The organism is Thiomonas sp. SCN 64-16 (assembly GCF_001725585.1).
Taxonomy (GTDB): Bacteria; Pseudomonadota; Gammaproteobacteria; order Burkholderiales; family Burkholderiaceae_C; genus Thiomonas; species Thiomonas arsenitoxydans.
This window is the reverse complement of the sequence record NZ_MEGQ01000001.1, coordinates 56976-111056: the sequence shown is the minus strand read 5'-3', so window position 1 is coordinate 111056 and position 54081 is coordinate 56976. Positions and strand designations below refer to the sequence as shown.

The window sequence follows — 54081 nt, the reverse complement described above, 5'->3', positions numbered from 1 at the left end:
GATTCATCGCCGCGCCTTGCCACTGCGCATCACCCGATCGATCTGAGTTCTTGTAAAGCATCTTCATGCAGCAGTTGACACTGGCGACCATACGAGCAGACTCTCGAAAGGCTCGATGGCGGCTTCGAGTTCATGGCGGAATTCCGAATCGGCCAGCAGCACCCCGGCGAGAAACGCGCCCAGCGAGGCCGACAGACCGACGCTGCTCAGCCCCACGCCGATGCCCACGGCGCCCAGCAGCGCGGCGGCGGCGAACAGTTCGCGGTTGCCGCCACCGAACCGCGCCACATAGCGGAACATGGTGGCCAGCACCGGCCGCCCGGCCAGGGCCACGATCAGCAAAGCCGCCAGGGCGGGCCAGCCCGGCGCCTGCCCGCCGACGCCGGTGAGGGCGAGCAGCGCCAGAATGGGAATCACGCTCACGTCCTGGAACAGTAGGATGGCGAAGGTCTCCCGGCCGAAGCGCGTGGTCAGTTCCCGGCGCTCGGCCAGCAGCGGCAGGATGTAGGCGGTGGACGACATCGCCAGCGCAACGCCGACCAGCGCGGCGCCCGTCCACCCCAGGCCCAGCGCCGCGGCGATGGCGGCAACCGGCAGCGCCACCCCGGCCATTTGCAGCGCGCCCAGGCCGAACACCTGCCGCCGCAGCGCCCACAGGCGGCTGGGCTGCAGCTCCAGACCGATGAGGAACATCAGCAGCGTGACGCCCAGTTCGGCGGTGTGCAGCACCGACTCCGGCCGGCTCACCACGCCCAGACCGTAAGGCCCGACAGCGATGCCCGCCACGAGATAGCCGAGCACCGAGCCCAGGCCGAAGCGTTTGAACAGCGGAACCAGCAGGACGCTGGCGGCCAGCAAGGTGAGCAGGGCGGTGGCGGACATGGGGCGATGGTACGAACAGCCGCCGTCTGGCGCTGCCGCCCGCGTGCGCCTATTGCGCTCCGGCCGAAGCCGCTGACAAGGGGCCGATGGCCGGCGCGTTGGCCGCGCCCCAGCCGCCGCCCAGTGCTTGAATCAGGGACACGCTGGCGGCGTAGCGGCGGTTGAGCAGGGTGAGCTGCGCATTCCGTGCGCTCGTGGCCGTGGTCTGCGCGGTGATCACGTTGAGGTAGGGCGCGGTGCCCGCCTTGTATTGGTTTTCAGCCAGACGCAGCGAGACCTCGGCGGCCTGCACCACCTCGGCCTGTTGCTGCGCCTCTAGCGCCAGGATGCGCTGTGCGGCGAGGTTGTCTTCCACCTGTTGCAGTGCGGTCAGCACGCTCTGGCGGTAGTTGGCGACCGTCTGGCGGTAGGCCGCCTGACTGCTTTGCTCCTGCGCGCGGCGCAGCCCGCCGTCGAACAATGTGGCCGCGAGTTGCGGGCCGATAGACCAGAACAGCGAGGGCGCGGAAAACAGCTCGGCAATACGCGCGGCCTGGCTGCCGCCTTGCGCGGAGAGTGTGAGGTTGGGGAACCAGGCGGTCTGCGCCACGCCGATCTGCGCGTTGGCCGCTTGCACCTGGGCTTGGGCCGCGGCCAGATCGGGGCGGCGCTGCAGCAACTGCGCGGGGATGCCCGCAGGAATTGCAGGCACTTCGGGCAGGGTGTCGCTAGCCGGCAGGGAGAACTCCGCCGGGGGCTTGCCCACGAGTACGGCAATGGCGTTTTGCAGTTGCACGCGGGTCACGCCCAGATCGGTCAGGCTGGTCTGCGCCTGCAATAACTGGGTGCGCGCCGAGGCCACGTCGGCGGCGGTGCCCACCCCGGCCTTGTAGCGGTTGTCGGTGATCTGCAGAGCGCGCTGGTAGGCGGCCACGGTGTTTTGGGCCAGCACGATCTGCGCGTCCACGGTGCGTAGTTGCAAATAGCTGGTGGCCAGGGTGGATTGCAGGCTGAGCTGGGTGTTGGCCAGGGTGGCGGCGCTGGCGGCAGCGGTGGCCTGCCCGGCTTGCACCTGCAGTCGCACTTTGCCCCACAGGTCGGGCTCCCAACTGGCGCCGAGCGAGGCGCTCAGGCTATTGCCCACGGCGCCGTTGCCTGCGGTTCTGGCGCGGTTGGCCGAAGCCCCGGCAGTCACTGCAGGGTAGTAGGCGGCCCGGGCTTGTGCCACCGCAGCTTGCGCCTGTTCGTAAGCGGCGAGTTGGGCGGCGAGGCTCTGGTTGTGCTGAGCCACCTGGGTTTCAAGGCCGGCGAGCACCGGGTCGTCGAACACGCTCCACCACGCGCCGCGCGGCGCCGCGGCCATCGCCTGCGCGGGTTCCCAGCCACTCTGGGCTTGGGCATAGCTGGCAGGCAGGGCGATTTTCACCGGGGCTTCAGGCGGCGTGGCGGCGCAGGCAGCCAGCGTCAAGACCAAGGGGACGGCGAGCGACAGGCGGGGCAGGACGATGGTTTTCATGGGGTTCAGGCCGTGGAATCGAGAGCCGCCGGGCGGTCGGTGCGGCCGAATTTGCGCAGCGTCCAGCGGCGCAGGCGGTCGAGTTCGAGGTAGATCACCGGGGTGGTGTAGAGGGTGAGCGCCTGGCTGACGATCAGTCCCCCGGCGATGGAGATGCCCAGCGGCTGGCGCAACTCGGCGCCGTTGCCGGTGATGAAGGCCAGCGGCAAAGCCGTGCCCAGCGCGGCCAGCGTGGTCATGAGGATGGGGCGCAGCCGCAGCGTGGCGGCCTGATAGATGGCGTCGCACGGGCTGGCGCCGTGTTCGCGTTCTGCGGTGAGGGCGAAATCGACCATGAGGATGGCGTTTTTCTTCACGATGCCGATCAGCAGGAACACGCCGATGAGCGCGATGATGGAAAACTCGGTGTGCGTGAGCTGCAAGGCCAGTAGCGCGCCTAGGCCAGCCGGGGGCAGGGTGGACAGAATGGTGAGCGGGTGCAGGGTGCTTTCATACAACATGCCCAGCACGATGTAGATGGCAAAAATCGCCGCCATGATGAACAGCGGCTCGTTTTTCAGCGTGTCCGAGAACAGTTGCGCCGTGCCCTGGAAGCCGCCGTGAATCTCGGACGGCAGGCCGATGGCGGCGGTGGCGTCGTCGATTTTGGTCTGGATGCTGCCGAGCGACACGCCCTTGTCGAGATTGAACGAAATGGTGGACGAGACGAACAGCCCCTGATGGTTGACCGCCAGCGGGGTGTTGGTCAGTTCCTGATGCGCCAGCGCCGAGAGCGGTACGCGCTGGCCGCTGCTGCCCACCAGAAAAACATCGTTCAGCGCCTGGGCGTTGTTCTGATATTGCTGCGCGGCTTCCATCACCACGCGGTACTGGTTGAGCGGCTTGTAGATGGTGGACACCAGGCGCTGGCCGAAGGCGTCGTTGAGGGTCTGATCGATGGTGGACACGGCAATGCCATAGCGCGCCGCGGCCGCGCGGTCGATCACCAGAGAGAGCTGCAGGCCGTTGGCCTGCTGGTCGCTGTTGACGTCGTTCAGGCCCGGAATGCGCTTGAACGCGGCCAGCACCTTCGGCTCCCATTCGCGCAGGGTGTTCAGGTCGGAGGCTTGCAGGGTGTACTCATACAGCGCCGCCGAAGGCCGCCCGCCGGCGCGGATGTCCTGCACGGGGAACATGAAGGTCTGCGTGCCAGGCACGCGCGACAACGCCCGGCGCAGCTCGACGATGATGCTCTGAACGCCTTTGCGCTGATCGATCGGCTTGAGCTGCATGAACATGAAAGCGCTGTTGGTCGTGCCGCCGCCGGTGAACGCCACCACGTTTTCCATACCCGGGTTCTTGCGCACGATGGCAACGATCTGCTGCAACTTCTTGCTCATGTCCTGGAACGAGATCGACTGATCGGCCTGCACCGAGCCGATCAGCAGCCCGGTGTCCTGCGTGGGGAAAAAGCCTTTGGGCACGACCTTGAACAGATACACCGTCAGCCCGATGGTGGAGAAAAACAGCACCAGCATCAGCAGCGGGTGCAGCAGCGCCCGGCGCAGGCTGCGCGCGTAGCCGTGATGGACATGATTCCAGCCCCGCTCCAGCCAGGAGCTTGGCTTGGGCGCGCCGTGAGCCGGGCGCGCTTGCGGCCGCAGCCAACGCGAGGCCAGCATGGGCGTGACGGTGAGCGACACCAGCAACGAAATGCCGATGGCCACCGACAGCGTGACGGCGAACTCGTGAAACAGCCGCCCGACGATGCCGCCCATGAACAGCACCGGGATGAACACCGCCACCAGCGAAATGCTCATCGACAGCACGGTGAAGCCCACTTCTCGCGCGCCCTTGAAGGCGGCGGCCAGCGGCGACAAGCCTTCCTCCACATGGCGCATGATGTTTTCGAGCACCACGATGGCGTCGTCCACCACAAAGCCGGTGGCCACGATCAGCGCCATCAGCGACAGGTTGTCGAGCGAATAGTCGAGCAGCCACATGGCGGCGAAGGTGCCCACCAGCGACAGCGGCACGGCAATGGCGGGAATGAGCGTGGCGCGCCAGTCGCGCAGAAACAGCCAGACCACGGCAATCACCAGCAGCACCGCGAGGATGAGGGTCTTTTCCACCTCGTCCAGCGACGCCCGGATGGTGGTGGTGCGGTCGGACATGAGGGTGATGTCGATGGCCGCCGGGATCGAGGCTTTGAGCTGCGGCAGCGCCGCCTTCACCCCTTCGACCGCATCGATGATGTTCGCCCCCGGCTGGCGGTAAATGATGAGCTGCACCGAGGGCTGGCCGTTGGCCAGGCCCATATTGCGGTCGTTCTGCAGACCTTCATACACCTGCGCAATCTGGTCGAGGCGGATCGGCGCGCCGTTGCGGTAGCCCACCACGATGTGCTGGTACTGCTGCGGGGTGGAGAGCTGGTCATTCGCGCCCACCTGCCAGCGATGCGTGGCGCTGTCGATGGCACCCTTGGGCGTATCCACATTGGCGCTGGCGATGGCCTGGCGCACCTGCTCCAGCCCCAACCCCATGCCGTTGACGCGGGGCAGGTCGAGTTCTACCCGCACCGCAGGCAGCGCGGCGCCGCCCACGGTGACCGAGCCGATGCCCGCGATCTGCGAAATTTTCTGCGCCAGAATGGTCGAGCCGGCATCGAACATCTGCCCGCGCGACAGGCTCTTGGAGGTGAGCGACAGAATCATGATCGGCGCGTCCGCCGGGTTCATCTTCTTGTAAGTGGGCCGCCCGGTCAGGCCGGAAGGCAGCAGCGGAATGGCCGCATTGATCGCCGCCTGCACTTCGCGTGCGGCATCGTTGATGTTTTTCGACAGACTGAACTGCAGAATGACGCGGGTCGAACCCAGCGAACTGCTGGAGGTCATCTGCGAAATGCCGGCAATCGTGCCCAGGCTGCGCTCCAGCGGCGTGGCCACCGTGGCAGCCATGACCTCCGGGCTGGCCCCGGCCATGCTGGCGTTGACCACGATGGTGGGGAAATCCACCTGCGGCAGTGGCGACACCGGCAGCAGCCGAAAGGCGATCAGCCCCGCCAGCAGCACCGCAAGCGCCAGCAGGCTGGTGGCGATGGGGCGGCGGATGAACAGGGCGGACGGATTCACTGCGCGTCCTCGTCGGACAGCGCAGCAGCCGGTGGCGCCGAGCCGAAGGTGCGCGCACGCCAGGCCGCCGTGCGGGTGGCGAGCCGGTCGAACGCCAGGTAGATCACCGGCGTGGTGAACAGCGTGAGCACCTGCGACACCAGCAGGCCGCCGACGATGGCGATGCCCAGCGGCTGGCGCAGCTCCGAGCCCATGCCTGTGCCCAGCGCCAGCGGCACCGCGCCGAACAGCGCGGCAAAGGTGGTCATCAGAATGGGCCGCAGCCGCAGGTGCGCCGCCTGCAGCATGGCCTCATCGGGCGGCAGGCCCTGGTTGCGCTGCGCGTCCAGCGCGAAGTCCACCATCAGAATGGCGTTTTTCTGCACGATGCCGATGAGCAGAATGATGCCGATGATGGCGATCACCGTGAGGTCATGCCCGGTGGCCATCAACGCCAGCAGCGCGCCGATGCCGGCCGAGGGCAGGGTGGACAGAATGGTGATCGGGTGGATGTAGCTCTCATACAGCACGCCCAGCACGATATACATGGTGGCCACAGCGGCGAGCAGCAGCCAGAGCTGGTTGGACAGCGCCGACTGAAAGGCGCTGGCCGAGCCCTGGAAGGCGATGGTCACCGAGGCGGGCAGCGCAGCCTGCTTGGCCGCCTGCTTGATCGCGTCCACCGCTTCGCCCAGCGACACGCCGGACGCGAGCTGGAAGGAAATGAGCGCCGCCGGAAACTGGCCCAGATGGTCGATGGCCAGCGGTGTGGCGCGCGGCTCGATGGTGGCGATGGTGGACAGCGGCACCGCCTGCCCGTTGCTTCCGGTGAGATACACGCTGTTGAACGCGCCAAGGCCCTGGTCGGGCTGTTTTTCCACGCCGAGCACCACGCGGTACTGCGCCGATTGGGTGAAGATGGTCGACACCAGCCGCTGGCCGAAGGCGTTGTACAGCGCGCTGTCGACCGCGCTCATGGTGATGCCCAGGCGCGAGGCCGCGCTGCGGTCCACGTCCACATAAGCCTGCAAGCCCTGGTCTTGCAGATCGCTGGTCACGCCGGAGAGTTGCGGCAGCGCCTTGAGCCGGTCCATCAGCGCGGTGTTGGCGCGGGAGAGCTGCGCGGCGCTGGTGGCTGACAGGCTGAACTGATAGGGGTAGCGGCTGGCGATGTCGTTGATGGTCAGGTCTTGCACCGGCTGCAGATAGGTAGCTATGCCTTCGACCTTGGCGGCGCGCGCGTCGAGCCGGCTGATGAGGGCTTGCACCCGCGGGCGTTGTTCCAGCGGCTTGAGGTAGATGAGCAGCCGCCCGGTGTTCATGGTGGTGTTCACCCCGTCGATGCCGACCACCGATGACACCGATTCCACCGCCGGATCTTTGAGCAGCGCATCGACCAGCGCCTGCTGGCGCGCGTTCATCGACTGGAACGACACGTCCTGTGGCGCCACGGTGGTGGCCTGGATCATGCCGGTGTCCTGCACCGGGAAGAAGCCTTTGGGAATGAGCACGTACAGCACCACCGTGAGCACCAGCGTGCCCGCCGCGAACAGCAGCACCAGCGGCTGATGCCGCAGCACCCAGCGCAGCGCGCGGGTGTAGCGGGCCGAAAGCCGGTCGAAAAACGCGCCTGTGGAACGGAACAAATGACTTTGTTTTTGTTCCGGCGTATGCCGCAGCAGGCGGGCCGAGAGCATGGGCGTGAAGGTCAGCGACACGATGGCCGAAATGACAATGGCCACCGCCAGGGTGATGGCGAATTCGCGGAACAGTCGCCCCACCACATCGCCCATGAACAGCAGCGGAATGAGCACCGCGATGAGCGAGAAGGTGAGGGTGATGATGGTGAAGCCGATCTGCCCCGCGCCCTTGAGCGCGGCGGTCAGCGGCCGCTCGCCGGCTTCGATGTAGCGCGAGATGTTTTCGATCATCACAATGGCGTCGTCCACCACGAAGCCGGTGGCGATGGTCAGCGCCATGAGGGTGAGGGTGTTGATCGAAAAGCCGAACAAATACATCGCGCCGAAAGTGCCCACCAGCGCCAGCGGCACTGCGGTGGCGGGAATGAAAGTGGCGCGCACGCTGCGCAGGAACACGAAGATCACCAGCACCACCAGCAGCACGGCCAGCAGCAGCTCGAACTGCACGTCGGCAATGGCCGCGCGGATGGTCACGGTGCGGTCGGACAGCACCGTGAGCTGCGCGGCGGCGGGCAGTTGCGTCTGCAGGCTGGGCAGCAGCTTGTGAATCGCATCGACCACGGCGATGACATTGGCCCCCGGCTGGCGCTGCACGTTGATCACAATGCCGGGCTTGCCGTTGACCAGCGCGGCCTGCCAGGCGTTTTCGGCGCCCGTGCTGATGGTGGCCACGTCGCCCAGCCGCACCGGCGCGCCGCCGGAGTAGGCGATGATCATGTCGCGGTATTGCTGCGGCGATTGCAACTGGTCGTTGGCGTCGATGCTGAACGACTGCTGGCTGCCGCTGATGCTGCCCTTAGGGCTGTTGACGTTCGCCCCGGCAATCGCGGTGCGAATGCTGTCGAGCGTCAGCCCCAGCGCGGCCAGCGCCGGGCCGTTGACCGTCACGCGAATGGCGGGTTTATGTCCGCCCGAGAGCGTGACCAGACCCACGCCCGACACCTGCGAGAGCTTCTGGCTCAGGCGCGTATCGGCCAGGTCGTACAGGGTGGTGAGCGGCAGCGTGGCCGAGGTCAGGCCGAGGGTGATGACGGGGGCGTCGGCCGGGTTGACCTTGGCGTAGATGGGCGGCTGCGGCAGGTCGGAAGGCAGCAGATTGCTCGCGCCGTTGATCGCAGCCTGCACTTCCTGCTCGGCTACGGAAAGCGACAGCGACAGATCGAAGCGCAGGGTGATGACCGACGCACCGCCGGAACTCACCGACCACATCTGCGCCAACCCCGGCATCTGGCCGAACTGCTGTTCCAGCGGGCCGGTGACCGAGGAGGCCATCACGTCCGGGCTGGCGCCGGGGTAGAGCGTGGTGACCTGGATGGTGGGGTAATCCACCTCGGGCAGCGCGGCCTGCGGCAGCAGCTTGTAGCCCACGAACCCGGCCACCAGCACCGCAATCATCAGCAGCGTGGTGGCGATGGGGCGCAGGATGAACAGCCGTGAGGGGCTCGGCCGGTCTTCGAGCGACGCCCCCTCCCAACCTCCCCCACGAGTGGGGGAGGAGAGGTCGGCGCTGCGCGTCTCCTTCGGATGCCCCTCCCAACCTTCTCCACCTGCGGGTGATGGGTTTGCTCCCTCTCCGCTTTGCGGGGAGGGCTGGGGAGGGGAGGCTTTGTCGTCGTGTGGCGCACTCATGCTCAGCGTGCTCCGCTGGCGGCGGGCTTGGCGTGGGCGTCAGACCGGGCACGCTCCTTCCCGGCGCCGCCTGCGGACTGCACCACTGCCTGCACCACTTTCACCTCGCGGCCGTCGCGCAGGCGGTCGAGGCCGTCGGTGACGACGCGCTCGCCCGGCTTCAGGCCGCTGACGATCTGCGTGAGGTTGTCAAACGCCTCCCCGGTTTTCACTACCCGCATCTTCACCTTGTTGTCCGGCCCGATGACATACACATAAGTGCCGGGCGCGCCAACCGCCACGGCGGTGGTGGGCACGACGATTGCGTCAGGGATGGTGCGCACCAGCAGCCGCACGTTGACAAACTGGTTGGGGAACAGGGTCAGCTTCGGGTTGGCGAACTCGGCGCGCAAATTGAGCGTGCCCGTCGTGCTGTTGATCTGGTTGTCGGCCGCGACCAGCCTGCCGGTTTCGAGCAGCTGGGTGTTGCGCGCATCCCAAGACTGAGTTTGCAACTGCTTGCCCGCCATGAGCTGGCTCACCACCTCGCCGATCTGCTGCTGCGGCAGAGCGAAGGTCACGTCCACCGGCTGCACCTGCGCGATGGTGGCAACCGGCGAGGCCGAATTGGTGCTGCTGCTGGTGTTGCTGCCCACGGCGCCCGAAGTCGTCACCATATTGCCGGCGTCCACTGGGCGCAGGCCGACGAGGCCGCTGACCGGGGCGGTGATGCGCGTCCAGCTCAGTTGCAGTTTGGCGTTGTCGAGCGCGGCCTTGTTGGCGTCGAGCGTGGCTTTGAGCTGGGCCACGGTGGCGCGCTGGTCAGAGACCTGCTGCGCCGAAATCGAGTCTTGCTTGAGCAGGGTTTCATAGCGCAGCAAATCGCTTTGCGCACCGGCGAGCTGCGCCTGCGTCTGCTCCAGTTGCGCCTGCGCCTGCTCCACCGCGATGCGGAAGGGCCGCGGGTCGATCTGCGCGAGCAACTGCCCGGCCTTGACCGTCTGCCCCTGCTTGTAGTCCACGCTCTGCAGCAGTCCGGCCACCCGCGGCATCACGTTCACATAGCTGCGCGGCGTAACCGTGCCCAGCGCGGTGAGCCAGACCGGCACGTCCTGCGTTTTGGCGACGGATGCCGTGACCGGCTGCGGCGGCGTCTGCCCTTTATCCATTCCGCCCGGGCCGCGCATCTGCGCCTGCGCCGGGTGCTCGCTGCCCAGCAGGGCCAGACCGCCCGCGGCGAGCAGGGCCACGCCCAGCCCGCCCCAAAGCCAGCGGCGCGCGGTGAAAGGACGGCGATGTTGTTCGGGGGAGGGAGGGGTCGCAGTCATGGGCGGCGTGTCACGGTGGAAAAACAGATCGGTTGGCAGTCTTCACATCCTGCCAGCGCGACGTGAAAGTCGTGTGCAGGCAGTGTGAAGAAGTATGTCGCTTTGAGTCTGCCGCTGGGGCGTCAAGCTTTGGGCTGACGCTGATGATTCCAATACACCTCGGTGCTGGCGGCGTCGCCCGCGCGGTTGAGCGTGCGCGCCAGCACGAACAGCAGATCGGACAGGCGGTTGAGGTACTGCAGCAGCTCGGCGCGCAGCAGCGTGGGCGCCTGCTCCCCGCCGGCCTGCGCCACTTCGCAGGACACCGCCACCACCGCCCGCTCGGCGCGGCGCGCCACGGTGCGGCACACATGCGCCTGCGAGGCCGTTTGCGTGCCTCCGGGCAAAATGAACTCGGCCAGCGGCGGCAGTTTGGCGTTGTAGTCTTTCAGCGCGTCATCGAGCGCGGCCACCTGCTCGGGTTTGAGCAGCGTCATGCCGGGCACCGATAGCTCGCCGCCGAGATCGAACAGATCGTGCTGTACCTGCGAGAGCAAGGCGTCGATGGCCGACGGCAGCCCCATGCTGCGCAACAGCCCGAGATGCGAGTTCAGTTCATCGACCTCGCCCAGCGCCTGAATGCGCGCGGCCGATTTCAGACAGCGCGAGCCGTCCCCCAGCCCGGTGGTGCCCGCGTCGCCAGTGCGGGTGGATATGGCGGTGAGGCGCAGCCCCATGATCAGGCCGCCTCAGCAGAAGCCGCAGGAGCCGAAGAAGCCGCCGAAGAAGCTGCACTAGGCCCGATGCGCCGAGTATGTTCGGCAAGCTCCGACAGGATGTTTTCTGCCGCTTTTGCGCTGAGATCGAGCGGCGAAAATCGCGCTTCGAGCGAATAGGCCAGAAATAGACTGCGATTTTTTTCCGTGCTCAAGACATAACCCATCGACCAATCACCAAACAGCCGTTTATCAATCTCTTGATAACTCAGGATGGCCGACTGGTTGTGCCGCGGGTCGCGCAGAATTTTGGCGTAAAGGGTGTTGATTTTCGAGCGAGCGCCTTCCAGAGCCTGGAGAAAAAATCCGTCAGCAAACACCAGCATGCCGGTCAAACCGAGAGGCTGGTTGTTGCGCCGAGAGGTGTTGAGAATGTCATGCACATCCGCCGGGCCAAAATTGGGAGAAATGCGGCTGGCGTAAATCATGCGAATCAAGGGGTCCATACAGGCTCCGAAGTAGAGTAAAAACTAGCGCAGTGCATTGTGCCCGATGCGAAGATGCCTTACAGCGCGCGATCCTCAAGCCCGACTCCTAGCCCCGCTGCGCCCTCGCAGGCGAGCGTCTATCCTTCTAGCCGGCAACCCTGACCGAGGACATCCCATGAACGCCCCCCTCACCCCGAAAATTCTCACCCGACCCACGCCGCCCGCCCTGCTCGACGCCTTGGCCAGCCGCTTCGGCGCGCAGCTTTCCACCGCACAAGCCGTGCGCGAGCAGCATGGGCGCGATGAATCGCCCTTCGACGTGCCGCCGCCGTCCGCCGTGGTGTTCTGCGAGAGTACGCAAGACGTGGCCGACGCGGTGAAACTGGCCGCCGCGCACGACGTGCCGGTCATCGCCTTTGGCGCGGGTTCTTCGCTCGAAGGTCAGTTGCTCGCGGTGCAGGGCGGCATCAGCCTCGATCTCACGCGCATGAACCGCATCCTCGACGTGGCCGCCGCCGACATGCTCGTCACCGTGCAGGCCGGGGTCACGCGGCTGCAGTTGAACGACGAACTGCGCCACACCGGCCTGTTCTTCCCCATCGACCCCGGCGCCGACGCCACGATAGGCGGCATGGCCGCCACGCGCGCCTCGGGCACCAACGCCGTGCGCTACGGCACCATGCGCGAAAACGTGCTGGCGCTCACCGTGGTACTGGCCGATGGCCGCATCATTCGCACCGGCACCCAGGCGCGCAAAAGCAGCGCGGGCTACGACCTCACCCGTCTCATGGTGGGCAGCGAGGGCACGCTGGGCATCATCACCGAAGTCACCCTGCGCCTGTACCCGCAGCCCGAGGCCGTGGCCGCGGCGGTGTGCTCCTTCCCCGACGTGGCGCACGCGGTGGACTGCACCATCGCCCTCATCCAGGCCGGCATTCCCATCGCCCGCGTGGAACTGATGGACGCGGGCGCGGTGCGCGCGGTCAACGCCCACGACCATCTCGGCCTGCCCGAGCAGCCCCTGTTGCTGATGGAATTCCACGGCTCGCCCGCCGGGGTGCGCGAGCAGGCCGAAACCGTGCAGGCCCTCGCCGCAGACCATGCCGGCTCCGACTTCGCCTGGGCCGACACGCCGGAAGAACGCACCAAGCTGTGGAAGGCGCGGCACCACGCCTACCTCTCCGCGCTGCAAATGAAACCCGGCTGCCGCTGCGTCACCACCGACACCTGCGTGCCCATTTCTCGCCTGGCCGAAAGCATCAACGACACCATCACAGAGGCCGACGCCGCCGGTCTGCCCTACTTCGTCGTTGGCCATGTGGGCGACGGCAACTACCACATCGGCTACCTCATCGACCCCGCCAAACCCGAAGAGCGCGAACTGGCCGAACGTCTCAACGCCCAACTCGTGCGCCGCGCCCTCAAACTCGGCGGCACCTGCAGCGGCGAACACGGCATCGGCCTGCACAAGCAGGGCTTCCTGCGCGAGGAAGCCGGCGACGACGCGCTCGACGTGATGCGCGCCATCAAGCAGGCACTCGATCCGAAAGGCATCCTCAATCCGGGGAAGATTTTTGCGTAAAAGCGGGACCAGTAAGGCCATGTTCACCTACCTCATGCTCGGCAGCAACGACCTGATCCGTGCCGCGGCGTTTTACGACCCGGTGCTGGCCGCGCTTGGGCACGCGCGCTGCGTGACCGAAGACGACGATCCCGCCCATGAAATCGGCTGGGGCTGCTACGCCGACGAGGGGCGGGTGGAACTGGCGCTGTGGCTGTGCAAACCCTTCGACGGCCAGCCCGCCACAGTGGGGAATGGATCCATGATCGCGCTGGCCGCCCGCAGCCGGGCGCAGGTCGATGCCTTTCATGCCGCTGCAATGGCGCATGGCGGTCGCAGCGAGGGCGCGCCGGGTCTGCGCCCGCACTACGGCCCGGATTTCTACGCCGCTTACGTGCGCGACCCCGATGGCAACAAACTTGCCGCCGTCTGTCGTGCAGCGGCGTAGGGGTGCAATCACCCAGCGGGCGTTGGCTCCAGCCCGCTGAACACTTCCGTCAGGGGGATGCGCAGTTGCACGCTGGCGAGTTCCATCTCCGCCAGCCCGGTGAAATCGTGCAGCTCGAACAAGCCGCGTTCATTGCGCCGGAACACCTCCACGCTGCGGCTGTCGGGGTCGATCAGCACATATTCGCGCAACTCGGCGGTGCGCCGGTACATGGCAAACTTCAGGCTGCGCTCAATGCCCTGCGTGCTGTCAGACAACACCTCGACGATCAGCACCGGATGACGAAACACCATCTCGGTGCGCAGGTCGTCGGCATGGCAGGTGACGAACACGTCCGGGTAAAACACCGCCTCATCGGCCACCTGCACCTTCAGGCTTTGGCTGAACACCTGGCAGGGCCGCCCGAGTAGCGCTAATTTCAGGGCGACGGCCAGATTCCCTGACGCCACGCCATGCACCCGGCGCACCCCCACCATGGCGAAGGCTTCGCCGCGATAAAACTCGTGCCGCTCGGGCTGCGCGTTTTCCCAGACGAGGTAATCATCCAGACTCAGTTTCTCCTGCGCCCCAGCCATCTTGCCGTCCTCATTCCGCCCCAGTCATGCTGGCTGGCGCAGTTTATTCCCGCTGTATTTGCTATGTTGCGGCGTCCCGATTGCGCCCGCATACCCGTCCGCCCAGCCCGCCCGCACCCCATGAGCCAGCTCCTCATCCACGACTACCTTGCCCAGCTCGACCTCATCAAAAAGGTCAGCGGCAGCCAGCGCGAGACCATCGTGCGCGAAGCCTTCAAAGACCTGCTCAAGGCCTGGGGGCGGCAGCAGGGGCTGGTGTTCCTGGCCGAATATCCGCTCAAAACCGCGACCAAAACCAATATCAATGTGGACGGCGCCCTGCTGCACGAGCTGCGCATGCCGCTGGGCTACTGGGAGGCGAAAGACGCCGCCGACGACCTCGACGCCGAGGTACAGAAGAAGTTCAAACGCGGCTATCCGCAGGACAACATCCTGTTCACCGACGACAGCACCGCGCTGCTCATCCAGAACCGCCAGGAAGCGATGCGCTGCCCCGTGGCCGACACTGCGGCGCTGGAAAAACTGCTCAAGCTGTTTTTCGGTTTCGAGCGCCCGGAAATCGCCTCTTTCCGCCGCGCGGTCGAGCAGTTCAAGGCCGACCTGCCCGCCGTGCTCGACGCCCTGCGCCACATGATCGACGTAGAGGAGCGCGGCAACCCCGCCTTTCGCGCCGCCGCCGCACGCTTTCTCACCCATGCGCAAGAGGCCATCAACCCGGCGCTGGGCGAGGCCGATGTGCGCGAAATGCTCATCCAGCACATCCTCACCGAGGAAATTTTCGCCAAGGTGTTCGACGACGCCGACTTCCACCGCCAGAACAACGTCGCCCGCGAGCTGTACGCGCTCGAAGCCGCCTTCTTCACCGGCGCGCTCAAACGGCAGACCCTCAAGGGACTGGAGCCGTACTACGCCGCCATCCGCGCCGCCGCCGCGCAGATCGGCAGCCACGGCGAGAAGCAGACGTTTCTCAAGGCCATCTACGAAAACTTCTACAAGGTCTATAACACCAAGGCCGCAGACCGCCTGGGCGTGGTCTATACCCCCGGTGAGATCGTGCGCTTCATGATCGACGGCGCCGACTGGCTGTGCGAGCAGCACTTCGGTCGCAACCTCATCGATCAGGGCGTGGACATCCTCGACCCGGCCACCGGCACCGGTACCTTCATCTGCGAGCTGCTCGAACACTTTCGCGGCCAGCCCGCCAAACTCAAGCACAAATACCAGCACGAGCTGCACGCCAACGAAGTCGCCATCCTGCCCTACTACGTGGCCAACCTCAATATCGAAGCCACTTACGCCGCTATCAGCGGCGAGTACGCCGAGTTTCCCAGCCTGTGCTTTGTCGATACCCTGGACAACGTCGGCCTGCACACGGCGGCCAAAGGCGCCACGGCCGACCTGTTCGGCAGCGTCAGCGAAGAAAACGTCGCCCGCATCAAGCGCCAGAACGCGCGGCGCATCAGCGTCATCATCGGCAACCCGCCGTACAACGCCAACCAGCAAAGCGAAAACGACAACAACAAAAACCGCGAATATCCCGCTATCGACGCCCGCATCAAGCAGACTTACATCGCCCAGAGCACCGCGCAGAAAACCAAGCTCTACGACATGTACGCCCGCTTTTTCCGCTGGGCCAGCGACCGGCTGAACGAAAACGGCGTGCTCGCCTTCGTGACCAACCGCAGCTTCATCGACAGCCGCACCTTCGACGGATTTCGCAAGACGGTGGCGCAGGAGTTCGCCGAGATTTACGTCGTTGACTTGGGCGGCGACGTGCGCGCCAACCCGAAGCTGAGCGGCACCAGACACAATGTGTTCGGCATTCAGACCGGCGTGGCCATCAGCTTCATGGTGAAAAAGCACGCCACCGCCGCGCGCAGCAGGGACGGCATGGCCCGCGTGTTCTATGCCCGCCGCCCCGAGATGGAAACCAAAGAAGAAAAACTCGCCTTTCTCGGCAACACCGCGCTGCGCCATATCGCCTTCGACGAAGCCCGGCCCGACAAGGCCAACAACTGGATCAACCTGACGCACAACGATTTCGACAGCCTCATCCCGCTGGCGAGCAAACAGACCAAGGCGGCGAAAACGGCAGCGCAGGAGCGGGCTGTTTTTAAGGTCTACTCGCTCGGAATTTCTACAAATCGCGATGAATGGTTACTTGCTGAGTCATCGGCCGCTCTGGAGGACAAGGTACGGTATCTCGTTCAGCACTATGAAAATCGACTTGGTAAAGATGAGTTGGACCAAAACGTGAAATGGTCAGAGACACTCCTACGTCGGTCACGAAGCCGTGCATTGGAGCCGTTCTCGCGTAAGCGCATTGTCACCTCCCTTTACCGGCCATTTGTGTCGATGTCGTTTTACCAGTCGCAACTCTTTGTTGACCGCCCCGGACTTGCCGAGCGTCTTTTTCCGGTCGGCCATCGCGCGAACGCAATTTGCTTTATGGCAGGCGACCGGCAGCCGTTCTCCGCCATAGCCGCTGGAGATGTGCCTAACCTCAACATGTTCTCGGCAGACGCAGTGCAGTATGTGACTGAATCTGAATTTGGTGAGGACGGCAACCGCCACGACAACATCACCGACTGGGCCTTGAAGCAGTTCAGCGCGCACTATAAGGCCGCCGAACCCTCACCCCAGCCCTCTGCCGCCAGCGGGAGAGGGAGCAAATCCGGATCGGGCGTGCGCAGAATCACCAAAGAGGCGATCTTTCACTACTGCTACGCCGTGCTGCACGACCCGGTGTACCGCGAGACCTATGCGCAGAATTTGAAGCGCGAATTCCCGCGCATTCCGTTCTACCCGGACTTCTGGCAATGGGCCGCATGGGGCGAGCAACTCATGGCGCTGCACATCGGCTATGAAACTGTGCAGCCCTTCGCCCTGAGCCGCGTCGAGCAGCCAGACGTCAAGGCCCGCGCGGCTGGCCAGGCGCCGAAGGCGCTGCTCAAGTCCGACCCGGCGTCCGGCAGCATTGCGCTGGACAGCGAAACCACCCTGCACGGCATTCCGCCCGAGGCCTGGGCCTACAAACTCGGCAACCGCTGCGCCATCGACTGGGTGCTCGATCAGTACAAGGAAAAAAAGCCCAAAGACCCGACTATCCGCGAGCGCTTCGACACCTACCGCTTTGCCGACTACAAGGAAAAGGTCATCGACCTGCTGATGCGAGTCACCACGGTGAGCGTGCAGACGCAGCACATCGTGCAGGCCATGCGGGAGGCAGCGCGGTAAACGCGGGGCGGCAGGCAGCGGGGCAGGTCAAGCCGGTTTACAAAGCGTTTCAACTGGGTTTGAAGCGCCCGGAAAGACGCTGACAAATCACAATGCCCGGCGCAGCGCAGTGGACTAAGCTGAATGTTTATGGCTTGCGCTTACCGTGTTGCGGCGCGCGAGTCGGTTTCCATCCAGTTTTTTCGAGCAAGGGTTTTCATGTCCTCGCATTTCGTCATTCTCGGCGCGGGCTTTGCCGCCCTCACCGCGGCGCGCACCTTGCGCTCCAAGGCGCCGCAGGCGCGTATCACTCTGGTGGCGCCCAAGGCTGAATTCGTCTATCTGCCCAGCCTGATCTGGGTGCCCACGGGGGTGCGCAAGAGCAGCGATCTGGTCATCGACCTGGCGCCGTTTTTGCACAAGCACCGCATCGACTTTCTCGCCGCCGAAGTGACCGGGCTGCAAGACGGCGGCCGCACGGTGCTGACGACCGGCGGGCCGGTGGAGAACGACGGCCTGATCATCGCCACGGGCGGGCGCTTCATCAAAAAGCTGCCGGGCATCGAACATGCCATCGCGCTGTGCGAGGGCGTGGTGGCGGCGGAAAAAATCCGCGAGCGGCTGCTGGCGATGGACAGCGGGCGCATCGCCTGCGGCTTTGGCGGCAACCCGCAGGAGCCCACTGCCGCGCGCGGCGGGCCGATGTTCGAACTGCTGTTCGGCATCGACACCTGGCTGCGCCGCCAGCGCAAACGCGACAAGGTGGAACTGGTGTTTTTCAACGCCTCGGACAAGCCAGGCCAACGCCTGGGCGAGCGCGCCGTCACCGGGCTGCTGTCGCACATGGCCAAGCGCCGCATCGACACCCATCTGGGCCACAAGCCGCTGCGCATGTCGCCCGAAGGGGTGGAGACCGAGGGCGGCCTGGTCAAGGCCGATCTCATTCTGTTCATGCCCGGCATGACGGGGCCGGGCTGGACGCACAACTCCGAGCTGCCGCGCTCGCCCGGCGGCTTCATTCAGGCGGACGCGCATTGCGCCGTGCCCGGTTTCGAGCGGGTGTTCGTTGCCGGAGACGCCGGCAGCTATCCCGGCCCGGACTGGCTGCCCAAGCAGGCGCACATGGCGGACCTGCAGGCCAAGGCCGCTGCCGAGAATCTGCTGCTGGTGATGCAAGGCCAGCCTGCGCAGCATGTGCCCAAGGCCGAGTTGGTGTGCATCGTCGATACCGTGGACAGCGGCATTCTGGTGTTCCGCGACGAGAATAAAACCATCGTCCTCCCGCCCTCGCGCGCCTTCACCTGGGCCAAGCGCTGGTTCGAGGGCAAATACCTCAAGGATTACCGCGCGGCCTAATTCAGCGCAAACGACCTCACCCCACCCCAACCCTCCCCACGGGTGGGGAGGGAGTTAGAAACGTCTCTCCCACCGCGCCGGAGATGGTTTGCTCCTCCCCCACTGGTGGGGGAGGTTGGGAGGGGGTGCGGGTTTGCGCTGACTCAGTTGGCGCCAAGCCAACAGCGCCAACTCACTGCGTCTTCTGGTCGATCAGCACATTGCCCAGTGCATCCTTGAGCTGCACTTCATCCACCCGCAGCAGCAACCCTTGCGTCTTGGCGTCGCCGCCGAGCACGGTGGCAAAAATAGCCATGTGAAAGTGCTGGTAGTTGGCGATGGCGTCGTCGAGGGTTTTCATCACGGCGGCATCGGCGCAGGCTAAATGGCGAAATGCTTCGGGGTGATCGTAGGTGTAGTGATACGGCGAGTTGTCGAAGTAATACCCGGCGCCGTGGATGAACAGGCGGTTGTCGATAGGGTAGTACTTGCCCTGCGGTACATAGGCGTCGAGCGCGATGTCATCGACGTCGATGCGCAGCTTGGGGTGCGCTTTGTCGAAAGCGATCATGGCGTCGACCTGCTGCTTTTCCCTCGCGCTGGCCTGCACCGGCGCGGGCGGTTCGATCATTTCGGTATTCGGCGTGAGGATGCCGGTGTAGTTCACCGCCTGCTTGGAATACGCATAGACATAGGTCTTGAGCAGCACGGCGTTGTCCAGCTCGACAAACCCGTCGCGCTGCTTGATGGCGTGTACGCCCAGGCTTTGATCGATGCGCACACGCGAGGGCGAGCCGGGCAGATCGGTGAGCGAGGCGCTTTCCAGATTGATTTGCGTCGCCGGGGCCGAGGCGGGCTTGGCCGCAGGTTCGGCAGCCTGCGCGAGGGTATCGAGGCTCAGAACGGCGCTCAGGCTCAGGGCCGAGAGTGCGGCGCCCAGCACGGTCAACTGCAACAGACGGCCGGTGCGGGAGAGTCGGGTATCAGCCATGGTGAGGCTCCGGTTGTGCGGTGCTGGAGGAAGAGGGCGCGGCCGGTTCGTCTTCATCTTCCCAGCCGGTGATCATGGCCTTGATGTAGGCGGTTGGCGGGTGCGCCGTGGTGCCCAGATAGACGTGCAGGATGAAGAACAGCAGCATCATGTAGGCGGCAGCGGTGTGGGTGAGCGCCACCCAGTCGAGCTGCAGCCCCAGGGGCGAGAGCCGAATCCAGCCATAGCTGAAAAACAGCAGCAGCAGGCCGCTGGCCCAGATGAGCGGATTGATCATCAGCTTGAGCCACAGATACGCCAGCCGCTGCAGCGGGTTGTGTTTGCGAAACGGCTCCTTGTGATACGGGTGATGCTCGCCGATGAACATGCCATAGGCGTAATAGCGCGCCACCGTCCACAGGCTTTTCGGGCGCAGGTCGGGGATGTAGTTTTTCCATGCGCCGGTGGTGAAGTGCCAGAAAATGGCGAAAGTCCATAGGGTCATCAGCAGCCAGGCGGCGTATTCGTGGATGAGCAGGGCGTGCTCGAAATTGAAGCCGCCCAGATAGCCGTGAATCTCGAAGCCGGTGAACAGCATGGTGATGATGAGCGCGGCCTGGCTCCAGTGCCAGAAGCGCTCGAAGCGGGTGAACCTGTAAACGCGTTGTGTCGTCATGATGATGTCCTTTCAATGACCGCGGCGACGCAGCCACAGACCGAAGCGGATGAGGCCGTGCAGCAGCACCCCAGCCAAGGCGAGCGCGGCGACGGTCAGGCCGATGCGTTCCAGCCAGGTGTTGTGGTCTTTCGGGCGATGCGGCATGTACACGCCGTCGATGTTTTGCAGCCGGCCGTCGCTGGCGTGGCATTGCATGCAAGAGAGTGCCTGCGTCTTGGGCGCCACCATGTGCTCGATCGGCCAGTACATATCGGTCTTGACAAAGCCGTAGTGCCCTGAATACGGCAGGTGCGCGGCCTTCATGCCAGCCTCGATCGAGGTCTGCCAGTCGTAACTCATGGTGTAGGAGTTTTTGTCGAAACCGAAGGAATGGAACACCGCGAGGATGCCGGTCTGGGTGTCATACGGCTGGTTGTTGCGCATGATCTTGAACGGGAAGATCTTGGACTTGCCGTCGGTCGGGCTGCCCTCGATGGCGTTGAGCTGCACCACGCCGTTGGTGTCTTTGAAGTCCTGCACCTTGTCGCCGACATTCATCCAGCGCTCCACGCCGTTGAACCAGCGGTACTGCGGCACCACGTTTTCCGCCCATTTGAAGCTGCCTTTGACGCCCCAGTAGGTGTTCCAGCCGTGGCTGTCGTTGATGACCAGCGGCGAGCCGTTGGGCGCGAGCTTGCCTGCGGTGGCGTAGTTCCACTCCATCTTGGTGGGCAGACCGCCGCGGGCGAACTCGGGGATGTGGCAGGTTTCGCAGGCGATGTCGCGGGTGTGCATGTTCAGCGTCGCGGCCTGAATCTGGCTGTTGAGGTCGTTGCCCTTGTGCGGCGTCTGTCCGTGGCACGACACGCAACTCGCCGCCTGGGTGTTGTGCGGGTTGCCGCGCATGAACTGCTTGTCGCCGAACATCATGTCGGTGACGTAGCGCGAGCCGCTGACATTGTGGTTCTCGGTCTTATGGCACTCCTGGCAAGAGAAGTTCAGGCCATTGGTCGCCATGTGCACGTCTTCAGCGCGCGCGGGGTTGACCAGCGAGCTGTCCATATCGCCGTGCTTCACGCCGTCGCCGCCGCCGCCGTAGAAGTGGCACTGGCCGCAGGTGTAGCGCGTGGGCGAGCCCACATGCTGCGCAATGTTGGCGAGGTTCTCCGGTTCGACGAAAGGCTTGTCGGTGCCATAGACCTCGCCGCAGCCGGGACGCACCGCGATTTTTTCCATCGCCGGATTGCCGCCGATGAACGGAATCTTGTGATAAGTCTTGGTCTGATCGTGGCACACCAGACAGTCCACATGATCCTGGCTGCGGTGGTCGAACGGCACGAACTTGTTCGGGTCGGTGCTGCCATAGCCCACATGGCATACGGTGCAGAACTGCTCGTTGCTGATCGGGCTGACGCAGAAGTTGTTGTAGACGTGGTTCTTGCCCACCAGCGTCTTGGTCTTGGGGTCGTAGGCCTTCCACGTCCAGTGAATGGTGGACATGACCTGCTTGGCCGCGTCGGTGTGGCAGCTCAGGCAGGCTTTGGTGACCTGCTCGGGCGAGGTGAACGGGCCCTTGAGCTGCGGAAACTGGCTGTGATCCTGCGGCATTTCCTTGCCCACATTGCCCTTCTGCACCGTGGGCACGACACTGGGCACCACATGCCAACTATCCTGCGCCGCATCGGCGGGTTGAACTTTTACCCCGTTCTGTGCCACGAAGGTTGCAGCGTCCTGCGCCCGCGCCAAGGGGCTGAGCGCCAGTAGCCCGGCGGCTAAGAGAACGGCCTGCGCAGATCGCGCCGCGCGTGCGATCCGGCTGCCTGCGGTTTGTCGATGGAAATCCATGGCCCACACTCGTCTCGTTGGAAGAATGGGCGAGATGCTGCACCTGCCGTTGTTTGAAAAGATTGACCGTTCGCAATCGATTTCTGGCGCCGTGCTTCGGTGAAGCCATCTCTTGATCTGGCCACACAAAAGAAAAATAAAGACACCATTAGAGACAACTAATTACATTCAAATCGAGCTTGCGCGCGGCCAGTTTTGCGGTATCGTTTGCCGCTTCGATGGAGACCGCCATGCCCTTGCTTGAACGCACACACGCCGCTCTGGATCGCCTGGCCGACCTGCCGCCGCTGGGACAACTGCGCCGCCAGCGCGCAGAAGCTGCCTTTGCCAGGAACACCGACGCCAACCTGTTTCGCGGCATCTACCCCAGCTTCGACGCGGCGCAGGCCAGCGCGCCGAACACCCGCCCGCTGGGCTACGACAACGCCGATGCGGCGGGCATGTATCTGGAGCGCATCAAGCGCATCTACCCCAGCGACTATCCCGTCATCTTCTGGCTGCAAAAACTGTTTGCACAGGGGCAGAGTTTGGTGTTCGATCTGGGCGGGCATATCGGCATCGGTTACTACGGCTATCAGCGCTACCTCGACTATCCGCCGGGTCTGCGCTGGACGGTGAGCGACGTGCCCGCGGTGATGGCGCGGGGCATGGAGATCGCCCGCGAACGCGACCCCGCGGGGCGGCTGAGCTTCAACGGCGATTTCCGCGTCGCCGAGGGTGTGGACGTGCTGCTGGCGCTGGGCGTGCTGCAGTACCTGCCCGACACGCTGGCGCAGCGCCTGGCCACGCTGGAGCGTCCTCCGCGTCACATCATCCTCAATCTCACGCCGCTGCATGTGCTGGACAACGGCGGGCAGGACTACTTCACCCTGCAGAGCATCGGCACCGCCTTCTGCCCGTACCGCATCGCCGCCTACGCGCCGTTTCTGGAAGGCTTTACCCGCTTGAGCTACCAGATCGTCGACCGCTGGCAAAACCCCGACAAACATTGCCACATCGCCTTCGAGCCCGAGCATTCAGTCGATGTGTATCACGGGTTTTATCTGCGACGGGGGTGAGTGTCAGGCTGCGGGCGCGCCGTGGCGCAAGCCGGGAAGTTGCAGAAACTTCGAGGGCTCGACGGGGCGTGAATACAGATAGCCCTGCAACTCGTGACAGCCCAGTTCGCGCAGCATGCGTGCCTGCGTCTCGGTTTCCACGCCTTCGGCCACGAGGTGCAGATGCGAGGCCTGCGCCAGCGCCACGATGGCGCGTACCGCGGGCAGGGCGCTGGCGTCGGTTTCCAGATCGATGACAAACGATCGGTCGATTTTCATCACGTCGATCGGCAGCTTGCGCAGCGCCGCCATGGATGAATAGCCGGTGCCGAAGTCGTCGAGCGCGAGGGTCACGCCCATGTCGCGCAGTGCGGTGAGCTGGGCGAACAGGGCGTCGTTTTCATCCACCAGCAGGCTTTCGGTAATTTCGAGTTCGAGCGTGGCGGGCGGGACGGCGTGGCGTTCCAACGCGTTTTGCACCTGCCCGACGAGTTCGCCCGATTCAAACTGAACGGCAGAGACGTTCACCGAGACCCGCGCGATGTCGATGCCTTCGCGCCGCCACTGGGCCATTTGCTGGCAGGCGGCGTCCAGCATCCAGCGGCCGATGGGCGCAATCAGCCCATACGACTCGGCTACGGCAATGAATGCATCGGGAAACAGCAGCCCGCGCTGCGGGTGATGCCAGCGGATCAGCGCTTCGGCAGAGGTGATGCGGCCATCGGCAGCGTTGACACGCGGTTGATAGAAAGCGACAAATTCACCGCGCACCAGCGCCTGCCGCAGGTCGGCCAGCAGCTGGGCCAGGGTGCGGGCTTCGGCGTCGAGCGTGGGGTTGAACAGTTGGGCGCGGCCGCGGCCATAGGCCTTGGCGGCGTACAGCGCAATGTCGGCGCAGCGCAGTAGTTCGTTGCGCTCGCAGGCATGCTGCGGGCACAGGGCAATGCCCACGCTGGCGCCCACTTGAACCGGGCCGCCCGCCAGATCGAACGGCTCGCGCAGGGCGCGAATCATGGCGTCCGCCGTGGCCTGCGCCGTGGCCGCGTCGGCCAAGGGCAATACCAGGGTGAACTCATCTCCGCCCTGGCGCGCCACGATGCCGTTGGCTTGCAGGCGGGTGCGCAGCCGCTCGCTGGCCTGGCACAGCAGCGCGTCGCCCGCAGCATGGCCGCGGCTGTCGTTGACATCCTTGAAGTTGTCGAGGTCGATATAGAGCAAGGCCAGCGGGGCGGCGGCCTGGCCGGGCGCCAGCAGGGCGTCGAGCTTTTCGTGCAGGCCGTGGCGGTTGAGCAGGCCGGTGAGGCTGTCGTGCGTGGCTTGATGCACCAGCGCCCGCTCACGGTCTTGCGCGGCCAGACCCACGGCCAGGCGATCACGCACTTCGGCGGCGGGTTGCAACTCGCTCGCGGCGGGCTCAGCGGGCAGGCCGAGGGCGATGAGGGCTTGTACCGCTTCGCCCTGCCGCAGCGGCAGCAGCGCCACCCAGCCGTCCGCAGGGGGCATGAGGCTGCGCAGACAGGGGGCGTCGCGCAAGGCGTTTTCGCCCAGACTGTTGATCTGAAACTGCCGATCGCCTTGCAGCCCTGACCACTGGGCCTGGGCGGCCGCATCGCAGGCCACGTCGCGCACGTCGAACACGGTTTTATTCGTCTTGCCGTCGTGCCACAGCACGGCGCGGCGGAAATTCCGCGGCTCTTTCTGCCAGATCACCGCGGCGCTGGCTTCGGGGTAGAGCCCTTCGAGCTGATCGAGCACACGCCGGGCCAGGCTGTCCACCGAAGCGCCCGACAGAATGTCGCGGTCCATCGCGGCCAGCCCTTCGAGTGCATGAAACTGCGCGCCGATCTTGGCGGCCATGTCGTTGAACGCACCGGCCAGCACGCCGAATTCGTCTTGGCTGTGCACTTGCACGCGCGCGCTGTTGTCGCCGGCGGCCAGGCTGCGTGTGCCCGCGGTGAGTTGTTCCAACGGCACCAGGGTGCGGCGAATTTGCCGCTGCGCGAGCAGGGCGATCAGCAGCAGCGTGGCCGCCGCCACAAGGCCCAGCCACACCGCCAGCGGCCAGCCCAGCCAACTTACGCGGGGCTGCGGCGCTTGTTGAATGAACAGCCAGTCTGGTGCGCCAAACTCGCCGCCGAGAAAGAGCTGAAAGCGAAACACCGAGCCGGCCGCCGCGCCGCGCTGGGCGGCAGGTGCCGTGACGTTGGCAACGGGGTAAAGCAAGGCGCCTTCGGCATTGCGCACGCTCCACACGCCGCCGTCCATCGCATCATGCACCGGGCCCCAGAGGAATTTCGGGTTGAGTTCTGCAATCCACCGGGGCTGCCCGTTTTGCAAGGCGGCCAGGTAGACCCGTGTCGGTTCACCCTTGGCGCGATGCGTGCGCAACAACACTTGCGTCAAACCGGCGCTGGCATCCATGAGGGGTTGAACCGGCGGGATGGCGGGGAAGGCGCGCTGCCAGTTGCGCCACAGATTGGCGGCGTTGGCGGAGGCCCATTCCGGCTTGCCCTGCGGCGTTTGCAGCAGCAGCGCATCAAACGCCCGCCCCAGGCCTGGCAGCTGCGCGTCAGCTTGCGGCGCGGAGGACGGCAAGGCGAGCAGCAGGGTTTTGGCCGTGAGCAAGCGGTCGAACACCTGACGGCTGACCTGCCGGGTCATGCGCTGCTGGCTCTGCATATTGAGCTGCTGCGCCACCTGATTGACCGCTGTGCTCGACAACCAGTCCGACAGCGCCAGCGGCACCAGTGCCGCAACGACGAACAACGCAAACAACTGGCGCCCCAGGCGGCTGCCGGAAAACCCGGTGGACAGGCGCGGCGGACGCATCGCTGCTCAACGACAACGCGGCGTAGCGCCGCAGGGGAAGTAAGCAGCGCAGGCCACGGGCTCAGTAATTGGCGGCCAGACCGATATACGCGCCGTTGTTGGCGCGGATGATGTCATCGAGGCTGACCTTGTTGCTGATCTGCGATTGGGTCTGCCCGTTCGCCCCCATGCTGTAGAGATCGAAGTCGGTGTTGATGGGGTTGAGCGCCTTGTCCTTGCGCGCGCCGCCTTTGCCGTTTTCCTCGATGTTGTAGTAGACATAGGGGTGGCCCCAGGGATCGAGCTTGCCCGCCATGCCGATGTCGGCCAGCGAATTGGGCAACGTGCGGTTGTAAACCCAATAGTTCTGGATGGCCGCAGAGATGGACACCACGTCTTGCTGCGCCTGCGCATTTTCAACCTTGAGCCGGTAGCCGCTGTAAATCGGCAGGGCGATGGCCGTGAGCACGCCCACTAGGGCGATGGCCATCATCAACTCCAGCAGGGTGAAGCCGCGCGAGCGCTTGCTGGGTGTGCAGGAGGAGATGGACAAATTCATGCCCGCTTTGTAGCGCCGCCACGCAGCCCGCAACAGGGGCCGCGCTTCAGCGAATGGCTGGTTTTGTGAAATGCTGCACAAACCGGCGGCGCGCTGTGGAGGAAAACCCACAAGGCGCCGCCGGGCTGCCAATCCCGCTCAATATTGGCGCCAGGCGATGGGCTTGTTCATCACGTTGCCGCCCAGCGTGACCGGAGTTATGGGCGGAGGATTGCCGCTGGCGTCGGGCACATTGGCCGTGGTGTAGGGGTAGAACCCCGCGCCATTGCTACTGACGAAGAGCGAGGGCGACAGCGGAATGCCCGAACCCAGGCTGATCACTCCCGAGGTCACGCTGTTGCCCTTGTAGGTGACGTTGATCTTGGGTGTGCCGCCGCTGACTAAATCGAACAGGTCGTAGTAGCCCACACCTACGCCGCAACTCGTGGCGCTGGGAGGCACATATACGGGTACGACCAGCAGACCGTTGGCCACGGCAGGCGATGCGGAGATCTGCCCGTTCGTCTGCAGGGGCGCCACCACGTTGCTGGATACCGCCTGCAGGCTGCCGCCGCTGGACTGATAGCCGCTGCTGCCGTCGCTGGCCCAAAGAAGCTGCGAGGTTGCGCCCGACAGCGCGAACACGCTGATTTCGGTTTGCGACGCCGCCCACACATAAGGCAGGCCGTTGATTTCGTAGTAGCCCACATAGTTCAGCTTTTGCTGCGGGCTGGTGGTGGCGACCTGCAGTGCGCTGATCACATCGTTGGGGGCCGTGCCGGAAAGGTTCAGACTCCAGACGCCGCCGTTGCTGTCGCCCATCCAAAGCGTGCCACTGCCCGCGTCGTAAGACATCGAACTGCTGGGGACGAAGGGCAGCGGGGCGGAAAGCACCGTGCCGCTGGCGGGCTGCCCGGTGGCGACGTTGATCTCATACAGCGTGCTGGTCGTGGTTTTGGTGCTGCCGCTGCCGCTGGTGGTGTTCACCACGAACACCGCGTACTGCATGCCGTCCACCGTGATCACCAGAGGGGCCTGTTGCTGCGGCGAAGTGCCGCCCGGCACGTTGATTGCCCAGGCCACAGACTGCGGTGATGGGGGCGTAGTGACCGTGCTGTCATTGTTGCTGCTGAGCTTGAGCGCGTAGTGATAACCGCCGCTCTGAGCGGTGCCGACCACATAGCTGGCCCAATCGCTGGCTTGCGCGTTGGTCGCGGTGTCGACCGCGTCGGTCAGGGTATAGCCGCCGTCGAAGTTTTGCGCAGTCTGGAACTGGGCGTAGTTTTGCAACTGCGAAAGGAAAGGTCGGGGCATCCAGCCCCACACCAGATTGCCGGTGGTGGCGTCTGCGGCATACAGGAAGCCATCATTGCTGGTAAACAGCACCAGCTTTTCGCGGCCCTTATTGTTCACGGCGAATTGCACATAGCCCGGCAGGGTGGTGAATGCCGCCGTTCCGGGGGCGCCTAGATAGCTGGTCTGGTCATTCGGGCTCATGCTGCCCAGCATCCAGTTGAGCTGCCGACCTGCCAGATACGAACAACCGCTCACGCCACTCGGAAAGCCCAGACTGCCGTATTGCGGCTGGGCGTCGTCGCCCGCGTTATTGAAAGATGGGTCGACGGTATAGGCCACTTCGGTGGCGATGTTGGGCACGCAGGTGGTCGCACTCAGTGCGAAGGCGCTGGGGTCGTAAACCGCATTGGTGCTGGTGCCCATGTCCGCGAGGTTTTCCACCAGCCCCGATCCGGGTGGCGGGTTGCTCAAGGTTGACACGGCCGTGGAGTACATCGCGGTCTTGCGCATGGTTGCGGACATGTGCGTGTCATCGCCAGCGTCCCACTTGGCCGGACCGCTGGCCGTTCCCACCGGGGTAGCCACGGTGGACTGTGCGGTGGCTACGGTGGCGTAGGCCTTCACATGGCCGGCAATGGCTCCAGGCACGTAGTTGCTAGTGGCGCTGTAGACCAATGTGCCACCCTGCACACTGCTCGGCGCAATGGGCGCACTGATCGCAACACTCTGGAAAATCTGCGCGGCAATACTATTGATCGCTGCGTTGAAAGCAGGAATGTTGTTGGCCGGAAATTCCTGCCCCGTGCCACCCGCGATCGCCATCGCATTGAGCGCTGCGTAAGCCGCTGGATTCGCGTTGGCGTCCACACCCGCGCCAAGGCCGACGACATAGGTCTTGATGCCCTTTTTGTTCAGCGCCTGAATGGCGGTGATGGTGTCGATCAGCGCCTGGTCATTGGTATTGGCCGCATCTAATGCGCCCTGGGTCTGTCCGCTGGGCAAATTGTTGCTGTCGTCGTTGATGCCGTAGTTGGAATTGCCCGCAATCCCGTAGAACGCTGCATTGACCCCATAACCCTGTCCCGCAGCGCTGCCCAGCGGCGGCCAGTTATTGCCGTTCAAGTCCATCGTCGGCAGACCATCCGTTACCAAAATGACGTACTGACCTGCACAAGAAGCGGTGAGGTTGCTCAACACATTGCCCGCGCCCTGCACCAGCCCCGCCGTCGGCGACTGATAGGCCAGCGCCTTGATCTCGCTGGACGATGAATTGTTGGTCTCTGGCTTTAACGCTGTGGTGAAGGGCGTCAGTGCCGTGTTGACTGCAGATGTGCCGGGATTGGAGCCCAGATTGGTCATGGAAACGACCTGGTTGCCGCTGGTCGCGTTGAGGCTTTGCACGTAGTAGCCGAAACCGCGCTCGGCGTACATGACCTGATCCGTGTACGGCACGTATCCGGCATTGGTGGGCCCTGTGACCTTGTTCGCTGAGGGTGCGGACTTGTTATATCCGACACTGACGACACCGTCGTTGTAATTGCCGAGATTGAAATAGGTGTAGGGTGTATTCGTGGAAGTGATTGGCCCAAGATAAGTGGAATAGTTGTAGGCCGCATATGCACCGCCGTAGTCAACAAATAGGCCGGGTTGTCCTGACGAGTAGAGGACGTCATTGATGTTTGGGTCGTCGCTAGACGCTCCGATCTGCATGTACAGATTGCTTGAAAGCGTGCTGGCAGCCGTGCTCGCACTACTGCCATACAAACCCGAATTCGCAATGCTGCTGCAATAACTCTTGACCGAAGACGAGGCGCTGCCGTATTGATAACAGGGATTGTTGACCCAGCGCGTGGGTGCGGGGGAAGCATTCGGATTGGCAGCGACAAAACTCTGGTAAGCCGCGTAGCTGGTGAAGCCATGTGTCGGCAGACTATTGGCGAAGGTGAAACCGCCGCTCGGTGACATGTAATACACCCAAGTGGTGTAAAGGCTCGTCCCCGAGGTTGAATAGTCTTCCAGCGCAAAGTCCATGCTCGGGAGATACTGGCTGAGCACCGAGGATAGACCGGCCTTGGCCACATTCAGTCGGCTCGCGCCGTTGTCCACCAGGGTGCCGTTGTTGTTGTAGGTATAAGGCGCCGAGGCGGTCTGGCTCGGGGTCATCGGCGGTGTGAAGCCGGAGGGCACTGAGTAGTTGACCGGCGAACTGCTTTTGTACAGGCTGGTCAGGCCGCTGGAGAGATTGCCCGATCCGGTCATGATGGCGCCGCTGAGGTCGCCGTCCATCGACTGCGAGTTGCCGATGGCGATGACCACTTGCGGGCGGGGCTGGGTCTGGGAGATTGAGGTTGCCAAACCGGCGTGGGCGGGCACTGCCGCCCACGGAGCAAGCACTAGGGCGCTACTCGTAAGTAGCGCGATGAATCGACGGGGCGTTGATGCGTTCATATCGTGCACAGTTTGATGACGGATTGGGTATTGATGGCTGTGCTCCCGCTTGCCTCGGCAATATGCAGGAATACGGCGTAGTAACTCGCGGTGTAGCCCGTGGTGCCGCAGGAGTAGGCGTTGGTCGGCAGGTTGGTGGGCCAGACGCTGACCAGCACCCGGTAGGGCTGGCCGCTGGCGTCGTTGATAGGCGGCGGCGGCGGATTAAGCACCGAAACCACGCTCGATAGTGGGGCGCATTGCTTGTCGGCGCTGCAGATGGTCCAAAAATTGGCGTAAGGGCCGGTGGCTCCGGGCACGGCACCGGCTGGCGTAGTTGACGAGGCCGTCGGCGTATAGAACCAGGGCTGCCCGCTGGCGGCGATGTCGAGCACCTGATTACCCGATCCCTGCACGGTGGCAATCAACGCCTGCTGCACCTGCCGCAGTGCCATGTCACCGGCTTGCACGTCTTTCTGCCGCTGCACGGTGTTGCCGGTCATCACCCCCTGGAGCAGTGTTCCGCGCATGGTGAACAACACACCGAATAGCAGCACCACCAAGGTGATGAGAGTGAGCAGCAGCACGTAGCCGCCCTCGTCACGACGCGTTAGGTTAGGGGTCAGTGCGGCCATAGCTGGTTCCGAACGGCAAATTCGGATTCGATGACGGAAAAATGGTTGTGGCTGTAATCAGGCAGGCCGCCAGTGCCTGTGGGTACGGTGTAGGGGGTGAACTGTGCCGGGCCCAGACTGGGGCTGGGTAGGGCGATCGTTGCAGGCGCGGTGTATCCGGGGTCATTCTGTAGCGATTTGGTCACCAGTGCGAACAGCACGCTGCGCACATTTGCCGTGTACTTCCCGCTCACGACGGCGGGCCATGTGAGGTAGTTGGTCACGCTGCCGGAGTTGCTTTCATCCACCCCGAACAGCGCCTGCAGGCTGACCACGCCTGCCGCTACCGGCACTGGCGGGCTCACAAGCATGTCGGTCTGGGCATTGAGCACGGCACGCACCAAGACTGGATAGGAGCCGCCGCCCGCATTCGCATATTGGCCGATGTAATAGACCACGGTCTGCACGTTGCTGCTGGTTTGCGGCCCCAGATCGGTGAGGCGCGATTGCACGAAATTCGGATTGGTCAGACTGCCGCCTGGCTGCAGCGCCCCGGCAGCGATCAGCTGATTGTTGAAGGGTGCGTACCCGGTGCTGGGAAACAGACTGCTGCTACTGCTACTGATGTAGGTGGATGAGGGTGAAGTGCTGGGCCCGATAGCGGCGATTGGAACCCGGAAACACACCAGTTTCCCGTTGAGCGGCATGCGCAGCAGGGCGGCATCGCCCACACTCAGTCCGGCGGTGGAAGCCAGGGGCAGTTCACTGCTTTTGAGCGCACCTTGGCCGTTGGCGGCTTGGGTGGTGGAGTTCTGCACGACGTAAGCGGTGGGGTTGCCGTTGCCTGGCGTCTGCAGCGCGCTGGTGGCGCCGGTAAAGAACAGCATGTCGGTGAATTGCTGCTTGGTGCCATAGGCCGAGGGGTCGGGTGTGATGCTGGGATAGTTGGTACTGCCTGCTGGGGTGCTGGTGGGCAGGGTCAGCGGCTGCGACGCAGCAGAGACCGGGTACTGGGCAAACGGCTGGCTGCCGCCAATGCCGCTGTCGTAGGCCAGCAGCACGCTGCAGCGCGACTGAGCGCCGCCGAGCATGAACCCGGCATTGGACAGATCGCGACTGATGAGATCGAGCGCGGCGCGGGTCTGGGTATCGCGCTGCATCACATCGCTCATTTCCACGTTCTGCTTGGTGAGGGACGACTGCACCAGCAGCACGGCGATGGCGAAGATCAGCCCGATGACCAGGGCCACCATCAGCTCGATGAGACTCAGGCCGTGCTGGCGGTGGGCGGCGGATAAGGAAGGAGAGGTGGAGAGGTGTCGCATGTCAGAAGCCCACCTGGTACTGATACGTCTGGCTGCGCGCGCCGCCACCGCCCTTGCCTGCGGCCCAGGCAATGGTCAACGTCACGCCGCATAGCGGGGCATTGGGGTTACTCACGTCGCAGGGGTTACCGTCGGCGCCCGCCCCGGTGGTGATGGTGACTTTGGCGCCTGGAAGCATCATGGATGGAGTGCTGAAGATATTGGCCAGCCAGGGCTGCAACGCGGCGGGGGCGCTGGCCGATGCGCTGGTGTAGCTTTGCGTGACGCCCGCGCCGAGCTGCGGTACGACTTGCGGGCTGGCTTGCAGAATGGCCCAGAACTGGTTGCCGAAAGCCGCAGTGTCCAGCGCTTCCTGGTTGGCGGTCTGCGCCGGAACGGCCAGGCTATAGAGCGATGCGATCGACAGCATCCCCAGGCCGAAAATGACGATGGCAACCAGCACACTGATGAGCGACATGCCGGCCTGATTTGCGGCTGCGCGAGCGGGAGGAGGGGGCTGGAGCGTCATGATGCGGTGTTGGCGTTGAGAATCACACTGCCGGAGGCGAGTACCTGCAGCGTCCAGGTCTGGCCTTGCGCAGCGGTCACGGTGATGGTGGGCGCGGTGTTGATGAAGCCTTGGCTATCGAAAGTGAGCGTCTGCGTGTTGCCGCCGGTGATGCTGCAGGTAATGCCCGGATAGCTGGCGGCGATTTGGCTTGGCGACATTGAGTGCTCTGCAATCACCGTTCCGCCCACACTGGTGCTCCAGGTACAGGTGTTGTTTGCCCCAAGGGTGATGGTGACCGGCTGCTGCGTGGTCACCGCCTGATTGCGCGCCCAGGCCACGTCTTGGGGAAACTTATTGACCAGCACCGAGGTTTTGCCGGAATCGACCATGCTCACCAGATTGGGCACGACCATCAGGCCGAGCAGGGCGGCGATGGCGATGGTCACCATCATTTCGATGAGGGTGAAGCCCGTCTGACGTGACTTGATGAGGGACATGTCAGGTGTTTCCGGATTGATCGCGCGCCCAGCCGTTTGATGTGGTTCCAGCAGGCAAAGGCGGGGAACTGGTTCCGGGTGGCATGACCCAGCCTGAGGCGGGCACGCTGGTGGTGTATTTATTGCCGTCCTGGTCGATGGCGTAGCTGGGTGCGACGAGGCCGCCCGTCGGCGTGGCGGTGAGGGTGAAAGTCGTCGCCGTCAGGGTGGGGCAACTGAACTGGTAATCCTTTCCGGCGGGCGGTGTCGCGCAGATGGGAGCGCCAACATAGGTGCGGTTGTCCTGGTAGTACTGCTGCAGGGCCACGCTCATGCTGGAGAGGTTCGAGAACGCCTCGGTCAGCTTGCTGCGAGTAACGTAGCTGGTGTAGGCCGGAATGGCGATGGCCGACAGAATGGCGACGACCGCCACGACGATCATCAGTTCAATCAGGGTGAAACCGCGGTTGCGCTGCATGGATGAACTCTCCTTGCGCGCATTGTGGAATTGCTTTGCACAAACTGCCGCAGCGAGCCGACGAACGGTGTGAATCTGGCGACGAACGGTCGATTCTTTCCAACATTTACCTTACGTACATTTGGTGACACGGTTGGCTGGGCACTGAGGCGGCGGGCGACCTCTCGGCGGACTTCTTGGCGATCACCTCCGCTTGCAGGGTTTGTGCGCTGGCTCTTGAAACCCGAAAGTCCGTCCCTATAATTAGCACTCGTTGAAGGTGAGTGCTAACAACGGCTTCATCGCACTGTCATGTACGCGCCTTCAAAATGAGTTTCTGGCCGTCAGTTCCGGGCATCGTCCGGGAGGCGGTTTGTCATTGGGCTCCGAGCAGGCGCCCGGTTTTCCACAAACTTCAGGAGATTTGCATGAAATTGCGCCCTCTGCATGACCGTGTCGTGGTCAAGCGTATCGAACAAGAAACCACTACCGCCTCGGGCATCGTGATCCCGGGCAGCGCGGCGGAAAAGCCCGATCAAGGCGAAGTGCTGGCCGTGGGGCCGGGCAAGCATGACGACCAGGGCAAGCTGGTGGCCATGGCAGTGAAGGTGGGCGACCGCGTGCTGTTCGGCAAGTACGCCGGTCAGACCGTCAAGGTCGACGGCGACGAACTGATGGTGATGCGCGAAGACGACCTGATGGCCGTCATCGAGAAGTAATTCACGTCATTCGCGTGATCTGATTCCTGCTTCAACTGCAAATTTACGGAGAATTTCAATGGCTGCAAAAGACGTGATTTTTGGTGCGGACGCCCGCGCCCGCATGGTGGAAGGCGTGAACATTCTCGCCAACGCTGTCAAGACGACCCTGGGCCCCAAGGGCCGCAATGTGGTGCTCGAGCGCTCGTTCGGCGCCCCCACCGTGACCAAGGACGGTGTGTCCGTGGCCAAGGAAATCGAGCTGAAGGACAAGTTGCAGAACATGGGCGCGCAGATGGTCAAGGAAGTCGCTTCCAAGACCTCCGACAACGCCGGTGACGGCACCACCACCGCCACCGTGCTGGCCCAGGCCATCGTGCGCGAAGGCATGAAGTATGTGGCCGCCGGCATGAACCCGATGGACCTCAAGCGCGGCATCGACAAAGCGGTCACCGCGCTGGTCGAAGAGTTGAAGAAGGCCTCCAAGCCTTGCTCCAACACCAAGGAAATCGCGCAGGTCGGCTCCATCTCGGCCAACAGCGACGCGAATGTCGGCCAGATCATCGCTGAGGCGATGGACAAGGTGGGCAAGGAAGGCGTGATCACCGTCGAAGACGGCAAGAGCCTGGAAAACGAACTCGACATCGTCGAAGGCATGCAGTTCGACCGTGGCTATCTGTCGCCCTACTTCATCAACAACCAGGACAAACAGGTTGCCGTGCTCGACAACCCGTTCGTGCTGCTGCATGACAAGAAAATCTCCAACATCCGCGACCTGCTGCCCGCGCTGGAGCAAGTGGCCAAGTCCAGCCGTCCGCTGCTGATCATCGCTGAAGACGTGGACGGCGAAGCGCTGGCTACCCTGGTGGTCAACAGCATCCGCGGCATCCTCAAGACCGTGGCCGTCAAGGCACCGGGCTTCGGTGACCGTCGCAAGGCCATGCTGGAAGACATCGCCATCCTGACCGGCGGCAAGGTCATCGCCGAAGAAGTCGGCCTGACGCTGGAGAAGGTCACGCTGGCCGATCTGGGCCAGGCCAAACGCATCGAGGTGGGCAAGGAAAACACCATCGTCATCGACGGCGCTGGTGTGGCCGCGGACATCGAAGCGCGCGTCAAGCAGATCCGCATCCAGATCGAAGAAGCCACCTCTGATTACGACCGCGAAAAGCTGCAAGAGCGCGTGGCCAAGCTGGCTGGCGGCGTGGCCGTCATCAAGGTCGGCGCCGCCACCGAGATGGAAATGAAAGAGAAGAAGGCTCGTGTCGAAGACGCCCTGCACGCTACCCGCGCTGCGGTGGAAGAAGGCATTGTGGCTGGCGGCGGCGTGGCGCTGCTGCGTGCCCGTCAGGCCGCAGGCGAGATCAAGGGTGACAACCACGATCAGGAAGCTGGCATCAAGATCGTGCTGCGTGCCATTGAACAGCCGCTGCGCGAAATCGTTGCCAACGCCGGTGGCGAGCCCAGCGTGGTGATCAACAAGGTGCTTGAAGGCAAGGGCAATTTTGGCTTCAACGCCGCCAATGACACCTACGGCGATATGCTGGATATGGGCATTCTCGACCCGACCAAGGTCACCCGCACCGCGCTGCAGAACGCCGCCTCCGTGGCGGCCCTGATGCTGACCACCGAGTGCATGGTGGCCGAGGCGCCGAAGGACGAGAGCGCACCCGCCATGCCCGGCGGCGGCATGGGCGGCATGGGCGACATGGGCATGTAATTCCAGGTCCCGTTCAGCAGCCTGCTGCAACGCAAGCCCGCCATCCGTAAGGATGGCGGGCTTTTTTGTCATGAAAAACGCATGAAGCTGTCAACGCTCTCGCTAAGATCGTTGCCATTTCGATCTGGGGGCCAACATGCCACGTTTTTGTACCCAATGCGGCACGCAGAACCAAGAAAACGCCAAGTTTTGCCGACAGTGCGGCGCGTTGTTGCCGACTCAGGTCAAGCCGATGCAGCCCCCAGAGGCCGCTGCTCCCCATCCTCAGAATGAGGCGAGCCAGCAAGCCGAGCAGGCGGCACAACTTCAGGCGGCGCAACTTCAGGTGCAGCGCGATGCACAGGCATTGAGAGACGAAGAGGCGCGCCGGGCTGAAGAGGCGAGACGGGCCGAAGCCGAGGCCGAGCAGTCCCGGCGGCAAGCCGAGCGACAGGCGCAGGAGGCCGCTGATCGGCAAGCGCAGGCCCAGGCGCAACTGCAGCGCGCGAAACAGCAGCAGGCGGAGAAAGAAGCCGCCGCGGCTGCGGCTGCGCGAGAAGCCGAACAGACCGCGCAGCGTGAGCGCACGCAGCGCGAGGCCGAGCGCCTTGCCGCCACGGCCCGGTTGGAAGCGGAAATACGCGAGCGTGCACAGGCGGCCCGCGCCGCGCCGCCGCCCCGCAGTGCCTCGCCCGATCAATCGCCTCGATCCGGGCGCGGCCAAGGCGCCCAGCAGCCGGTGAAGGGCAGCAACGCGTTTCTCATCGGCGGTATCGCCACGGGCGTGATTGCGCTGCTGCTCATAGGCGGGGGAGGGCTGTGGTGGTCGATGCAACCTCCGCAGCAAGACAAGACGGGCGCTTCCGTAGGTGCGAGCGAGGCGGCGTTTGCGGCGTCGGCCCCGGCTCAGCCAACGGCGGCGAGTGCATCCCGCACCGCTGCGGCCGCGCCTGCCCCAGCGTCGCAGGCCGTGCCGACCACACCGACGGCGGCGTCGGCGCCGCCTGCGGTCGCACCCAAGCCTGAGCCTGTCGTGCGCAAGCCCAGCACGGCCACGCCTGCTCCGGCGGTGCCGCAGCGTCAGGCCCAGCCGGAGACCTTTGCGCCCGTTGCTGCGCCTGCGCGCCCTGCGGCGCCAGCGCCTCAGCCGACGCAGGCCCGCGCGTCCGTCGCAGAGCCCGTGCCTCACGCCGCACCACCCAAGCCGACGGGACGGGTCGAAGCCCTGCGCGCCGCGCTAGCAGCCTGTCAGACCAAGGGCAACTTTTTCACCCAGCAACTCTGCATTCAGGAAACGCGCTGGAAGTATTGCGGCGCGCCGCTGTCGCCCGATCCGCTGTGGGGCAAGATTCCCGAATGCCCAAATTCGTCGGAACAAAACAATCCGTAAGAGCGTGTACCGGGTTTGACCCGACCAAACTTCACCACCGTCCAGGGAGGACATCATGACCGTGAAAACCACCAACAACCTCGGCGTGCTGCTGCGCAGCTACGAGGCGCTGCACAACTGGCGCGCGCTGGCCATGCTGGCGGGCAGCTTCGTGCTCGGCGGGCTGGCCATCAGCGGCGGCGCGGCGGCGGGCATGAGCTCGGGCAGCGCCGCAGTATCGATGCTGATGGGGCTGCTGGGCGCGATCATCATCATCGTGGGCATGAATGCCAGCGGGCTGATGCTGGTCGATCAGGCGTATGACCAGCCGATCCGCGGTTTCGCCCCGGCGTTTCTGGGCGGGGTGCAGGCGGCGCTCTATGTCATCGGGCTGCTGATTCTGCTTGGCCTGGGGTTTGGCGTGATTCTGCTGGCGGCTTATCTGCTGTCGCTGTTCGGCCGCATTCCGGGCATTGGCGGGTTTCTCGGCTTTCTCCTCGGCGGGCCTTTGGTCGTGGTGGTGGCGCTGGCTTACGCCGTGCTGCTGCTCGCCGGGCCGCTGATGATTGCGGCGGTCTGGCATGGCGAGGGCTTCATCGCCAGCCTGTCGCGCGCCGTGGGCATCGTCACCCAGCGGCCGCTGGAAGTGTTCATGCACTTTCTGGTACTGGGGCTGCTGGTGTTCCCGGCTGTGGCGTTCATTTTTGCCGTGGTGTTCGTGGGCAGCATGTTCGTCGGCGGATTTTTTGCCGCGGGCAGTTTCGGCGGCATGGGCATGGGGGGCTTCGGCGGTATGGGCGGTATGGGGGGCTTCGGTGGCTTCGGTGGCATGCGCGGCATGGAAGGTGTGGCGCTGGGCGGCGCGGGCATGGGCGGCGCGGGCCTGTCGATCGGCCTGGTGTGGTTTCTCGCCTGGTCGGTGGTGAGCCTGATCTATGTGCTGGGCATGATCTTCGTGTACCGGGCGGTGAGTGAAGGCGTGGAGTCGGCTGGGTCTGAGCAGATTGGGCAGAAGCTGGCCCAGTTCAAACAGAAGCTCGACGACTACAAGCCACGCCCCGCACCTGTCGCGCCGCCGCCCCCGGCTCCGTCGGTTCCTCCGCCACCCGCAGCTCCTCCGGCCGAACCTTCTGCACCGTCACCGGAGCCGACTTCCACCGCCCAGTCGGCCGACACCACACATTGCCCCGCCTGCGGCGCCGCCGTGCAACCCGATGATGTGTTCTGCGGTAGCTGCGGTCATCGGCTCAAGTAAACGAAGCCGGAAAGCCGGAAAATCGCCTGCCAACATCCACCCAATCCATTGCCATGAGTTACGAATTTTCCGACCGAAGTCAGGCGCTGAATCTGCCCAACCCCTACCGCATCGAAAATCTGTTTCTCTATTTAGCCGCAGCGGCGCTGTTGGGGGCGGGGCTGAGCGTGGCGGCGGTGTATGCGCTGTGGGGGGGCTACGACTTTCGTTCCACCGTGATCTGGGTCGATATTCAGGGCAGCTATGAATCGGCGCGCATGGAAATGGGCAATGTGCTGGCCGATCGGCTCAAGACGGAAAAAGACGTCATCAACATCGAGGCCATGACCTTGCGGGTCTGGGCGTCAGAGATCGACACCGTGCTGTTCGAGCGCACCGGCCCGCGACAGGTGCTGGCCATGCGCGGGCTGCCCGACGTGGCGCGTGGCATGGCGGGCGAGTTGCGCGGCTTTGGCCAGGAGCGCCCCACCTTGATCGCGCCGCAGTCCAGCCTCGATGCGGAGCGCGCGGCGCATATCGGGAAGTTCAATCAGTTGCTCGGCGGCGGCGCGGAGTCGGCCGCGGTGCTGCCCGCGGCGACCGCCCAGGCCCTGGGGCTGATGCCCGCCGCGCAGGCCGCCGAATCTGCCTCGACGACGCCGTCGCTGAAAGGGCGGTTCTGTTCGCAATGTGGCACACAGACGGCTCCGGAAGATCGGTTTTGCGGCTCTTGCGGAAACGCTTTGGCCTGAGTGCCAGGTAAGGGCCGAGAAAGTTCGCATGCGGCAATTTCCGGGCTACAGGCGGATTCGGGGCGCGGCGGCTGCGTGCCTGATCGGGGTGCTGGTCGTCGGCGGCTTGTCGCTGCTGCCTGCCGCCGCTCAAACACCTTCCGCGCCCGCGCTTGCCCCTGCACCCGCCCCCATCGTCGTGCCCGGCAAGACCTGTCTCGTGCTCTCGGGTGGCGGGGCGCGGGGGCTGGCGCACATCGGCGCGCTACAAGCTTTGCAGCAACTGCGCGTGCCGATCGACTGCATCGCGGGCACCAGCATGGGCGCCATCATCGGCGGGCTGTATGCAGAGGGCGTGTCGGTGGATGTGCTGCGCAGTCAGGTTTCGGGCATGGACTGGGCCAGCGTGCTCTCCAGTCGCCCGGCGCGCGAAGGGCTGGCCTTCCGCCGCAAACGGGCCGACGAGCAAATGCCCGGCGGCATCGAGTTCGGGTTGAGCGATCACGGACAGGTGCAGTTTCCCAACGCGGCGGTCAACACCACCCAGCTTGAGCAGGTGCTGACCAACCTCACCCTGCCCGCGCTGACCGTGCGCGATTTCAACGATCTGCCGATTCCCTTCCGCGCCGTGGCGACCAATATGGTGACGGGCAAGAAGGTCATCCTGCAGCAGGGCGTGCTGGCCACGGCGCTGCGCGCGAGCATGTCGGTGCCGGGGGTGTTTCCGCCCACCGAGTTTGGCGGTGCCTTGCTGGGCGATGGCGGACTGGTGGACAACTTGCCGGTGGATGTGGCGCGCGACATGGGGGCGCAGCATGTGGTGGCGATCAATATCGGCACGCCGCTGGCGTCGCGCGAGTCGCTCGACAACATCGTCGGGCTGACCTCGCAGATGATCAATATTCTGATCGAGCAGAACATCCGCGCACAGATCGCCACGCTCAAGCCGGGCGACGTGCTCATCTCGCCCGACCTCGGCGACCTGTCCTCGCTCGATTTTCAGGCGGGCGACCGCGCCATCAAAATCGGCTATGACGCGGTGATGGCCGCCCGCGCGCAGCTCGAACCGCTGGCCTTGCCGCCCGCGCAGTACGCGCAGTGGCGCGACGCCTTCGCCCGCCGGGCGCAGTCGCTGGTGGCACAGTTGCAGTTCAACGCGCCGCTGGCCGGGGTGGAAGTGCGCGGGCTGTCTGCGGGCATCGATCAAACCTTGAAAGCCCGGCTGGAGCAAAAGCCCGGCGAGCCGCTGCAGTTCGACAAAGTGCGCACCGATGTCGATCGTCTCTTCGGCAGCGGCGATTTTTCGCGGGTGGATTACCGCCTGGTCTCCGGTCGGCGCGGACAGGTGCTCGAATATCGCCTGCAGGACAAGCCCTGGGGCCCCAACTATCTGCGCTTCGGGCTCGGGCTCTATACCGATCTGCGCAACCAGTCGCGGTTTTCGCTGCAGCTCTCGCAGCGGCGGCCCTGGCTCAACAGTCTGGGCGGCGAGTGGCGCAACGATCTGCAGATCGGCTGGCGCAACCGCTGGATGTCCGAGCTATATCAGCCCATCACGCGCGGCGGCTGGCTGTTCGTCTCACCTTATCTCGATCTGGACGCGCGGCCCGTCGATGTGTATTCCGGCAACAACCCCGTGCTGCGCTACCGTCTCACCACGCAGCGCGTGGGCCTCGATCTGGGCGTGCCCCTGGGCGACTACGGCGAATTGCGCGCCGGTCTGAGCCGGGCGAACATCTACGGCACCTATTTGCTCGGGGCGCCACCGCTGAACAACAGCAGCGCCCTGCTGCGCGAAGGCGGCATGCGGCTGCTGGTGCTGGCCGACCGGCTCGATCATGCCTACTTTCCCCGCAAAGGCTGGAGCGGGCGGGGCGAGCTGTTTTTCGCCCGCACCGCGCTGGGCAGCGATGCCAATTACGACCGCATCGACCTCTCCGGGCAGGACGTCGCCAGCTTCGGGCGGCACACCGTGGAGGTGGCGGCCCGGGTGGCCAGCTTCCGCGACCGTGCCGGGCTGCTCAATCTCGACTACCTATCGCTCGGCGGCTTCGACGCGCTGGGCGGCTATCGCGAGGGCCAACTCATCGGCAACTACCTGATCTATGGCCGCATTGGCTATCGCTACGAACTGGTCACGCCCGGATTGTTTGGCGGCGCCGCCTATCTTGGTCTGGCCTACGAGCGCGGCAACACCTGGGCGCAGCGCGCGCAGGTCAGCCTGAGCGATCTGCGTTCGAGCACCAGTGTGTATCTCGGCACCGATACGCCGCTGGGCCCGGTGTATTTCGGCCTGGGCAAGGCGCCAGGGCAGAAAGTCAACTTCTATCTCACTCTGGGTCGTCCGTGAGCTCGCTCGCCGCGCCGGACTCCCGCTCGGATTCGGAACCTTCTGTCGGCCTCGCAGCCTCCTCCAGCCAGCTTTCAATGAGTTGTGACGCCGATTCAACGCCCGACAGCTTGGTGGCTGAAAACAGTTGCAGCGAAATCGGCGCCGTCATGCCCACCGCTTGTGCGTGCTGCGCGAGTTGATCGCGTGCCGCCTGCGCGGCGCGCTGTCCCTCCTGGCGGTTGAGCTTGTCGGCCTTGGTCAGCAGCACATGCAGCGGCACGCTGGCCGGGGCCATGAAAGCCAGCAGGCTCAGATCGGTTTCGGTCAGCCCCAGGCGCGAATCGGCCAGCAGAATCAGCCCGACCAGCGGCCCGCGCTCGGCCAGATACTGGGCGAGAAACAATTGCCAGCGCTTTTTGTCGGTTTTGGCCACCGCCGCATAGCCGTAGCCCGGCAGATCGACCAGCAATCCGCTGGGTGAGTCTTTAGGGCCGACGGCGAAAAAATTGATGTGCTGGGTACGGCCGGGCGTTTTGGAGGCGAACGCCAGTTGCCGCTGCTGGCACAGGGTGTTGATCGCCGTGGATTTGCCCGCGTTGGAGCGGCCGACAAAAGCGATTTCGGGCAGCCCGGTAACGGGCAGATTCTCCATCGAAGAACTCGTCACCATAAAGCGCGCACTGTGGAGCAAGGGGCTGAAACGCACCTGCGGGGGGGTTGACCTGCTGGAATTCCCTATATTCGCCATAACTTATGTATCGGTAGGATGCGCCATCTTGTGCAAACAGGCTGGCCGGGTGCAGCAAAGGGCTGCGCTCTCGCCGGTGTCCGAGCCGCGCGGCGCAGTGCATTGTCGCTGTTTGTCACTGTTAGTCCGGCGCGGGCGAATTTCTGATGGATCGCTTTCATGCCTACCCCTTCGGTTGCAGTGCGCGTTGTCTTGACTCTTGCCGGCCTGTCGCTGGCGTCTGCTCCATCGTGGGGCGCAGACGCCCCGGCGGCTACGGCGTCCAGTGTCAGCGAAACTTCCTTTCCCGCGCCCACGCCGGCGCAGCTTCAGGCGGGCGCCAAGGTGGCGCAGACCTGCGCTGCCTGCCACGGCATCGACGGCAACGCTACTTCGACCGAATTTCCCAAACTGGCCGGGCAGCATGCCGACTATCTGGTCAAGCAGCTGCACGACTATCGCATCGCCAAGGGCGCCAAACACCCGGCGCGGGTCAACGCCATCATGAATGGCATGGCGGCAACGCTGACCGACGCGCAAATCCGAGATGTCGCGCTGTATTACAGCCGCCAGACCTTCAAGCCCGGGGTGGCCTTTGCCGACAAAAAAGAGTTGAAACTCGGCCAGGCGATCTGGATGGCGGGCATTCCCGACCGGGCCGTACCGGCGTGCGTATCGTGCCACGGCCCGGGCGGCGCGGGCATGCCTTCGCGCTATCCGCGTATCGGCGGGCAGTGGCTGGGTTATCTGGAAACCGAACTGCAGATGTTCCGTAACGACCGCCGCACCAACAGCCCGGAAATGCACGATATCGCCTCTCGCATGACCGACAAGCAGATCACCGCCGTGGCCGAGTATGCGGCTGGCTTGCGCGCTCCGTCCGAGTTGCCGCGCTGAATCGGGCCGCGCCACCAGCCGAAAGGCGACCGATACGCTCTGTTACCGGAACTTTCGCCCGCCGGGCATGCTCTGTCCTACGGCGAGACCAAGGGTGAGAGTAGGGGGTCTGATGGTTTGGGCCGGGCTGAGTTGAAATGATCCGGAACGAACAGCTGTTCGTTCAGCCGAAAACCACGCTCTCTCCGGTTCGGCGCATGACACCTCTGGCCTGTGGGATATCAAATTTGAGGTTTTTCCGTTTTGTTATATTGGTTCGTTGATCTTTTCAAGCTATTGCCTCTGTCACACCTGTCTTCGATGCTGTCCACCTACCCTTTTGCGGCGTGCCGCAGGGCGGTCTGATTGATCGAAGTCTGGCCTACCGATTTCCCATCGTTCGCTCCTCGTTCGCTGCGCCAAGTTTCCCACCGTATGTCTGCCACCCCATCGCCAGTTCCCAACACCACTCTGAGTACCTCCGGCTGGGAGCTGCAGCACGGCTCACGCGCCTGGCGCGCCTTTGTCGAACTGCTTTCGTCGATGCGCTTCGCCATTGCGCTGCTGGTGATCGTCGCCGTCGCCAGCATCATCGGCACGGTGCTCACCCAGGGACAGCCCTACAACAATTACATCAACCAGTTCGGGCCGTTCTGGGCGGAAGTGTTCCGCAAGTTCGAGCTATATAACGTCTATTCCTCCTGGTGGTTCCTGCTGATCCTGACCTTTCTGGTGGTGTCCACCAGCCTGTGCCTGATCCGCAATACGCCCAAGATCATCACCGATCTGAAGACCTATAAAGAGGGGATGCGCGAGCAGAGCATGCGCCACTTCCACGAGCGTGGCGAAACCACGTTCACCGATGGCCGCGCGGCCACCGTGGCGCATTTGACGGGCGTCATGAAGAGCCACGGCTACAAGTTCAAGGTGCAGGAGCGTCCTGCGGCGCAGGAGGGCGGTGCGGGCGCCACCATGATCGCTGCGAAGACCGGAGGCATCAACCGCATTGGTTATGTGCTGGCGCATGCCGCATTCGTGCTGATCTGCGTAGGTGCGCTGTTCGATGGCGACATGATGATCAAGGCGCAGATGTGGATGTTCGGCAAAGAGCCGCTCAAGGCCAATATGCTGTTGTCGCAGGTGCCCGAGATCAACAAGCTGTCGGTGCACAACCCGACCTTTCGCGGCAATCTGCAGATTCCCGATGGCGGCGAATCGAATATGGCGGTGCTCAGCATGGGCGACGGCGTGTTGCTGCAGCCGCTGCCGTTCAACATCCATTTGAAAAAGTTCAACATCGACTTCTATTCCACCGGCATGCCGCGCTTGTTCGCCAGCGATGTGGTGATCACCGATCCCCGCTCGGGCAAGAGCTTTCCGGCGAAGATCGAGGTCAACCATCCGTTGACGTATGACGGCGTCACCATCTTCCAGTCGGGCTTCGCCGATGGCGGATCTGAACTGTTCCTCAAGGCCTGGCCGATGCACGGCCCCAGCGACAAGACCTTCGATCTGACCGGCACCGTGGGCTCGGATCGCCAGCTCAGCAATGGGGCGCAGAGCATGCAGGTCGAGTTCACCGAACTGCGAATCTTCAACGTGCAGGACATGAGCCCGGCGCAGATGACCGGCGTCAAACCCAAGGAGCAATCCTTCATGTCCGGCTTCGATCGGCACCTGGGCGCACCTGTGGCTGCGCCGGGTGAGCGGCATCTGCAGAACATCGGCCCCGCAGTGATCTATAAGATTCGCGATGCTTCGGGTCAGGCGCACGAGTATTTCAACTACATGTTGCCGGTTGAGCTCAATGGCGAAAAGGTGTTCCTCGCCGGGGAGCGCGGTTCGCTCGACGCGGGTTACAAATATTTGCGCATACCGGCCGACAGCAATGATTCCATCGACGGCTGGATGCGGTTCCGCGCCGCCTTGTTCAACTCGAAAGATCGTCAGGAGGCCGCAGCCCAGTACGTCGCCGCCTCTTTGCCGCCAGACGCGACTGCCGAGCTGAAAAATCAACTCCTGGTAACCGCCTCGCGCACGCTGGATATTTTTGCGGGTGAAATTCCTAACGATCCCAAAACCGGCAAGCCGGTGGTTCAGGCGCCCGGCGGCCTGCCCGCGCTGGCGCAGTATCTCGAAGCCGCCGTGCCGCAAGACAAGCAGCAGCAGGCCTCCGACGTGTTCGTGCGCATTCTGAACGGCACGCTGTGGCAGCTCTGGCAGATCAGCCGCGAAAATCATGGAGAAAAGCCGGTCACTCAAGACCCGGCGCATGAAAAATTCTTCGACTCGGCCGTACTCGCCCTGTCCGACACCTTTTTCTATCCGTCGCCGCTCTATCTGCAGATGACCAATTACAAGCAGATCCAGGCCAGCATCTTCCAGGTGGCGCGCGCCCCTGGCAAGGTTGTGGTCTATACCGGCGCGGTCTTGCTCATTCTCGGCGTATTTGCCATGCTTTACATCCGTGAACGCCGCGTCTGGTTTTTGGTGAAAGACCGGGAAGACGGCGGCAGCGACACCCTCATGGCCATGAGCACCAACCGTCGCACCATGGAATACAAGAAGGAATTTGAAACACTGCGCACAGCCAGTCTGGGCGTAGCATCACCCGACCCGGCGAAAGCACAATCGCCGGACACTGCCTCGACCTGAATAGGGACCCGCCATGGAACTTGCCAGCAAATCCCATAGCTTGCCACTGAACTCCAAGAGTTCGGAACCTCCGCGCCAGAACGGCATCGGTGCTTACTTGCGCCGACGCACCATGTATGACTGGATTTTTCTACTGCTCATCGCCGGTGGTGATGCGTATGTGCTGAGCCAGTACGGCCAGAACATGAACTATTACGTCAAGCTCATTTTCCTGGGAGCGACGACGACGTTGATGTTCCTCGGCTGGGGGTGGACGGCCATCAAGAATTTGGCGCTTGTCGTCACGGGCCTGTCGCTCTTCGGCATCTGGCTGTATCAGGGGCCGGATGGGCACGCCGTGCTGGCGCGCAGTGAACAGGTGTTTTTCCTCAAGTACTTCCTCGCCAGCCAGTCTGCGATTCTGTGGATGGCGTTCCTGATGTTCCTGAGCACCGCAGCCTACTGGTTCGGCATGTTCACCGGCCCGGCGCAGAATACCGCAGCAGGCATGGCGCTGGCCGGCGGAGGCGGGGCGATGGTTGGCGGCGGCGACGGCATGGTGCGCGACGCCAAGGGCTGGCAGTCCAATTTCTCGCAGTACTTCGGTTCGCGTCTGGCCTGGGTGGGCATCACCATGGCGCTGGTCGGCACCATGATGCGCTGGTATGAGAGCTATCAGATCGGGCCGGACATCGGCCACATCCCGCTGTCGAATCTGTATGAAGTGTTCGTGCTGTTCTCCTGGCTGACCACCATTCTGTATCTGTATTTCGAGCAGAAATACAAGACCCGCAGTATGGGCGCCTTCGCCATGCTGGTGGTCAGCGCCGCGGTGGGCTTCCTGCTGTGGTACAGCATGGTGCAAAACGCCTACGAAATTCAGCCGCTGGTGCCTGCGCTGCAAAGCTGGTGGATGAAGTTGCACGTCCCGGCGAACTTCATCGGTTACGGCACCTTCGCCATCGCGGCCATGGTCGGCTTCGCTTACCTCATCAAGACCCATGCCAATGAGACTTCCTTGTGGAAGCTCACGCCGCTGTGGCTGATCGGCTTTGTGATGTTCTTCGAGCCGCTGGTGTTCCGTCAGGGCGGCATCTCCGAGTACTGGGGCGTGTTCGCCGGTGTCTCGGCGCTGATCGTGGCCGGTATTTTGTATGGCCGTCGTCGCATCGCCTCGCATCTGCCCTCGCTGGAAGTGATGGATGACGTGATGTATAAGTCCATCGCCATCGGCTTCACCTTTTTCACCATCGCCACCATTCTGGGCGCCCTGTGGGCCGCCGAGGCCTGGGGCGGCTACTGGAGCTGGGACCCGAAGGAAACCTGGGCGCTGATCGTCTGGCTGAACTACGCCGCATGGCTGCACATGCGCCTCATCAAGGGTCTGCGCGGTCAGGTTGCCGCGTGGTGGGCGCTGACCGGCCTGCTGGTCACCACCTTCGCCTTCCTCGGCGTGAACATGTTCCTCTCGGGCCTGCATTCCTACGGCAAGCTGTGAGATGAACTAGCGACGTAAAAAAGGCCCTTCGGGGCCTTTTTTATTGGAAGTAGCCATGAAGAAAGACCTTCTTCACACCCCAATCCCCTCAGAGCAGGCGGGGATGGGCTCGCACTGTAAGGCTCGGCGTGTTGCAGCGACTACCCGCTGTCGCGATGGAATAAGGTCGCCCGATCTGCCGTCTATCGACCGGCATACCAGCCCGCCGCACAGGAGCGCATCATGAGCAAGCGTCAAGACCAAGGTTTCGAACACCCGCATTCTTCGGAAATCACGCCGAAAGAAGTCTATAAGGATCGTCGGCACTTTCTCGCGGCGGCCGGAGTCGGCGCCGCGGCAGGCGTGGCGGCGCTCACTGCACATCGTGCGCAGGCGACCGCAACACCTGTGCACGGCGGCCTGCCCGCACCGGGCAAGTTGCCTGCGCTGGCCGCGCAAAAAAACACCGCCCTGTCCACCACGCAGGCGACGACGCCTTACAAGGACGTCACGACCTACAACAATTTCTACGAATTCGGTACGAGCAAGAGCGATCCGTCCCAGAATGCCGGCAGTCTGACCACCCGGCCGTGGACCGTGGTGGTGGAGGGCGAGGTGCACAAGCCGCGCACCTTCGGCATCGACGATCTGCTCAAGCTCGCGCCGATGGAAGAGCGCATCTACCGCCATCGTTGCGTCGAGGGTTGGGCGATGGTGGTGCCTTGGCTGGGCTATTCGCTCTCCAACCTGCTCAAGGCCGTCGAGCCCACGGGCAACGCCAAGTATGTGGAATACATCACCTTGCTCGACCCGGCGGAGATGCCGGGACAGAACGACCCCATTCTGCAATGGCCGTATCTCGAAGGGCTGCGCATGGACGAGGCCATGCACCCGCTCACCCTGCTCACGTTTGGCCTTTATGGCGAAGTGCTGCCCAATCAGGACGGCGCGCCGATGCGCATGGTCATTCCCTGGAAATACGGGTTCAAGGGCGGCAAGTCCATCGTCAAGATTCGGCTGGTGGAAAAACAGCCCGTCACTTCATGGATGCGAGCCGTGCCGCAGTGGTACGGGTTCTACTCCAACGTCAACCCCGACGTGAGCCCGCAGAACTGGAGCCAGGCCAATGAACGCATGATCGGCCAGGGCGGCGCCTTCGGCGGCTTGTTCGCGCCGCGCATTCCCACGCAACTGTTCAACGGCTATGGCGCGCAGGTCGCCAGCCTGTATCAGGGCATGAATCTGAAAAAGTTTTTCTGAGCGCTATGACTGCCGCGTCGTCGCTCTCTCTGCCACGCCAGGTCTTGCGCAGCCGAGCGGTCAAACCGCTGTTGTTCGTGCTGTGTCTGCTGCCTTTCGCCGGTTTGTTCTGGCGTGGCTGGACCAACGATCTGGGGCCCAACCCGGAACAGACCGTGATCTGGACCACCGGCCTTTGGGCGCTGCGACTGCTGCTGATCACCCTGTCGGTCACGCCCTTGCGCAAGCTCACCGGATGGGCCGAGCTGGCGCGCTTTCGGCGGATGTTCGGTTTGTTCGTGTTTTTCTACGCGCTGCTGCACTTCACCGCGTGGCTGGGGCTGGTCAACGGTTTCAGCGTTGACATGGCCTTGCGCGATGTGGTCAAACATCCCTTTGTGCTCGCCGGAATGACCGCCTTATTGCTGATGACCCCGCTGGCGCTGACCTCCACCAACGGCATGATCCGCCGTCTCGGCGCCCGCCGCTGGCAGGCCTTGCACCGTCTCGTTTATGGGGTCGGTGTGGTGGCGGTGTTCCACTTCTGGTGGGGCAAGCTGGCGAAGAACAATACCGCCAGCCCCACGGTCTATGCGCTGATTCTCGCGCTGCTGCTGGGGCTGCGGCTGTGGTGGGCCTGGCGGGCGGCGCTGGCCCGACGCACTCAACTGCACCGCGCAAGAGCTGTCGATGATCAGAGCAACGATCCGACCGGAAAACAGGTCGGCAATCAGGTCGGCAAGCAGGTCACTAATCAGGGCAAGAGCCGTTCGCTGGCGTAGAGTTGTTCGGGCGTTTCGCGCGGGCGAATCAGCGTGGCGGTGGCGCCGTCGATCATGACTTCGGCAGGTCGGCCGCGGCTGTTGTAGTTGGACGCCATCACCATGCCGTAGGCGCCGCTCGACAAAATGGCCAGCAGATCGCCTTCCGCCAGCACCAGCGCGCGGTCGCGCGCCAGCCAGTCGGCCGATTCGCACACCGGGCCGACGATGTCGTATTTCAAGGCGCTGCCTTCCCTTTGCTCGGTAGGGACGACGGCCTGCTCGGCCGAGTAAAGCGCGGGGCGGATCAGATCGTTCATGCCAGCATCGACCACGGCAAAGTGCTTGACCGGGGTGGATTTGAGAAACAGGGTGCGCGTGAGCAGCACGCCGGCATTGCCGACGATGGAACGACCGGGCTCGATCACGATGGTGCGATGACCGAAACCGCGCGCCGAGATGCGCGCTAGCAGCGGGCTCAGCCACTCCTGCGGCGTTGGCGGGGTTTCGTCGGTGTAGCGGATGCCCAGACCGCCGCCGAGATCAATGTGCTCGATTTTCGCGCCCTTTCGCTCCATCTGCTCCACCAGATCGAGCACCTTGTCCAGCGCGTCCAGATAGGGTTCGACGGTCGTGATCTGCGAGCCGATGTGGCAGGCGATGCCCACCAGTTGCACTTGCTCGAACTGCGCAGTCTGCAGCGCAAGTTGCGCAGCCTGATCTTGCGAGATGCCGAATTTGTTGGTTTTCAGGCCCGTGGAAATATAGGGATGCGTACCGGCGTCGACGTCCGGGTTGACGCGCAGCGCCACACGCGCGACTTTGCCCGCGGCCTGTGCGACCCAGTTGAGCGCGGCCAACTCGCTGGGCGACTCGACGTTGAAGCACTCCACGCCGACATCGAGCGCAAAGCGCATATCGTCGGCCGACTTGCCCACGCCGGAAAACACCACCTTGCCCGCTTCGCCCCCTGCAGCCAATACCCGTTTGAGTTCACCCGCCGAAACGATGTCGAAGCCCCAGCCCAGGCGCGCGAGCAGCTGCAGCACCGCCAGGTTGGAGTTCGCCTTCACCGCGTAACGCAGGGCGACATGCACCGAGCTGGCCTGCGCCGCTTGGCTATAGCGTTGCGCCGCCTCTTCGATCGAGGCGCGCGAATAGACATAGGTCGGGGTGCCGAATTCAGCCGCCACGGCAGAGGCGGTGACTTGCTCGATCTTCAAGGTCGAGCCGACATAGGCGATGTGGGGATGCCCAGGCAGGGCAGGGAGGAGCAAGGTCTTCATCAAGGCGTCCGAAAAAGGGCGGCAAACAAACGTGGCAAGCAATTGCAGCAAACCGAGGCAGCCAACCCTCAGCGCGGCGCGGCAGAGGCTGAATGCGCTGGGGCGGGCGTGGGCAGGTACAAGGGGCCGGTCTGTCCGCAGCCGCCCAGCAAAACAACCACCCCGAGCGCGGCCATCAGGCGTAGCAGAGGGCGCAGGTGCTGCGGTCGATTAAGCTGTGTGTCCATCGAAAATCAGTGTATCAGCCGCCCCATGTCCGACACGCTCGACGACACCCGTTATCTGCAGATTGCCGAACAGGCCCTGGCCGCCATCGAAGCGGCCGCCGACGCCGCTGACCTCGATTCCAAACGCGACGGCTCCGTGCTGCGGCTGGAACTCGACAGCGGAGATCAGGTCATCATCAACCTGCAGCAGCCCACGCATCAGGTCTGGCTCGCATCGCGCGCCGGAGCGCATCACTTTGTGTGGAGCGGCAGCCATTGGTGCGACACCCGCACCGGCGAAACGCTGGGCGCGGCGCTGCACCGGGTCATGCAGACGCTGGACGCGCCGCCTCTCGATTTGCCCACGCTGTAAGTCCGTCAGCGATCAATTGCCTTTGAACAGGTCGAGGATGGAGTCGCGCTCTTGCCGCGTGACCTCGGGCGGCGGCAGGGGCGCGTCCAGTCCGAGGCTGGCAACCCCGCCGCCATTGGCGAAGTTGCTGTACACCGGCTCGCCGTTTTCCACCACGATGCCCGGCGGTTGCGCATAGCTGGCAACCGGCACGTTCTGCAAAGCCGTCTGCATGTAGCGAATCCAGATCGGCAGGGCCAGCGCACCGCCGGTTTCCTTGTTGCCCAGTTTCTTCGGCGTGTCGTAGCCCACCCAGGCCACGCCCACCAAGCTGGGCTGGAAGCCGCAGAACCAGGCGTCGAGAAAGTCGTTGGTCGTGCCCGTCTTGCCGTAAAGGTCAGGGCGCTTGAGCGTCGCCTGCGCCCGCGCCGCCGTGCCCGAGCGCGTGACCTCCTGCAGCAGACTGTCCATGACGTAGGCGTTGCGCGGCGAAATCACCCGCAGTTTTTCATCGCCCGCTTGCTGCGGCCGATCCTGAAACAGTACCTGCCCTTGGGAATCGGTGATCTTGCTGATCAAAAAAGGTTTGAGCAGATAGCCGCCATTGGCAAACACGCTATACGCACGTGCCATCTGCAAGGGCGTGACCGTGCCCGCGCCCAGCGCCAAGGTGAGGTAGGGCGGCTGGCGGCTGGCCTCGAAGCCAAAACGGGTGCTCCAGGTTTGCGCGAACTTCGGGCCGATGTGGTCGAGCACGCGGATGGCCACCATATTCTTCGACTGCGCCACGGCTCGCCGCAGGCTGATCGGCCCCTCGTATTTGCCGTCATAATTTTTCGGCTCCCACGATTCGCCGCCTGTCTGCGCCGCGGAGAAAAATATCGGCGCGTCGTTGACCACGGTGAGCGGGGTGATGCCTTTTTCCAGCGCGGCCGAGTAAATGAAGGGCTTGAAACTCGATCCCGGTTGGCGCCAGGCCTGGGTGGCGTGATTGAACTTGTTGCGAGCGAAGTCCAGGCCGCCCACCATCGAAACGATGGCACCATTATTCGGGTTCATCGACACGAAGGCCGACTGCACCTGCGGCAGTTGGGTGATGACCCATTGCCCTGGCCCATCCTCCGCCAGCCACACCACCGCGCCGGCGCGCAGCTTGATGGCGGGCTGCGCCTTGTCCGACAGCCCGAGTGCGCGCACCTGCCGCAACCCCGCGCCTGAGACGGTCACGATCTGTCCCGCCTCGGTCATCACTTTCACTTCGGCGGGCTTTGCGCTGAGCACCACGCTGCACACCATGTCGTCGGCTGCGACTCGGTCGGCGCAGGCCTGTTCGATCGCTCCGGGAATCGCGTCCACCGCATTGGGTAGATCGATGAAGGCGTCAGGTCCGCGATACGGCTGGCGCAACTCATAAGACAGTACGCCGCTCTGCACCGAGCGCCAGGCCGCCAGTTGATCGCGCAAGCGTATGGTCGTGTAAACATTCAATCCTCGCGTGTAGGCGGCTTCGTGGTAGCGGTCGAACACCATCTGACGCACCGTCTCCGTGATGTAGCCCGCATGCACATTGTCCTCCGTCTGCGCGGTGCGCAGCGCCAGCGGCTCGTCCCGGGCCTGTTGCGCCTGCGTCGGGGTGATCCAGCGCAGTTGCTGCAAGCGCGCGATCACATGCAACTGACGTTGCCGCGCCCGCTGCGGGTTGCTGATGGGGTTGTAAGTCGAGGGCGCTTTGGGCAGACCTGCTAGCATCGCCATCTGCGCCAGGGAGAGCTGGTCGAGCGGTTTGGCGAAATAAGCCTGCGCGGCCGCGGCAAAACCGTAGGCCTTGCGGCCGAGGAAAATCTGATTCATGTAAAGCTGCAGAATCTGGTCCTTGCTCATCTGCTGCTCGATCTTCAGCGCCAGCAGCACCTCGAACAACTTGCGGGTGAAGGTCTTGTCGCGCGACAGATAAAAATTGCGCGCCACCTGCATGGTGATGGTCGAGGCGCCCTGACTGCGCGAGCGCTCCAGATTCGCCAGCAGCGCGCGAGCCACCCCGGGCCAATCGATGCCGCCGTGCTGATAGAAGCGGTCGTCTTCGGTGGCCAGCACCGCTTTTTTCATCAGATCGGGAATCTGTCCAATGGGCATGAACACCCGGCGCTCCTCGCCAAACTCGCCCAGCAGCGCGTTGTCCGCCGAATACACCCGCAGCGGCAACTGGGGTTGATAGTTCTGCAATTCCGAGATGTCGGGCAGTCGCGGCCAGCTGAGCGCCAGCACCAACCCCACAACCAGCGCGGCCGTGATCAGCAGCCCCAAGACCGTGACCACCAGGCCGATCAGGGCGCGCAGCCACCAGGGAGAGCGAGCGCGCGGGCGCGGCGTCGGAGAGGGCGAAGCGGTAGAGGAAGAACTCATCGAGGCGGGCGGACGCGAAGTTCCGCAGGAGGCTTACGCGGCTTGCGCGCAGTGGAGAAGGAGGCAGCCGCACGACCCACGAGCAAACGCTTGGAGAGGGCGGAAAGAAAATTTTGTTGCAAATTATAAAAATCCCCGCCGTTGTGCCGTAAGAAATCACAAATGCTCACCGCCTAGCCGTCGTGGGAGTTTTGCAACGTTTTTCGGATGGGCCGGGGTTTACACGTTAGTACATCAAGGACTTGTTGGTAGGATCGAAGAAAAAATCTGAGTTCGTAGCGCAAACAAACCGGGGTGCAGGTTGATGCACCAACAGGGGCTGGCACGCATTTCGGTGCACCAAAAGCTGGCCTACGAGCTTGCGCACAATGTTGCAAATCAATCGGGGGGTCTTCAGTGGCCACATTTGGCAGTCTGTTTCGCAAGCGCTATGCGCCAATGATCGGGCTGGATATCAGCAGTTCCAGCGTCAAGCTCGTTGAGCTCGATATGGATGACCGCGGCCAGTACACCTTGCTGCGCGCCGCCATGGAGCCTCTCGAAAAGGGTTCCGTGGTCGATGGCAATATCGAGAAGCTCGACGATGTGGTCGAGGCCGTGCGCAAGGTCGTCCGCAAGAGCGGCACCAAGGCCAAGCAAGTCGCCATGGCCCTGCCGCCGTCGGCCGTCATCACTAAAAAGATTGTTCTTCCGGGC

At 63.9% G+C, this 54081-nt stretch carries 41 protein-coding genes (1 of these 41 cut by a window edge); 18 read left to right on the top strand and 23 right to left on the bottom strand.

Features of this window, described 5'->3' with window-relative positions:
- Positions 1-63: 63 nt before the first annotated feature.
- From ABT24_RS00455 to ABT24_RS00425, 7 genes are all read right to left on the bottom strand, one after another.
- Positions 64-882: a cation:proton antiporter domain-containing protein gene (locus tag ABT24_RS00455; protein WP_276727741.1), complete on the bottom strand. Its 819-nt coding sequence runs from the start codon at positions 880-882 to the stop codon at positions 64-66.
- A 49-nt stretch (positions 883-931) separates the two neighbouring features.
- Positions 932-2377 carry an efflux transporter outer membrane subunit gene (locus ABT24_RS00450; protein WP_276727744.1) on the bottom strand — a complete coding sequence of 482 codons (1446 nt, stop codon included), beginning with the start codon at positions 2375-2377 and terminating at the stop codon, positions 932-934.
- Between the two features lie 5 nt (positions 2378-2382).
- The gene (locus ABT24_RS00445) at positions 2383-5487 is read right to left on the bottom strand and encodes an efflux RND transporter permease subunit (protein ID WP_276727748.1); all 3105 of its coding nucleotides are present in this window, start codon (positions 5485-5487) and stop codon (positions 2383-2385) included.
- The gene (locus ABT24_RS00440; RefSeq protein WP_276727752.1) at positions 5484-8795 is read right to left on the bottom strand and encodes an MdtB/MuxB family multidrug efflux RND transporter permease subunit; all 3312 of its coding nucleotides are present in this window, start codon (positions 8793-8795) and stop codon (positions 5484-5486) included. The genes ABT24_RS00445 and ABT24_RS00440 overlap by 4 nt, the downstream gene beginning before the upstream one ends.
- A gap of 2 nt (positions 8796-8797) precedes the next feature.
- The gene (locus ABT24_RS00435) at positions 8798-10102 is read right to left on the bottom strand and encodes an efflux RND transporter periplasmic adaptor subunit (protein WP_276727755.1); all 1305 of its coding nucleotides are present in this window, start codon (positions 10100-10102) and stop codon (positions 8798-8800) included.
- A gap of 122 nt (positions 10103-10224) precedes the next feature.
- On the bottom strand, positions 10225-10818 hold the full coding sequence (locus tag ABT24_RS00430; protein WP_276707413.1) for a cob(I)yrinic acid a,c-diamide adenosyltransferase: 594 nt from the start codon (positions 10816-10818) through the stop codon (positions 10225-10227).
- 2 nt (positions 10819-10820) lie between these two features.
- Positions 10821-11285 (bottom strand): BLUF domain-containing protein, encoded by a 465-nt coding sequence (locus ABT24_RS00425; protein ID WP_276727758.1) that lies wholly within the window; start codon positions 11283-11285, stop codon positions 10821-10823.
- Positions 11286-11460: 175 nt separating this feature from the next.
- On the opposite strand from ABT24_RS00425, the gene ABT24_RS00420 reads away from it, so the two are divergent.
- Together ABT24_RS00420 and ABT24_RS00415 are read left to right on the top strand one after the other, a co-directional pair.
- Positions 11461-12867, top strand: coding sequence for an FAD-binding oxidoreductase (locus tag ABT24_RS00420; protein WP_276727761.1), 1407 nt, complete (start codon positions 11461-11463; stop codon positions 12865-12867).
- Between the two features lie 19 nt (positions 12868-12886).
- Complete coding sequence (locus tag ABT24_RS00415; protein WP_276727764.1) at positions 12887-13294, top strand: VOC family protein; 408 nt, start codon at positions 12887-12889, stop codon at positions 13292-13294.
- An 8-nt stretch (positions 13295-13302) separates the two neighbouring features.
- Here ABT24_RS00415 and ABT24_RS00410 read toward each other — a convergent pair whose 3' ends face one another.
- A complete protein-coding gene (locus ABT24_RS00410) occupies positions 13303-13869 on the bottom strand; it encodes a Uma2 family endonuclease (protein WP_276727767.1) in 567 nt (188 codons plus the stop codon).
- Between the two features lie 120 nt (positions 13870-13989).
- On the opposite strand from ABT24_RS00410, the gene ABT24_RS00405 reads away from it, so the two are divergent.
- Positions 13990-17106, top strand: a complete 3117-nt coding sequence (locus tag ABT24_RS00405; RefSeq protein WP_276727770.1) for a type ISP restriction/modification enzyme — start codon at positions 13990-13992, stop codon at positions 17104-17106.
- Positions 17107-17304: 198 nt separating this feature from the next.
- Positions 17305-18441, top strand: a complete 1137-nt coding sequence (locus tag ABT24_RS00400) for an NAD(P)/FAD-dependent oxidoreductase (protein WP_276727773.1) — start codon at positions 17305-17307, stop codon at positions 18439-18441.
- A gap of 172 nt (positions 18442-18613) precedes the next feature.
- Here the strand turns inward: ABT24_RS00400 and ABT24_RS00395 are convergent, their stop codons facing one another.
- The 3 genes from ABT24_RS00395 to ABT24_RS00385 are packed head-to-tail and all read right to left on the bottom strand — an operon-like array spanning position 18614 to position 21893.
- Positions 18614-19411, bottom strand: a complete 798-nt coding sequence (locus ABT24_RS00395; RefSeq protein ID WP_276727777.1) for a hypothetical protein — start codon at positions 19409-19411, stop codon at positions 18614-18616.
- Positions 19404-20066, bottom strand: coding sequence for a cytochrome b/b6 domain-containing protein (locus tag ABT24_RS00390; RefSeq protein ID WP_276727780.1), 663 nt, complete (start codon positions 20064-20066; stop codon positions 19404-19406). The genes ABT24_RS00395 and ABT24_RS00390 overlap by 8 nt, the downstream gene beginning before the upstream one ends.
- Positions 20067-20078: 12 nt before the next feature.
- The gene (locus ABT24_RS00385; protein WP_276727783.1) at positions 20079-21893 is read right to left on the bottom strand and encodes a tetrathionate reductase family octaheme c-type cytochrome; all 1815 of its coding nucleotides are present in this window, start codon (positions 21891-21893) and stop codon (positions 20079-20081) included.
- Between the two features lie 230 nt (positions 21894-22123).
- Here ABT24_RS00385 and ABT24_RS00380 point away from each other — a divergent pair, with 230 nt between their 5' ends.
- Positions 22124-22951, top strand: coding sequence for a TIGR04325 family methyltransferase (locus tag ABT24_RS00380; RefSeq protein ID WP_276727787.1), 828 nt, complete (start codon positions 22124-22126; stop codon positions 22949-22951).
- A gap of 3 nt (positions 22952-22954) precedes the next feature.
- Here ABT24_RS00380 and ABT24_RS00375 read toward each other — a convergent pair whose 3' ends face one another.
- The 8 genes from ABT24_RS00375 to ABT24_RS00340 form a co-directional block, all read right to left on the bottom strand.
- Complete coding sequence (locus ABT24_RS00375) at positions 22955-25759, bottom strand: putative bifunctional diguanylate cyclase/phosphodiesterase (RefSeq protein ID WP_276727790.1); 2805 nt, start codon at positions 25757-25759, stop codon at positions 22955-22957.
- Positions 25760-25820: 61 nt separating this feature from the next.
- Positions 25821-26297 (bottom strand): type IV pilin protein, encoded by a 477-nt coding sequence (locus tag ABT24_RS00370; protein ID WP_276706296.1) that lies wholly within the window; start codon positions 26295-26297, stop codon positions 25821-25823.
- Positions 26298-26435: 138 nt separating this feature from the next.
- On the bottom strand, positions 26436-29927 hold the full coding sequence (locus tag ABT24_RS00365; RefSeq protein ID WP_276727794.1) for a pilus assembly protein: 3492 nt from the start codon (positions 29925-29927) through the stop codon (positions 26436-26438).
- An 89-nt stretch (positions 29928-30016) separates the two neighbouring features.
- Positions 30017-30634 carry a hypothetical protein gene (locus ABT24_RS00360; RefSeq protein WP_276706292.1) on the bottom strand — a complete coding sequence of 206 codons (618 nt, stop codon included), beginning with the start codon at positions 30632-30634 and terminating at the stop codon, positions 30017-30019.
- Positions 30622-31938: a PilW family protein gene (locus tag ABT24_RS00355; RefSeq protein ID WP_276727796.1), complete on the bottom strand. Its 1317-nt coding sequence runs from the start codon at positions 31936-31938 to the stop codon at positions 30622-30624. Before ABT24_RS00355 ends, ABT24_RS00360 begins: the two co-directional genes overlap by 13 nt.
- A gap of 1 nt (position 31939) precedes the next feature.
- A complete protein-coding gene (locus tag ABT24_RS00350) occupies positions 31940-32446 on the bottom strand; it encodes a type IV pilus modification PilV family protein (RefSeq protein ID WP_276727799.1) in 507 nt (168 codons plus the stop codon).
- Entirely contained in the window at positions 32443-32925 is a 483-nt protein-coding gene (locus tag ABT24_RS00345) for a GspH/FimT family pseudopilin (protein WP_013104894.1), read from the bottom strand. Before ABT24_RS00345 ends, ABT24_RS00350 begins: the two co-directional genes overlap by 4 nt.
- Before the next feature lies 1 nt (position 32926).
- Positions 32927-33382: a type IV pilin protein gene (locus ABT24_RS00340; RefSeq protein ID WP_156054467.1), complete on the bottom strand. Its 456-nt coding sequence runs from the start codon at positions 33380-33382 to the stop codon at positions 32927-32929.
- Positions 33383-33789: 407 nt separating this feature from the next.
- On the opposite strand from ABT24_RS00340, the gene ABT24_RS00335 reads away from it, so the two are divergent.
- The 6 genes from ABT24_RS00335 (at position 33790) to ABT24_RS00310 (ending at position 41442) form a co-directional block, all read left to right on the top strand.
- Positions 33790-34080 (top strand): co-chaperone GroES, encoded by a 291-nt coding sequence (locus tag ABT24_RS00335; protein WP_013104897.1) that lies wholly within the window; start codon positions 33790-33792, stop codon positions 34078-34080.
- A gap of 58 nt (positions 34081-34138) precedes the next feature.
- Positions 34139-35779 carry a chaperonin GroEL gene (gene groL, locus ABT24_RS00330; protein ID WP_013104898.1) on the top strand — a complete coding sequence of 547 codons (1641 nt, stop codon included), beginning with the start codon at positions 34139-34141 and terminating at the stop codon, positions 35777-35779.
- A 136-nt stretch (positions 35780-35915) separates the two neighbouring features.
- Positions 35916-37148 carry a zinc ribbon domain-containing protein gene (locus ABT24_RS00325; protein WP_276727803.1) on the top strand — a complete coding sequence of 411 codons (1233 nt, stop codon included), beginning with the start codon at positions 35916-35918 and terminating at the stop codon, positions 37146-37148.
- Between the two features lie 55 nt (positions 37149-37203).
- Entirely contained in the window at positions 37204-38382 is a 1179-nt protein-coding gene (locus tag ABT24_RS00320) for a zinc ribbon domain-containing protein (protein ID WP_276727806.1), read from the top strand.
- Positions 38383-38435: 53 nt separating this feature from the next.
- Positions 38436-39113 (top strand): zinc ribbon domain-containing protein, encoded by a 678-nt coding sequence (locus tag ABT24_RS00315; RefSeq protein WP_276727808.1) that lies wholly within the window; start codon positions 38436-38438, stop codon positions 39111-39113.
- Between the two features lie 28 nt (positions 39114-39141).
- Positions 39142-41442 carry a patatin-like phospholipase family protein gene (locus ABT24_RS00310; RefSeq protein ID WP_276727811.1) on the top strand — a complete coding sequence of 767 codons (2301 nt, stop codon included), beginning with the start codon at positions 39142-39144 and terminating at the stop codon, positions 41440-41442.
- Here ABT24_RS00310 and yihA read toward each other — a convergent pair.
- Positions 41423-42115: a ribosome biogenesis GTP-binding protein YihA/YsxC gene (gene yihA, locus ABT24_RS00305; RefSeq protein WP_013104903.1), complete on the bottom strand. Its 693-nt coding sequence runs from the start codon at positions 42113-42115 to the stop codon at positions 41423-41425. The two genes, ABT24_RS00310 and yihA, sit on opposite strands and share 20 nt — an antisense overlap.
- Positions 42116-42331: 216 nt before the next feature.
- On the opposite strand from yihA, the gene ABT24_RS00300 reads away from it, so the two are divergent.
- The 5 genes from ABT24_RS00300 to msrQ all read left to right on the top strand — a co-directional run bounded on the left by ABT24_RS00300 (position 42332) and on the right by msrQ (position 49159).
- A complete protein-coding gene (locus ABT24_RS00300) occupies positions 42332-43048 on the top strand; it encodes a c-type cytochrome (RefSeq protein WP_276727815.1) in 717 nt (238 codons plus the stop codon).
- Between the two features lie 414 nt (positions 43049-43462).
- Positions 43463-45682 (top strand): cytochrome c biogenesis protein ResB, encoded by a 2220-nt coding sequence (locus tag ABT24_RS00295; protein WP_276727818.1) that lies wholly within the window; start codon positions 43463-43465, stop codon positions 45680-45682.
- A 112-nt stretch (positions 45683-45794) separates the two neighbouring features.
- On the top strand, positions 45795-47159 hold the full coding sequence (gene ccsB, locus ABT24_RS00290; protein WP_049774714.1) for a c-type cytochrome biogenesis protein CcsB: 1365 nt from the start codon (positions 45795-45797) through the stop codon (positions 47157-47159).
- Positions 47160-47381: 222 nt separating this feature from the next.
- Positions 47382-48398, top strand: a complete 1017-nt coding sequence (gene msrP, locus ABT24_RS00285; protein WP_276727822.1) for a protein-methionine-sulfoxide reductase catalytic subunit MsrP — start codon at positions 47382-47384, stop codon at positions 48396-48398.
- A gap of 5 nt (positions 48399-48403) precedes the next feature.
- Positions 48404-49159, top strand: coding sequence for a protein-methionine-sulfoxide reductase heme-binding subunit MsrQ (msrQ, locus tag ABT24_RS00280; protein WP_276727825.1), 756 nt, complete (start codon positions 48404-48406; stop codon positions 49157-49159).
- Here msrQ and lysA read toward each other — a convergent pair.
- Positions 49132-50424, bottom strand: a complete 1293-nt coding sequence (lysA, locus tag ABT24_RS00275) for a diaminopimelate decarboxylase (protein WP_276727828.1) — start codon at positions 50422-50424, stop codon at positions 49132-49134. The genes msrQ and lysA overlap by 28 nt on opposite strands.
- 68 nt (positions 50425-50492) lie before the next feature.
- The gene (gene lptM / locus ABT24_RS00270; RefSeq protein WP_156054476.1) at positions 50493-50651 is read right to left on the bottom strand and encodes an LPS translocon maturation chaperone LptM; all 159 of its coding nucleotides are present in this window, start codon (positions 50649-50651) and stop codon (positions 50493-50495) included.
- 25 nt (positions 50652-50676) lie between these two features.
- Here lptM and cyaY point away from each other — a divergent pair, with 25 nt between their 5' ends.
- Positions 50677-51003: an iron donor protein CyaY gene (gene cyaY / locus ABT24_RS00265; RefSeq protein WP_276727831.1), complete on the top strand. Its 327-nt coding sequence runs from the start codon at positions 50677-50679 to the stop codon at positions 51001-51003.
- A 12-nt stretch (positions 51004-51015) separates the two neighbouring features.
- Here the strand turns inward: cyaY and ABT24_RS00260 are convergent, their stop codons facing one another.
- Positions 51016-53385, bottom strand: a complete 2370-nt coding sequence (locus ABT24_RS00260; RefSeq protein ID WP_276727834.1) for a penicillin-binding protein 1A — start codon at positions 53383-53385, stop codon at positions 51016-51018.
- 396 nt (positions 53386-53781) lie between these two features.
- Here ABT24_RS00260 and ABT24_RS00255 point away from each other — a divergent pair, with 396 nt between their 5' ends.
- On the top strand, positions 53782-54081 hold the 5' end (the start) of the coding sequence (locus ABT24_RS00255) for a pilus assembly protein PilM (RefSeq protein WP_013104913.1). It continues 780 nt past the right edge of the window; only the first 300 of its 1080 coding nucleotides appear in the window; the start codon lies at positions 53782-53784; its stop codon lies beyond the right edge, outside the window.

What these genes read in the sequence shown, in the direction of transcription:
- ABT24_RS00455 (WP_276727741.1), bottom strand. Translation starts at nt 882, where the DNA reads ATGTCCGCCACCGCCCTGCTCACCTTGCTGGCCGCCAGCGTCCTGCTG.
- ABT24_RS00450 (WP_276727744.1), bottom strand. Translation starts at nt 2,377, where the DNA reads ATGAAAACCATCGTCCTGCCCCGCCTGTCGCTCGCCGTCCCCTTGGTC.
- ABT24_RS00440 (WP_276727752.1), bottom strand. Translation starts at nt 8,795, where the DNA reads ATGAGTGCGCCACACGACGACAAAGCCTCCCCTCCCCAGCCCTCCCCG.
- ABT24_RS00435 (WP_276727755.1), bottom strand. Translation starts at nt 10,102, where the DNA reads ATGACTGCGACCCCTCCCTCCCCCGAACAACATCGCCGTCCTTTCACC.
- ABT24_RS00430 (WP_276707413.1), bottom strand. Translation starts at nt 10,818, where the DNA reads ATGGGGCTGCGCCTCACCGCCATATCCACCCGCACTGGCGACGCGGGC.
- ABT24_RS00425 (WP_276727758.1), bottom strand. Translation starts at nt 11,285, where the DNA reads ATGATTTACGCCAGCCGCATTTCTCCCAATTTTGGCCCGGCGGATGTG.
- ABT24_RS00420 (WP_276727761.1), top strand. Translation starts at nt 11,461, where the DNA reads ATGAACGCCCCCCTCACCCCGAAAATTCTCACCCGACCCACGCCGCCC.
- ABT24_RS00415 (WP_276727764.1), top strand. Translation starts at nt 12,887, where the DNA reads ATGTTCACCTACCTCATGCTCGGCAGCAACGACCTGATCCGTGCCGCG.
- ABT24_RS00410 (WP_276727767.1), bottom strand. Translation starts at nt 13,869, where the DNA reads ATGGCTGGGGCGCAGGAGAAACTGAGTCTGGATGATTACCTCGTCTGG.
- ABT24_RS00405 (WP_276727770.1), top strand. Translation starts at nt 13,990, where the DNA reads ATGAGCCAGCTCCTCATCCACGACTACCTTGCCCAGCTCGACCTCATC.
- ABT24_RS00400 (WP_276727773.1), top strand. Translation starts at nt 17,305, where the DNA reads ATGTCCTCGCATTTCGTCATTCTCGGCGCGGGCTTTGCCGCCCTCACC.
- ABT24_RS00395 (WP_276727777.1), bottom strand. Translation starts at nt 19,411, where the DNA reads ATGGCTGATACCCGACTCTCCCGCACCGGCCGTCTGTTGCAGTTGACC.
- ABT24_RS00390 (WP_276727780.1), bottom strand. Translation starts at nt 20,066, where the DNA reads ATGACGACACAACGCGTTTACAGGTTCACCCGCTTCGAGCGCTTCTGG.
- ABT24_RS00385 (WP_276727783.1), bottom strand. Translation starts at nt 21,893, where the DNA reads ATGGATTTCCATCGACAAACCGCAGGCAGCCGGATCGCACGCGCGGCG.
- ABT24_RS00380 (WP_276727787.1), top strand. Translation starts at nt 22,124, where the DNA reads ATGCCCTTGCTTGAACGCACACACGCCGCTCTGGATCGCCTGGCCGAC.
- ABT24_RS00375 (WP_276727790.1), bottom strand. Translation starts at nt 25,759, where the DNA reads ATGCGTCCGCCGCGCCTGTCCACCGGGTTTTCCGGCAGCCGCCTGGGG.
- ABT24_RS00370 (WP_276706296.1), bottom strand. Translation starts at nt 26,297, where the DNA reads ATGAATTTGTCCATCTCCTCCTGCACACCCAGCAAGCGCTCGCGCGGC.
- ABT24_RS00360 (WP_276706292.1), bottom strand. Translation starts at nt 30,634, where the DNA reads ATGGCCGCACTGACCCCTAACCTAACGCGTCGTGACGAGGGCGGCTAC.
- ABT24_RS00355 (WP_276727796.1), bottom strand. Translation starts at nt 31,938, where the DNA reads ATGCGACACCTCTCCACCTCTCCTTCCTTATCCGCCGCCCACCGCCAG.
- ABT24_RS00350 (WP_276727799.1), bottom strand. Translation starts at nt 32,446, where the DNA reads ATGACGCTCCAGCCCCCTCCTCCCGCTCGCGCAGCCGCAAATCAGGCC.
- ABT24_RS00345 (WP_013104894.1), bottom strand. Translation starts at nt 32,925, where the DNA reads ATGTCCCTCATCAAGTCACGTCAGACGGGCTTCACCCTCATCGAAATG.
- ABT24_RS00340 (WP_156054467.1), bottom strand. Translation starts at nt 33,382, where the DNA reads ATGCAGCGCAACCGCGGTTTCACCCTGATTGAACTGATGATCGTCGTG.
- ABT24_RS00335 (WP_013104897.1), top strand. Translation starts at nt 33,790, where the DNA reads ATGAAATTGCGCCCTCTGCATGACCGTGTCGTGGTCAAGCGTATCGAA.
- groL (WP_013104898.1), top strand. Translation starts at nt 34,139, where the DNA reads ATGGCTGCAAAAGACGTGATTTTTGGTGCGGACGCCCGCGCCCGCATG.
- ABT24_RS00325 (WP_276727803.1), top strand. Translation starts at nt 35,916, where the DNA reads ATGCCACGTTTTTGTACCCAATGCGGCACGCAGAACCAAGAAAACGCC.
- ABT24_RS00320 (WP_276727806.1), top strand. Translation starts at nt 37,204, where the DNA reads ATGACCGTGAAAACCACCAACAACCTCGGCGTGCTGCTGCGCAGCTAC.
- ABT24_RS00315 (WP_276727808.1), top strand. Translation starts at nt 38,436, where the DNA reads ATGAGTTACGAATTTTCCGACCGAAGTCAGGCGCTGAATCTGCCCAAC.
- ABT24_RS00310 (WP_276727811.1), top strand. Translation starts at nt 39,142, where the DNA reads ATGCGGCAATTTCCGGGCTACAGGCGGATTCGGGGCGCGGCGGCTGCG.
- ABT24_RS00300 (WP_276727815.1), top strand. Translation starts at nt 42,332, where the DNA reads ATGCCTACCCCTTCGGTTGCAGTGCGCGTTGTCTTGACTCTTGCCGGC.
- ABT24_RS00295 (WP_276727818.1), top strand. Translation starts at nt 43,463, where the DNA reads ATGTCTGCCACCCCATCGCCAGTTCCCAACACCACTCTGAGTACCTCC.
- ccsB (WP_049774714.1), top strand. Translation starts at nt 45,795, where the DNA reads ATGTATGACTGGATTTTTCTACTGCTCATCGCCGGTGGTGATGCGTAT.
- msrP (WP_276727822.1), top strand. Translation starts at nt 47,382, where the DNA reads ATGAGCAAGCGTCAAGACCAAGGTTTCGAACACCCGCATTCTTCGGAA.
- msrQ (WP_276727825.1), top strand. Translation starts at nt 48,404, where the DNA reads ATGACTGCCGCGTCGTCGCTCTCTCTGCCACGCCAGGTCTTGCGCAGC.
- lysA (WP_276727828.1), bottom strand. Translation starts at nt 50,424, where the DNA reads ATGAAGACCTTGCTCCTCCCTGCCCTGCCTGGGCATCCCCACATCGCC.
- lptM (WP_156054476.1), bottom strand. Translation starts at nt 50,651, where the DNA reads ATGGACACACAGCTTAATCGACCGCAGCACCTGCGCCCTCTGCTACGC.
- cyaY (WP_276727831.1), top strand. Translation starts at nt 50,677, where the DNA reads ATGTCCGACACGCTCGACGACACCCGTTATCTGCAGATTGCCGAACAG.
- ABT24_RS00260 (WP_276727834.1), bottom strand. Translation starts at nt 53,385, where the DNA reads ATGAGTTCTTCCTCTACCGCTTCGCCCTCTCCGACGCCGCGCCCGCGC.